Source organism: Desulfuromonas thiophila (assembly GCF_900101955.1).
GTDB lineage: Bacteria > Desulfobacterota > Desulfuromonadia > Desulfuromonadales > Desulfuromonadaceae > Pseudodesulfuromonas > Pseudodesulfuromonas thiophila.
The window spans coordinates 1-56,389 of record NZ_FNAQ01000006.1 but is presented as its reverse complement, the minus strand read 5'-3'; the positions used below and the strand labels follow the sequence as shown (position 1 = coordinate 56,389).

55 protein-coding genes and 1 riboswitch (1 of these 56 cut by a window edge) are annotated in these 56,389 nt (G+C 64.2%); of the genes, 38 read left to right on the top strand and 17 right to left on the bottom strand.

Annotated features, from left to right (window positions below):
• From flgA to BLR80_RS07160, 11 genes are all read left to right on the top strand, one after another.
• Positions 1-277 carry the 3' portion of a flagellar basal body P-ring formation chaperone FlgA gene (flgA, locus tag BLR80_RS07210; protein ID WP_092077954.1) on the top strand. It extends 701 nt beyond the left edge of the window, so 277 of the gene's 978 nt are visible here — the last part of the coding sequence; the start codon falls outside the window, past its left edge; its stop codon occupies positions 275-277.
• A gap of 1 nt (position 278) precedes the next feature.
• The gene (locus BLR80_RS07205; RefSeq protein WP_092077951.1) at positions 279-1,016 is read left to right on the top strand and encodes a flagellar basal body L-ring protein FlgH; all 738 of its coding nucleotides are present in this window, start codon (positions 279-281) and stop codon (positions 1,014-1,016) included.
• 9 nt (positions 1,017-1,025) lie between these two features.
• Positions 1,026-2,150: a flagellar basal body P-ring protein FlgI gene (locus BLR80_RS07200; RefSeq protein WP_092077948.1), complete on the top strand. Its 1,125-nt coding sequence runs from the start codon at positions 1,026-1,028 to the stop codon at positions 2,148-2,150.
• Positions 2,151-2,360: 210 nt separating this feature from the next.
• Entirely contained in the window at positions 2,361-2,678 is a 318-nt protein-coding gene (locus BLR80_RS07195) for a rod-binding protein (protein ID WP_092077945.1), read from the top strand.
• A 261-nt stretch (positions 2,679-2,939) separates the two neighbouring features.
• Positions 2,940-3,311 (top strand): flagellar biosynthesis anti-sigma factor FlgM, encoded by a 372-nt coding sequence (locus tag BLR80_RS07190; RefSeq protein WP_092077942.1) that lies wholly within the window; start codon positions 2,940-2,942, stop codon positions 3,309-3,311.
• Entirely contained in the window at positions 3,308-3,664 is a 357-nt protein-coding gene (locus BLR80_RS07185; RefSeq protein WP_092077939.1) for a hypothetical protein, read from the top strand. The genes BLR80_RS07190 and BLR80_RS07185 overlap by 4 nt, the downstream gene beginning before the upstream one ends.
• Positions 3,664-5,355, top strand: a complete 1,692-nt coding sequence (gene flgK / locus BLR80_RS07180; protein ID WP_092077936.1) for a flagellar hook-associated protein FlgK — start codon at positions 3,664-3,666, stop codon at positions 5,353-5,355. Before BLR80_RS07185 ends, flgK begins: the two co-directional genes overlap by 1 nt.
• A 50-nt stretch (positions 5,356-5,405) precedes the next feature.
• The gene (gene flgL, locus BLR80_RS07175) at positions 5,406-6,797 is read left to right on the top strand and encodes a flagellar hook-associated protein FlgL (protein ID WP_092077933.1); all 1,392 of its coding nucleotides are present in this window, start codon (positions 5,406-5,408) and stop codon (positions 6,795-6,797) included.
• A 179-nt stretch (positions 6,798-6,976) separates the two neighbouring features.
• Positions 6,977-7,222, top strand: coding sequence for a carbon storage regulator CsrA (gene csrA, locus BLR80_RS07170; RefSeq protein WP_092077930.1), 246 nt, complete (start codon positions 6,977-6,979; stop codon positions 7,220-7,222).
• Positions 7,219-7,683, top strand: coding sequence for a flagellar assembly protein FliW (locus BLR80_RS07165; RefSeq protein WP_092077927.1), 465 nt, complete (start codon positions 7,219-7,221; stop codon positions 7,681-7,683). The genes csrA and BLR80_RS07165 overlap by 4 nt, the downstream gene beginning before the upstream one ends.
• Positions 7,684-7,801: 118 nt before the next feature.
• The gene (locus BLR80_RS07160; protein WP_092077924.1) at positions 7,802-9,013 is read left to right on the top strand and encodes an MFS transporter; all 1,212 of its coding nucleotides are present in this window, start codon (positions 7,802-7,804) and stop codon (positions 9,011-9,013) included.
• Between the two features lie 139 nt (positions 9,014-9,152).
• Here BLR80_RS07160 and BLR80_RS07155 read toward each other — a convergent pair whose 3' ends face one another.
• On the bottom strand, positions 9,153-9,701 hold the full coding sequence (locus BLR80_RS07155; RefSeq protein WP_092077921.1) for a hypothetical protein: 549 nt from the start codon (positions 9,699-9,701) through the stop codon (positions 9,153-9,155).
• Positions 9,702-9,764: 63 nt separating this feature from the next.
• Entirely contained in the window at positions 9,765-9,959 is a 195-nt protein-coding gene (locus tag BLR80_RS07150; protein ID WP_092077918.1) for a DUF1573 domain-containing protein, read from the bottom strand.
• Positions 9,960-10,054: 95 nt separating this feature from the next.
• On the opposite strand from BLR80_RS07150, the gene hpt reads away from it, so the two are divergent.
• From hpt to BLR80_RS07135, 3 genes are all read left to right on the top strand, one after another.
• Positions 10,055-10,591 (top strand): hypoxanthine phosphoribosyltransferase, encoded by a 537-nt coding sequence (gene hpt, locus BLR80_RS07145; protein WP_092077915.1) that lies wholly within the window; start codon positions 10,055-10,057, stop codon positions 10,589-10,591.
• On the top strand, positions 10,588-11,775 hold the full coding sequence (locus BLR80_RS07140) for a DUF3426 domain-containing protein (protein ID WP_092077912.1): 1,188 nt from the start codon (positions 10,588-10,590) through the stop codon (positions 11,773-11,775). The genes hpt and BLR80_RS07140 overlap by 4 nt, the downstream gene beginning before the upstream one ends.
• A gap of 478 nt (positions 11,776-12,253) precedes the next feature.
• A complete protein-coding gene (locus tag BLR80_RS07135) occupies positions 12,254-13,516 on the top strand; it encodes an acetate kinase (RefSeq protein ID WP_092077909.1) in 1,263 nt (420 codons plus the stop codon).
• 117 nt (positions 13,517-13,633) lie between these two features.
• Here BLR80_RS07135 and pta read toward each other — a convergent pair whose 3' ends face one another.
• Positions 13,634-14,635, bottom strand: coding sequence for a phosphate acetyltransferase (pta, locus tag BLR80_RS07130; RefSeq protein ID WP_092077906.1), 1,002 nt, complete (start codon positions 14,633-14,635; stop codon positions 13,634-13,636).
• Between the two features lie 251 nt (positions 14,636-14,886).
• On the opposite strand from pta, the gene BLR80_RS07125 reads away from it, so the two are divergent.
• The gene (locus BLR80_RS07125) at positions 14,887-15,801 is read left to right on the top strand and encodes an energy transducer TonB (protein ID WP_092077903.1); all 915 of its coding nucleotides are present in this window, start codon (positions 14,887-14,889) and stop codon (positions 15,799-15,801) included.
• A gap of 359 nt (positions 15,802-16,160) precedes the next feature.
• Here the strand turns inward: BLR80_RS07125 and folD are convergent, their stop codons facing one another.
• Positions 16,161-17,009 carry a bifunctional methylenetetrahydrofolate dehydrogenase/methenyltetrahydrofolate cyclohydrolase FolD gene (folD, locus tag BLR80_RS07120; protein WP_092077900.1) on the bottom strand — a complete coding sequence of 283 codons (849 nt, stop codon included), beginning with the start codon at positions 17,007-17,009 and terminating at the stop codon, positions 16,161-16,163.
• Positions 17,010-17,161: 152 nt separating this feature from the next.
• On the bottom strand, positions 17,162-17,398 hold the full coding sequence (locus BLR80_RS07115; protein ID WP_092077898.1) for an FmdB family zinc ribbon protein: 237 nt from the start codon (positions 17,396-17,398) through the stop codon (positions 17,162-17,164).
• A gap of 291 nt (positions 17,399-17,689) precedes the next feature.
• Between BLR80_RS07115 and BLR80_RS07110 the strand changes: the two genes are divergently transcribed.
• Together BLR80_RS07110 and BLR80_RS07105 are read left to right on the top strand one after the other, a co-directional pair.
• Positions 17,690-19,204 (top strand): sensor domain-containing diguanylate cyclase, encoded by a 1,515-nt coding sequence (locus BLR80_RS07110; protein ID WP_171906354.1) that lies wholly within the window; start codon positions 17,690-17,692, stop codon positions 19,202-19,204.
• Positions 19,201-20,055, top strand: a complete 855-nt coding sequence (locus tag BLR80_RS07105; RefSeq protein WP_092077892.1) for an EamA family transporter — start codon at positions 19,201-19,203, stop codon at positions 20,053-20,055. Before BLR80_RS07110 ends, BLR80_RS07105 begins: the two co-directional genes overlap by 4 nt.
• A 24-nt stretch (positions 20,056-20,079) precedes the next feature.
• Here the strand turns inward: BLR80_RS07105 and BLR80_RS07100 are convergent, their stop codons facing one another.
• Entirely contained in the window at positions 20,080-21,402 is a 1,323-nt protein-coding gene (locus BLR80_RS07100) for a hypothetical protein (protein ID WP_092077889.1), read from the bottom strand.
• 282 nt (positions 21,403-21,684) lie between these two features.
• Between BLR80_RS07100 and BLR80_RS12920 the strand changes: the two genes are divergently transcribed.
• Genes BLR80_RS12920 through BLR80_RS07080 form a run of 5 tightly spaced genes read left to right on the top strand, consistent with a single transcriptional unit; the run spans position 21,685 to position 25,153 of the window.
• Positions 21,685-21,855, top strand: coding sequence for a hypothetical protein (locus BLR80_RS12920; RefSeq protein WP_171906353.1), 171 nt, complete (start codon positions 21,685-21,687; stop codon positions 21,853-21,855).
• Positions 21,839-23,806 carry a GIDE domain-containing protein gene (locus BLR80_RS07095; protein ID WP_092077886.1) on the top strand — a complete coding sequence of 656 codons (1,968 nt, stop codon included), beginning with the start codon at positions 21,839-21,841 and terminating at the stop codon, positions 23,804-23,806. Before BLR80_RS12920 ends, BLR80_RS07095 begins: the two co-directional genes overlap by 17 nt.
• 34 nt (positions 23,807-23,840) lie before the next feature.
• A complete protein-coding gene (locus BLR80_RS07090; RefSeq protein WP_092077883.1) occupies positions 23,841-24,410 on the top strand; it encodes a LemA family protein in 570 nt (189 codons plus the stop codon).
• A 36-nt stretch (positions 24,411-24,446) separates the two neighbouring features.
• Positions 24,447-24,800, top strand: coding sequence for a hypothetical protein (locus BLR80_RS07085; RefSeq protein ID WP_092077880.1), 354 nt, complete (start codon positions 24,447-24,449; stop codon positions 24,798-24,800).
• Positions 24,797-25,153, top strand: a complete 357-nt coding sequence (locus BLR80_RS07080) for a DUF4870 family protein (RefSeq protein WP_092077877.1) — start codon at positions 24,797-24,799, stop codon at positions 25,151-25,153. The genes BLR80_RS07085 and BLR80_RS07080 overlap by 4 nt, the downstream gene beginning before the upstream one ends.
• Before the next feature lie 81 nt (positions 25,154-25,234).
• On the opposite strand, the gene BLR80_RS07075 is transcribed toward BLR80_RS07080, so the two are convergent.
• The 3 genes from BLR80_RS07075 to BLR80_RS07065 all read right to left on the bottom strand — a co-directional run bounded on the left by BLR80_RS07075 (position 25,235) and on the right by BLR80_RS07065 (position 32,502).
• Positions 25,235-26,296 carry a 3-deoxy-7-phosphoheptulonate synthase gene (locus tag BLR80_RS07075; protein WP_092077874.1) on the bottom strand — a complete coding sequence of 354 codons (1,062 nt, stop codon included), beginning with the start codon at positions 26,294-26,296 and terminating at the stop codon, positions 25,235-25,237.
• 125 nt (positions 26,297-26,421) lie between these two features.
• On the bottom strand, positions 26,422-28,686 hold the full coding sequence (locus BLR80_RS07070) for a heavy metal translocating P-type ATPase (protein WP_245691395.1): 2,265 nt from the start codon (positions 28,684-28,686) through the stop codon (positions 26,422-26,424).
• Positions 28,687-28,737: 51 nt separating this feature from the next.
• Positions 28,738-32,502, bottom strand: a complete 3,765-nt coding sequence (locus tag BLR80_RS07065; RefSeq protein WP_092077871.1) for an EAL domain-containing protein — start codon at positions 32,500-32,502, stop codon at positions 28,738-28,740.
• 314 nt (positions 32,503-32,816) lie between these two features.
• On the opposite strand from BLR80_RS07065, the gene BLR80_RS07060 reads away from it, so the two are divergent.
• The 4 genes from BLR80_RS07060 (at position 32,817) to xthA (ending at position 35,641) form a co-directional block, all read left to right on the top strand.
• On the top strand, positions 32,817-33,110 hold the full coding sequence (locus BLR80_RS07060) for a YggT family protein (RefSeq protein ID WP_092077868.1): 294 nt from the start codon (positions 32,817-32,819) through the stop codon (positions 33,108-33,110).
• 3 nt (positions 33,111-33,113) lie between these two features.
• A complete protein-coding gene (locus BLR80_RS07055; RefSeq protein ID WP_092077866.1) occupies positions 33,114-33,431 on the top strand; it encodes a DUF167 domain-containing protein in 318 nt (105 codons plus the stop codon).
• Positions 33,432-33,647: 216 nt separating this feature from the next.
• A complete protein-coding gene (locus BLR80_RS07050; RefSeq protein ID WP_092077863.1) occupies positions 33,648-34,811 on the top strand; it encodes an iron-containing alcohol dehydrogenase in 1,164 nt (387 codons plus the stop codon).
• Positions 34,808-35,641, top strand: a complete 834-nt coding sequence (xthA, locus tag BLR80_RS07045) for an exodeoxyribonuclease III (protein WP_092077860.1) — start codon at positions 34,808-34,810, stop codon at positions 35,639-35,641. Before BLR80_RS07050 ends, xthA begins: the two co-directional genes overlap by 4 nt.
• Before the next feature lie 115 nt (positions 35,642-35,756).
• On the opposite strand, the gene lhgO is transcribed toward xthA, so the two are convergent.
• The 3 genes from lhgO to BLR80_RS07030 form a co-directional block, all read right to left on the bottom strand.
• The gene (gene lhgO / locus BLR80_RS07040) at positions 35,757-36,980 is read right to left on the bottom strand and encodes an L-2-hydroxyglutarate oxidase (protein ID WP_092077857.1); all 1,224 of its coding nucleotides are present in this window, start codon (positions 36,978-36,980) and stop codon (positions 35,757-35,759) included.
• Positions 36,981-36,997: 17 nt separating this feature from the next.
• Positions 36,998-37,192, bottom strand: a complete 195-nt coding sequence (locus BLR80_RS07035; RefSeq protein ID WP_092077854.1) for a MerR family transcriptional regulator — start codon at positions 37,190-37,192, stop codon at positions 36,998-37,000.
• 93 nt (positions 37,193-37,285) lie between these two features.
• A complete protein-coding gene (locus tag BLR80_RS07030; protein ID WP_092077851.1) occupies positions 37,286-37,600 on the bottom strand; it encodes a hypothetical protein in 315 nt (104 codons plus the stop codon).
• A gap of 204 nt (positions 37,601-37,804) precedes the next feature.
• Positions 37,805-37,906: riboswitch (TPP riboswitch) on the top strand.
• A 129-nt stretch (positions 37,907-38,035) separates the two neighbouring features.
• Between BLR80_RS07030 and thiF the strand changes: the two genes are divergently transcribed.
• From thiF to BLR80_RS06975, 11 genes are all read left to right on the top strand, one after another.
• Positions 38,036-38,698, top strand: a complete 663-nt coding sequence (gene thiF, locus BLR80_RS07025; protein ID WP_171906352.1) for a sulfur carrier protein ThiS adenylyltransferase ThiF — start codon at positions 38,036-38,038, stop codon at positions 38,696-38,698.
• Complete coding sequence (thiS, locus tag BLR80_RS07020) at positions 38,695-38,892, top strand: sulfur carrier protein ThiS (RefSeq protein ID WP_092077845.1); 198 nt, start codon at positions 38,695-38,697, stop codon at positions 38,890-38,892. The genes thiF and thiS overlap by 4 nt, the downstream gene beginning before the upstream one ends.
• Before the next feature lie 101 nt (positions 38,893-38,993).
• Complete coding sequence (locus BLR80_RS07015) at positions 38,994-39,803, top strand: thiazole synthase (protein ID WP_092077842.1); 810 nt, start codon at positions 38,994-38,996, stop codon at positions 39,801-39,803.
• A complete protein-coding gene (thiH, locus tag BLR80_RS07010) occupies positions 39,800-40,921 on the top strand; it encodes a 2-iminoacetate synthase ThiH (protein ID WP_092077839.1) in 1,122 nt (373 codons plus the stop codon). Before BLR80_RS07015 ends, thiH begins: the two co-directional genes overlap by 4 nt.
• A complete protein-coding gene (thiE, locus tag BLR80_RS07005; RefSeq protein WP_092077836.1) occupies positions 40,921-41,565 on the top strand; it encodes a thiamine phosphate synthase in 645 nt (214 codons plus the stop codon). The genes thiH and thiE overlap by 1 nt, the downstream gene beginning before the upstream one ends.
• Positions 41,562-42,905, top strand: a complete 1,344-nt coding sequence (dgt, locus tag BLR80_RS07000) for a dGTP triphosphohydrolase (RefSeq protein ID WP_092077833.1) — start codon at positions 41,562-41,564, stop codon at positions 42,903-42,905. Before thiE ends, dgt begins: the two co-directional genes overlap by 4 nt.
• A complete protein-coding gene (locus BLR80_RS06995; protein WP_092077831.1) occupies positions 42,902-43,759 on the top strand; it encodes an SDR family NAD(P)-dependent oxidoreductase in 858 nt (285 codons plus the stop codon). Before dgt ends, BLR80_RS06995 begins: the two co-directional genes overlap by 4 nt.
• Before the next feature lie 154 nt (positions 43,760-43,913).
• Positions 43,914-48,035, top strand: coding sequence for a hypothetical protein (locus tag BLR80_RS06990; RefSeq protein ID WP_092077828.1), 4,122 nt, complete (start codon positions 43,914-43,916; stop codon positions 48,033-48,035).
• Positions 48,036-48,041: 6 nt separating this feature from the next.
• On the top strand, positions 48,042-48,728 hold the full coding sequence (locus BLR80_RS06985) for a DUF4126 domain-containing protein (RefSeq protein WP_092077825.1): 687 nt from the start codon (positions 48,042-48,044) through the stop codon (positions 48,726-48,728).
• 16 nt (positions 48,729-48,744) lie between these two features.
• Positions 48,745-48,972, top strand: coding sequence for a hypothetical protein (locus BLR80_RS06980; RefSeq protein ID WP_092077822.1), 228 nt, complete (start codon positions 48,745-48,747; stop codon positions 48,970-48,972).
• Positions 48,973-48,996: 24 nt separating this feature from the next.
• A complete protein-coding gene (locus BLR80_RS06975; protein WP_092077819.1) occupies positions 48,997-51,672 on the top strand; it encodes a cation-translocating P-type ATPase in 2,676 nt (891 codons plus the stop codon).
• 117 nt (positions 51,673-51,789) lie between these two features.
• Here BLR80_RS06975 and BLR80_RS06970 read toward each other — a convergent pair whose 3' ends face one another.
• The 5 genes from BLR80_RS06970 to BLR80_RS06950 form a co-directional block, all read right to left on the bottom strand.
• On the bottom strand, positions 51,790-53,232 hold the full coding sequence (locus tag BLR80_RS06970; RefSeq protein ID WP_092077816.1) for a sensor domain-containing diguanylate cyclase: 1,443 nt from the start codon (positions 53,230-53,232) through the stop codon (positions 51,790-51,792).
• 44 nt (positions 53,233-53,276) lie between these two features.
• Positions 53,277-53,474 carry a YqaE/Pmp3 family membrane protein gene (locus BLR80_RS13380; protein WP_425429649.1) on the bottom strand — a complete coding sequence of 66 codons (198 nt, stop codon included), beginning with the start codon at positions 53,472-53,474 and terminating at the stop codon, positions 53,277-53,279.
• A 19-nt stretch (positions 53,475-53,493) separates the two neighbouring features.
• Entirely contained in the window at positions 53,494-55,041 is a 1,548-nt protein-coding gene (gene modF, locus BLR80_RS06960; RefSeq protein ID WP_245691393.1) for a molybdate ABC transporter ATP-binding protein ModF, read from the bottom strand.
• On the bottom strand, positions 55,025-55,654 hold the full coding sequence (locus BLR80_RS06955; protein ID WP_092077810.1) for a MarC family protein: 630 nt from the start codon (positions 55,652-55,654) through the stop codon (positions 55,025-55,027). Before BLR80_RS06955 ends, modF begins: the two co-directional genes overlap by 17 nt.
• Before the next feature lie 113 nt (positions 55,655-55,767).
• On the bottom strand, positions 55,768-55,983 hold the full coding sequence (locus BLR80_RS06950; RefSeq protein WP_092077807.1) for a hypothetical protein: 216 nt from the start codon (positions 55,981-55,983) through the stop codon (positions 55,768-55,770).
• Between the two features lie 207 nt (positions 55,984-56,190).
• Between BLR80_RS06950 and BLR80_RS06945 the strand changes: the two genes are divergently transcribed.
• Positions 56,191-56,389: hypothetical protein (locus BLR80_RS06945; protein ID WP_216095188.1), on the top strand; the 199-nt coding region annotated here is incomplete at its 3' end.

Sequence of the window (56,389 nt, the reverse complement as noted above, 5' to 3'; positions counted from 1 at the left end):
GTTCTTCGATCCGCGCGCCCTGATCGGCATGAAACTGACCCGCAACCTCAATGCCGGTCAGCCGGTTATCGAGCGGGTCATTGAGCGGCCGGCCATCGTCACCAAAGGCGGCTTCGTCCGCATCCTCGCCCGCCGCGGTGCCATGCAGTTGACCGCCACCGGCATCGCCAGCGAGGATGGCCATCTGGGCGAAACCATCCGGGTGCGCAACAGCGCCTCGGAAAAAGAGATTCTGGCCCGCGTGATCGGCCCGGACTGGGTCGAGGTGGAGTTCTGACATGCGCTTTTTGCTTCCGACCCTGCATTTTTCCCGGCCTGCGTGTTGTCTCTGGAGCGGCCTGCCATTTCTGGCCCTGGCCGCCCTGGCCGGCGGCTGTGCTCCCGCTACCCGCTCGGTACCGGAAACCAAGGCGGCCATCAGCGAGCCCCCGCCCGTCATCGTCGCACCGGCGCCGCAGACACCGGGTTCTCTCTGGACCACCGGTCAAGGCAGCCTGTTTGTCGACAACCGCGCCTGCCGTATTGGCGACATCCTGACGGTCACCATCCGCGAACAGGCTCAGGCCAGCAAGGAGGCCACCACCTCGACCGGCCGCAGCAGTAACGCCAGCGCCGACATCACCAGCCTGTTCGGACTGGAAACCAACATCGCCAAACTCGGTGGCGGCATCGACCCGGCCAGCTTGGTCAGCGCCGGCTACAGCAACGACTTCAAAGGCAGCGGCACCACCACCCGCAAGGAGGATCTGGTTGCCACCATCACCACCCAGGTGGTCGAGGTGTTGCCCAACGGCAACATGCGCATCGCCGGCAGCAAAACCGTTACGGTCAATCACGAACAGCAGCTGATCCACCTGACCGGTATCGTGCGCCAGCAGGATATCAGTCCGGCCAATGAGATTGATTCGCAGTACATTCTCGACGCCAACATCGTCTACGCCGGCAATGGTGTCATCGATGAGAAGCAGAAACCCGGCTGGCTGGTGCGCCTGCTCGACCGGGTCGCACCATTTTAAGGAGGAAGCATGGCCCGCGCCCGCGTTTTCACTGAACTGCTGGTCTGCCTGAAACTCGGCCTGCTGGGGCTGCTGCTGTGGCCGGTCTGCGCCGGCGCGACCAGCCGCATCAAGGATCTGGCCGACATCGAAGGCGTGCGCAGCAACCAACTGGTGGGTTACGGTCTGGTGGTGGGTCTCAATGGCACCGGCGACAGCGACAAGACCGAATTCACGGTCCAGTCGCTGGTCAACATGATGGAGCGCCTCGGCATGCAGATCAACCGCAACGATGTCAAGGTCGACAACGTTGCCGCGGTCATGGTCACCGCCGAACTGCCGCCCTTCGCCAAGGCCGGCAGCGTCATCGACGTGCTGGTTTCCTCCCTGGGTGACGCTGACAGCCTGGTGGGCGGCACCCTGCTGATGACCCCCCTCAAGGGACCTGACGGCCAGGTCTACGCCGTGGCCCAGGGAGCCCTGGCCGTCGGTGCCCTGTCCTTCGGCGGCAAGGCTGCCAAGGTGCAGAAAAATCATCCCACGGTCGGTCGCATTCCCGGCGGCGGCCTGGTCGAGCGCGAGGTGCCCTTCCAGCTGCCCGTTGACCGCATGCTGACCTATCGCCTGCGCGAAGCCGATTTCACCACCGTCACCCGCCTGAGCGAGGCCATCAACGATTATTTCGGCGCGCCCCTGGCGACCCCTCTCGACAGTGGCAGCTTGCGGGTGCAGGCCCCGCCGGAGCAGCAACAGCCTCTGATTGAATTCATCGCCCGCATTGAGCATCTGGAGGTCCAGCCCGACAGCAAGGCCCGCATTGTGGTCAGCGAGCGCAGCGGCACCGTGGTGATGGGCGAAAACGTTCGCCTGGCCACCGTGGCGGTCTCGCACGGCAACCTCAATCTGATCATCAGTGAATCGGCCCAGGTGTCGCAGCCCAATCTCCTGGCGGAAGGCGAAACCGTTACCGTGCCGCAGACCCAGGTTCAGGTCAGTGAAGAAAGCGGCAATCTGGTGGTTTTACCGATGGGGGTCAGCATCGGTGACGTCGCCCGTGCCCTCAACGCCATCGGCGCCACACCGCGCGACCTGATCGCCATCTTCCAGGCCATCAAGGCCGCCGGTGCCCTGCACGCCGAACTGGTCATCCTGTGATGGCGACGCAAGAGCCCTTCACCGGCCGCGTTGCGGCAAGGGCCTCGCAGCTTGCATGTGGCTATGGCTCTGTGCCGGGTGCCGTCACTCCCGCATAACCCAGGTTTGCAAGGGGCAGGTCTTCTCTTTTTCAACGGTCAGCCATGATGGCTAAAGCGCCAGGCCGCAACAACCGATATAAGAGCTATCCCTCCCTCTGGAGTCTAAGCTATGAACCTCGCCATCGACCCCCGTCTGGCGCTGCCCCCCGGTGGCAAGTCCCTGCAGGCGGCAGCAACCGCGGCACAGACCAAAGATCACACCACCGCGGGACTGCAACACAGTTGTGCCGAGTTCGAGGCCGTGCTGGTGCAGCAACTGTTCAAAACCATGCGTGGGGCCAACGCCATTGAAGGACTGATCGATACCGGCACCGCTGGCGAAATCTACCAGGAACTGCTGGACGGTGAGGTCGCCAGTCAGCTGGCTCACCACCAGAGCCTGGGAATCGGCACCAATCTCTACCGCCAGCTGGCCCAGGGCGGTTAACTCCAACCAACAGCGACAGGGCCGTTGCGGTTCTGCGGCACCAGCAGACCGCTCCAGAGTCTCACAACGCTTCCAGCGCTCCTTAGGAACCGGTCGGCCCGCCCGACCGGTCATTTTTTGTCTCGCTGGCTAAAGTTATCCGTCCGCCAGGACGATAAAAGAAGCAAGTCAACATGAAATGCCCCCGCGCACTGACCTCTTTGGGCTCTGTGAGCCGTATCAGGCGCCGGCGTTTTCCATCTTTGTCCAACAGGTGATGTCATGAAAATTCACGGCGACAAAAACCTCCTGCCCACAAGTCAAGTGAAACCCTCGACCAAAACGGCTGAACAGGCCGGCGAGGGTCGCACCAGCGCGGGTGACAAGGTGAGTTTCTCCAGTGTACTGCAGCAGCAGGCCCCGACGGCCGGCAGCAGCCTGGCGCCTCCCACCAGCTACAGTTTCGAGGGCCTGCACGCACCCCGGTTCGAAGAACTTACGGCAACCGAGGCCACCTCGTCTGCAACCGATCTGCAACGGGCGGCCCGCCTGGAAGAACTCAAACAGCAGGTAGCTGAAGGCTCCTATCAACCCGACCTTAAACAGGTAGCCGGCAGCCTGCTCAAGTTTCTCGGCCAGGGAACCCTGTCATGAACGCCGCCGTCCGCCAGCAACTGCACCAGTTGCATGAACTGATTCTTCTGGAGCGGCAGCAGGCCCGCGAACTGCAACTCGACGCCCTGCAGGAAACCGTCCAGCGCAAGGAGCAACTGCTGGCCGGGCTGCATCTCGACGACGTCGACACGCTTGCCACCGAGGAACGCGAACTGGTGGAGCGCATCCGCTTTGATAATCGCCGTAACGCCTACCTGCTGTGGTCGGCCCTCAACTGGATTCGCCAGTCGATGGAGTTCTTCGGTCGCAAAAGCCGACTCGACAGCTACAACCCTCAGGGAATGAAGATCCAGGCCGGTGTTGGTGGCCGGTTACTGTCCGGGAGGATCTGATGGGACTCGCCGCTGCCCTTAATGCCGGTAAGACCAGTCTGTTTACCAACCAGAAATCCATTGAGATTACCGGCAATAACATCTCCAACGTCAACACCGAAGGCTACTCGCGCCAGAAGCCGGTATTCAGTGATTTTCCATCGCTGAATTTCGGAGACTTCTTTATCGGTCAGGGCGTCAAGGTCAGTGGCGTGGTGCGCGATTACGATGTCTTCGTCAGCGAGCAACTGCTTGACAAGAACCAGCAACTCGGCAGCGAAGACGCCAAATCGACCCCTCTGGCCGAGCTGGAACGCATCTTCAGCGTTGGCGATGAGAACCTGGCAACGGAAATCGACCGTTTCTTCGACGCCTGGCAGGAGCTTTCGACCAATCCCAGCGGCCAGGTCGAACGCGATATCGTGATTCAGCGCGGCGAGCTGCTCGCTGCCGAATTCAACACCATCGCCCGCGATCTGGAGAACGTCCAGAACAACATCAACGACACGGTGCGTTCAGAACTGGACGCGGTGAACCTGAAGCTGACCCAGATCGCCGACCTCAACCAGCGCATTCAGAATCTGGAAAGCACCGGCCAGACCGCCAACAGCTTCCGTGACCAGCGCGATCTGCTGCTGCAGGAGTTGACCTACAGTCTGGGAGTGCAGTCGTTCCCCGACGCTGCCGGTGCCATCAACGTCCAGCTGCCCGGGGGCTTGCCCCTGGTACAAAGCGGCACCGCCCTGCAACTCGAAGCGGTGGTGCAGGGTGATGATCTTAAGCTGGAACTGGCTATCGGCAATTCCCGTTTTGATGTCAGCGGCCGCAACCTTGGCGGCAAATTCGCCGGCCTGCTGGAAATCCGCGACCAATTCGTGCCGGAGCTGCAGCAAGACCTCAACAAGACGGCCTACCAGCTGGTGCAGCAGGTCAACAGCCGGCACGAACAGGGTACGGGACTCGACGGCTCGACGGGTATCCCCTTTTTCCAGAACCCCGGCAACCACACCAGCCAGGGTTACGCCTCAGCCACCAGCGATTATTTTACTGGCGGCACCATCGCACTGCAGGTCGGGGGGGAAGACCACAGCTTCACGCTTGATCCCGCCAGCGGCCCCTACAGCCTGGACGAGCTGGCAAGTGCGATCAATTCAGCAACTGGCGCAGACCTGACGGCGACCACCAGCCAGCAGGGTGATGGCGGCTATGCCCTGGTGCTGACGCCAGCATACGATCTGGCCAACAACAGCCCCTTGAGCGTGCAGGTTGATCTGTCCGCCCTGGGAACGACCGGCGGCGCGTCCGTGCCCGAATTCTCCATGCCCAGCATGGCCAACCTGATGGCCATGGCACTGCAGAACCCCAGTCAGGTGGCGGCCGGCAGCAGCAGCGCCCCCGGCGACAATACCAATGCTCTGGCCATCGCCGCACTGAAGGATGAAAAAGCCGTCAACGGCGAGGACACCTTCGTCAGCTTCTACGGCAAAATGGCCGCCCGCGTCGGTGTTGAAGCCAGTCAGAACCGCCTGGCCCAGACCGGTTCGCAGGACGCCCTGACCCAGTTGCAGAACCTGCGCGACGCCAAGGTGGGGGTTTCGCTGGAAGAGGAGATGATTGCCCTGATCAAGTACCAGCGCGGCTTCGAAGCCTCGGCCAAGCTCCTTTCCACCGTCGATGAGATGATGGCAACGGTGCTGACCATCAAACAATAAAACATTTCCCCCAGCCCGCAGCCGCACTCTAGCGCCGGGAGGCTTTCACCATGAAATCGACCCTCTCCACCACCTACCGCAGTCTGAATGCCGAGCTTGGCCGGCTCACCAGCAGCCTGGAAGATCTGCGCAACCAGGCCGCCACCGGCAAAAAGCTGCTGCGGCCGTCGGACGATCCCGCCGCCATCCGGCCGGTGCTGTCGGCCCGCAGCCAGATTCGCGCCAATGATCGCTTCATCAGCTCCCTGTCCACCGCCGTCGACCGCCTCGACAATCAGGACAGCTACCTTGATCAGGTGGAAAACCTGCTGGTCAGCGCCAAGGAAGTGGCCATCAACGGCATCAACGGTTCTCTCAGCGACCAGGACAAGCAGACCCTGGCCGACCAGATCAGCTATATCAAAACCGAGATGTTCAGCGTCGCCAACGCCCAGGTCGGCGGTCAGTACATCTTCGCCGGCTTTGAAGAAGACACCGCTCCTTTTGTCGCGGACGGTGACCTGGTGAATTACGCCGGTGACAACCATATCAAGCGGCTGGAAGCCTCGCCAGGCGAATACATCCAGACCAACCTGGCAGGCAGCGAGGTGTTCCAGGGTCTGCGCGACACCAACAACGACGGCGTAATGGAACAGACCGGCCAGGATCTGTTCGCCCTGCTGACCGATCTGGAACGCGCCCTGCGCGGCGAGGCGGGCCAGGTCTACAGTGGCAGCACAGCGCTGCCGAACGGGAATCTTGGCAGCGCTGACGGGACAACCCACCTCGATGCCCTGGGAAACCCTCTCCCGGCCAAAACCCCCATCGCGCTGGACGCCCTTGGTGATCCGATCATTGACCAGACAACAGGCGCCACCGTCACGCTCACGACCTCCGCCGGCCAGCCCATCAACCTGCAGCCAGTATTGGGGCTGGACGGGCAACCGCTGAGCATTGCGGCGTACAACGCCAAGTTTCCTCCCGGCACAACCAGCGATTTCAATGGCGACCCCCTTGACGCTGCCGCTCTTGACCAGCCCATGTATTTGCATGGCGACGGCAGCATTCCGGCATTTGACAACGCCGGAAAGCCGGTTATTCCTTACGATGACGATGGCGATCCCCTGACCAGCCCGGCCACGGTTTCCCTGCTTGATGCCGACGACAATCCGCTGCAACTGCGACTGGTTCCTGCGCTGGCCGACCTGCTGCCCGAACTCGAAGCGGCCGCCGATCAAAGCCGTAGCGCCCGCGGCCGCATGGGCAACAACGCCGCCCGGCTGGAAACCGCCAAAAGTCATCTCGAAGGCGTGCAGATCGATCTGGAACAGATTCTGTCCCGCTATGAGGACGTTGACATGATCGATGTGCTGACCGAAATCCTCCAGACCGAAACCGCTTTCGAAGGCGCTTTAAAGGTGACCGGCCAGGTATCCAAACTCTCCATCATGGACTATCTCTAGCTGGCTGTTGAAACACAGCCTGCCGGAGCCCATGGATGGGCGACCAAAATCAATCATTGCTCCGTAATGGATTGATTTTGTGAGCAAGACGGAAATCGCATTTTCGGCTTGCGTCGTTGAAAAACCCCGGAGGGGACTTTTTCAACTTCCTGCTCTAAACATCAGCGACGGGAGCCCTCATGCTGGTACTGACACGCAAGCTCGGCGAAGGCATTCTGATCGGCGAGGATATCCGCCTGCAGATCGTCGAGATCAAGGGCAATACCGTGCGTCTGGGCATTGACGCCCCGCGCCACAAAAAAATTTACCGTCAGGAACTCTACGACCACATCCAGCAGGAGAACCGCGCCGCCACCAGCTGGGCCCTCGCCGATCTCGATCTGCTGGGCACGCCTGTATCGCCACCTGAACCGGAGGAGAAATGAAAACCATCGACAGCCGCTTTGGTGAAATCGCGTACGACCCGCAACAGGTGCTGACCTTTCCGCAGGGACTGATCGGCTTTGAGGAACTGCGCGAATTCGTCGTCATGCCCAACAGCAAGGAAGGTCCTCTGTTCTGGATTCAAAGCGTCGAGGATGCCCAGGTGGCCCTAGTCCTGACCGATCCGACCAACTTTTTTCTGGACTACAAGGTGGTGCCCGAGGCTCATGAACGGGCCATTCTCGGGATTGAAGCCGACGAACCCTGCTTCAACCTGGTGGTGGTGACCGTACATCCCGACCGCCGCATCACCCTGAACCTGGCGGCACCGATTCTGTTCGCGGCGCGCACCAACCGCGCCCTGCAGGTGATTCTGGAAAACAGTGGTTACAGCATCCAGACGCCGCTGCCGGTGGTGCAGCCCGCCACGCCACCACAGCAGGCAGCCAGCGCCAGCGCCTGAACCGGAAGTGTGCCAGCTTTTTGCTGGTCAGCAGCGCCATAACGCCCTACCCTGTCACAGGCCGATCCCCGCCGGATCGGCCTGTTCTGTTGTCTGCTGCCAATTCCGGGAATCTGTCATGACACCGGCTACCAGCCCGTCACCCCACATCCACCGTTCCAGCCCGGACTACTGGCGCGCCAATCTGGCCTTGTTTTTTGCCGGCTTCGTCACCTTTTCCAGCCTCTACTGCCTGCAGCCGCTGCTGCCCAACCTGGTAGCAGAATTTGCCATTTCCCCCGCGCGTGCCAGTCTGAGTCTGTCGCTCACCACCCTGGCCCTGGCAGCAGCATTGCCCGTCGCCGGCAGCCTGTCGGACGCCCTCGGCCGGCGCCGCCTGATCGGTACAGCCATGCTGCTGGCATCGCTGATGGCGCTGGCCTGCCTGTGGCTGCCGTCTCTGGCCGGATTGTTGACCCTGCGGCTGCTGCAAGGGCTGGTGCTGGCCGGCATTCCGGCCATCGCCATGGCCTACCTGAGCGAGGAAATGGCCCCTGCCGTAGTGGGCGGCGCCATGGGCCTCTACATTGCCGGCAACGCCATCGGCGGCATGACCGGTCGCATTCTCACCGCTTGGTTGGCTGACTGGCTGCCCTGGCGCGAAGCGGTAGCCGTCATCGGCCTGATTGGCCTGTTGCTGACCCTGGCATTCTGGTGGCTGCTGCCGCCATCGCGACGTTTTTGCCGCCGGGCGCTGGCCATCGGCCCCTTAAGTCGCTCACTGCTGAGCCATCTGCGTCAACTGCCACTGCTGTGCCTGTTCGTACTGGCTTTCTGCTGCATGGGAGCCTTTATCTGCCTGTACAACTACATCAGCTTCCGACTGCTGGCACCCCCCTTCAACCTGAGTCAGTCGCAGGTGGCCCTGATCTTTGTGTCTTACGCCTTCGGCGCCTTTGGTTCACGCCAGATCGGCCGTCTCGGTGACCGTTGGGGCCGCGCTGCCCTGCTGTACGCTGCCCTGCTGCTGATGGCCCTTGGTGCCCTGGCGACCCTGGCCCGGCCTCTCCCCCTGGTGGCGGCCGGCATCATCGTTCTGACCATCGGGTTCTTTGGCGCCCACACCACCGCCTCCACCTGGGTCGGTCAACTGGCCGGCAATGCCCGCGCTCAGGCATCGGCCCTCTATCTGCTGTTCTACTATCTGGGATCAAGCATCGCCGGCACCCTTGGCGGGATGTTTTTCGCGCGCTGGCATTGGCCGGGTGTCATTGGACTGATTCTGCTGCAACTGATGTTGGCCACGGGCAGCTGCCTGCTGTTGGGCCGGTTGCTACGCCGCTGCGATTAAAAAAGCCAGCAAGCGCGCCGCGATTCCGGCGACGCCTGCTGGCGCTATTCTATTGACTCTGTCGTAGCGGGAGGTTCTCCACCCCATCAACCCCAAAGAGATAAGGGCGGGGATAAGGACGGCCACGGCTTTCTATAAATCAAAGGCTGCTGGCCTCAGCGGCCTGGTCTTCCTGCGGCGCCGCCGTCGTCGCAGGCGGCACAAGAACCGAAGTCGCCGCTTCAGCCATGGGTCCGGGCACCTCCTCGGGCTCGGGTTCCGGCAGCACCACCCGGGCATGCAATGGCACCCGCAGGCAGCGCTGCTGCACCCCCGCCACCTCGACCGCCAACTGCGCATGCAGCAGGCCTTCGGTCGGCCCGGCCTCCACCTGCACCAGCAGATCCAGGGTCTCGCCAGGAGCCAGCTGATCCCGGCCGTCCTGCGCCTGCAACCGCACCGCTGGCGAGGTGCTCGTCAGGGCCAGCAACTGCAACGGCTGATCAGCGTGATTGGTCAGGCGCAGACGTGTCTGGCTGACCTGCCCGGCCGGTAGCGCCTGCCAGCGCAGCTGCATGGGTTCCAGTTGCACCTCTCGCGTCACATAGGCCTTAAGAATCAAAGGAACTTCCGTTTGTCGCGGATCGTTGGTTTCCACCACCGCCCGCTTGATGATCTGCCCACGATAATGGGCCGAATTGAATCGCATCAGAATTTCAGTCTGCTCACCGGGCGCAACCTCAGCGGCACTGACCAGTGCCGCGGCACAGCCTCAGCCACTGCGGATACGGCCGATCTGCAGGGGGTCATCACCGTCGTTGTGCAGCACAAAGCGCTGCTCCACCACCTGTCCCTCGTACACCGTGCCCCAATCGATGCGATTGCTGTCGAACCGGGCCACCGGCGCCGCCCACAGGGGGCTCGCCAGCAGCAGGCCGAACAGAGCCGCCATCATGCGTGGTTTCATCCTGGCCTTTCTCCTTTGCTTTGCAGATAAATTGACAACAAAACCGGCTTCTTGTTATAGGATACATTCTTACCGCAATCTCGGGATGTTTTACCATGAAGCTGCTGTTCTCCAAAGAGGTTATCGCCCGGCGGATCGGGCAGCTGGCTGCGCGCATCAACCGCGATTACGGTGAGCGTCCCGTCGTCCTGGTGGTGCTGCTCAAAGGCGCCCAGTTGTTCGCCGCCGACCTGTGCCGCCACCTGACCTGTCCGGTACGGCTCGAATTCATGCGGGTCTGCAGCTATGGCGCCGAAACGGCCTCCAGCGGCTGCCCCCGCATCCTGCTGGATCTCGACGAACAGTTGCGTGACTGCCATATACTGCTGGTCGACGACATCCTTGACACCGGCCTGACCCTGCACCACCTTTCCAGACATCTACGCCAGCACCAGCCGGCCTCCATCCGTACCTGTGTCCTCATCGACAAGTACGAGCGACGCCAGGTTGCCATAGCCGCCGACTATGCCGCCATCGAATTGCAGCAGGGCTTCGTCGTCGGCTTCGGCATGGATTACAACGAACAATACCGCAACCTCGACGCGATCTACTGTCTGGAAGCGGAGGATCTTGCCAAGGAGTCCCACCCATGATCATCACCTGTGACCACTGTGAAACTCAGTACGCCATTGACGACGCTCTGCTGGCGAACCCGGCACTACAACTGCGCTGTGTCCGCTGCAACAAAACCTTCAGCGTCAGTCCGGCGGCGACGGGCAGCGCGGCCCTGGCCGCTGGCAATCCTCCTGCCGCGGTTGCTGCGGTCAGCCAGCCGGTCACAACGGCTGCCACCCTGCCGCCGCTCGAGCCCGTCCAGCCGCCGCCACAACCGGCCAGTGCAACACCGGCCCCAGAGGTCCAGACCGCAGAACCACAGCAGGCACAGGAGGATTTCTGGGATCAGGCCGAAGAACTTGATTTCAGCGCGCCGGCCGCCGCCAGTCAGCCGGCCACCCCGCCTGAACCCGCCGCCGTTCGGGTAGCGGAGCCACAGGAAGAGGCCTTCAGTTTCAGCCGGCTGGCCAGCCCGCCGGCCGACGAGGACAGTACGCCGCCCAGCATCACAGGTGCTCGCTTCGAGTTCGAGCCCCTCGACAGCAAACTGCCGCCGCTGTTTGATCTGCCCGACAACCGGCCAGCAGTACAACCGTTTACGACCGAGCCGGCCCCAGCGCCGCCCCAGCGACCGGCTACCATGACACCAGCAGCTGTCACCAAGCCCAAAAAACCCTCGCGCTCCCTGCTGTGGCTGCTGTTGGTAGTGCTTCTGCTGGCAGCCGGTGGCGCGGCCGGTTATCTGTTCGTCAACCAGACCCGCATCGACGTGCCACAACTCATTGAACAGGTCCGCCAGCGGCTGGGGCTGAGCCAACCGGCGGTGCCAGAAGCGCCCAGTGGTTCTTTCCAGATTCGCCTGAGCGAAAACTACTATCTTGACCACCAGCAACTCGGCACCCTGTTCGTCGTACAGGGCACGGTGACCAACGCCTACAACCGGCCACAGGGAGAAATCGGCGTCCGTGGCCGGCTTCTTGGCCCCCGGGGAGAAGTGCTGGCCCAGCAGCAGGCCTATTGCGGTAATCCCCTGGACCGTGCTGCTCTGCAGCAGGCCAGCAAGGAGCAGATTGCCGAACAGATGAGTAACCGGGTCGGCGCCGGCCTGTCGAACGTGACGGTCGAACCGGGCAAGTCGCTGCCCTTCACCCTGGTGTTCAGCCAGCTGCCGGCCGAGTTCAGCGAATTCTCTGTTGAAACGCTGCCGCCCACGGCCCCCTGACGGCCGCACCAACACAACCTGATCAACGCCCCGCCGTGCCTCCCGCCCAGCGGGGCGTTTTCATTGGCGCTCTCGGGCGAACACCCACCACCGCCGCACCACCCGAAAGCTGAACCAGCAAGCCCGCTCCATCGGCCTGCCCGACTCACGCCTTTCGTCCGCTTCACAAAACGAAAAAAACGCTGCGATTTTTCACCCAGGACTCCCTGGCCACCACCGGCACGTTTCGGAACGGCGCGTTAAGCCGAGAAAAAATAATACAGTGATTGTTCAGTCTGACTAAAATACAGAAAACATCCTTGCATGTTTGCGGCCGTTTCGTTATCCTCTACTGCACCTTTACAGTAATTTTCTTCTTAAAAACAAGCAGTTAACAACAGCCCACAGCAAACCCGAAAGACGATAGAACAGTATTCGAGAATTGGCCTTTGCGCCCTTGCGGCAGCACTGGCTTTACTGACATGAAGGAGACCCGGCTATGGATATTCTGGCATTGAACTGTGGCAGTTCGTCGGTGAAGTATCAGTTGTTCAACTGGGACCGGCGCTGCGTCGTGGCCAAAGGCGTGGTCGAGCGGGTCACCATTGGCGATTCCTTCATCGTCCACGAGGTGCCCGGTCGTGATAACTACAAGGAACATCACGAATGCCCGGATCATCGCGTGGCCATCGACCTGATCATCCGCACCCTGATCCACCCGCAGCAGGGTGTGGTCAAGCAGATGAACGAGATCTCCGCCGTCGGTCACCGCGTGGTGCACGGCGGTGAAAAATTCACCTGTTCCGTGCCCATCGACGCCACCGTGCTCGATGCCATTCGCAGCGTGCAACACCTGGCGCCATTGCACAACCCGCCCAACATTTCCGGCATCGAGGCGGCCCAGTCGGTTCTGCCTGACGTGCCGCACATCGCCATTTTCGACACCGCTTTCCACCAGACCATGCCGGCTCACGCCTATACCTATCCGCTGCCGTATCAGTGGTATACCGATTATGGCGTACGGCGCTATGGCTTCCACGGTACCAGCCACCTGTATGTTTCCAAGCGTGCCGCCATCAAGTTGGGCAAGCCGCTGAGCGACTGCAACATCATCACCCTGCACATCGGCAACGGCGTATCCCATACGGCCATCAAGGGTGGCCGCTCGATGGACACCAGCATGGGACTGACACCTCTTGAAGGTGCCATGATGGGTACCCGTTGCGGCGACATCGATCCGGCCATTCCGCCCTTCATCATGGATCAGGAAGGCTGTACGCCGCGCGAAATCGATTCGATTCTGAACAAGAAATCGGGCCTGCTCGGCATCACCGGCCGTTTCACCGACCGGCGTGACGTGATTGCCGAAGCGCAAAAAGGCGACGAACGCTGTCAGCTGGCGCTGGACGTGGAGGCCTACCGTCTGAAAAAATACATTGGTGCCTATGCTGCCGCCCTGGGCGGCGTCGATGCGGTGGTGTTCACGGCCGGAGTTGGCGAAAATGCTGGTCTGATCCGTCAGAAAGCCTTGGAAGGTCTGGAATTCATGGGCATCCATCTGGATGTGGAGAAAAACCTGAAGACCTTCAGCAAAAGCGGCGAAACGGAAATCACCAAACCCGATTCACCCGTCAAGGTGTTTGTCATCCCGACTAACGAGGAACTGGTGTTCGTCGAGGACGTGGTGGCCATCCTCAACGGTAGCTACACCGATCACATGAACTTCGCCTACTCCTTCACCAGCCCGGAATACAAACCCTGAATTTCGGGCTGGCCAGCTGTGACAGCTTCACACCCCACAAAAAAACCGGCCTGTTGGCCGGTTTTTTTGTGGAACCTTCTCGTTTGATGCTGGCGCAAATAGCACCAGGTTCGATGGCTAGCCCTGGGCCTGCACCGCAGTGATGGCTGCAACATTGACGATATCGTCGACCGAGCAGCCGCGTGACAGGTCATTGACTGGCTTGGCCAGTCCCTGAATGATGGGGCCAACCGCCTCGGCACCAGCGACTCGCTCGACCAGCTTGTAGGCAATGTTGCCGGCATCGAGATCCGGGAAAATCAAGGTGTTGGCCTTGCCTGCCACGGCGGAACCTGGCGCCTTTTTGGCTCCGACCTTGGGCAGCAGGGCCGCGTCAGCCTGCAGTTCGCCATCGATTTGCAGCTGCGGTGCCAGTTCGCGGGCAATACGCAGGGCTTCGAGTACCTTATCGGCATCGGCGTGCTGGGCGCTCCCTTTGGTCGAGAACGACAGCATGGCCACCCGCGCATCGACACCCAGAAAACTCTTGCAGCTACCGGCCGTGGCCACGGCAATTTCGGCCAGAGCCTGGGCATCAGGATTGGGGTTCACGGCACAGTCAGCAAACAGTAGAATGCCGTTCTCACCGAATTCGGGATTTTTTGTTACCATCAGAAACACCGACGAGACCGTCTTCATGCCCGGTGCCGTGCCGATCACCTGAAAGGCGGCGCGCAGCACATCGCCGGTGGTGTTATAGGCGCCGGCCACGGCGCCGCCGGCATCGCCCTTGCGCACCATCATGGCTCCGAAATAGAGATTATCCGACCCGGTCAGCAATTCGCGCGCCTGCTCGGCGCTCAAGCCCTTTTTCTTGCGCAGTTCGACCAGTTCGGCGACATAAGCATCAAGCTGCGGTGCCGTTGCCGGATCGAGCAGCGTCACGCCTGCCAGAGACACCTTCATTTCGGTGGCCTTGGCCTGCAACGCCTCGGCCTTGCCCAGCAGCACCACCTCGGCCAGCCCATCCGCCACAATACGGCCGGCAGCCTCAATCATACGGTCATCATAGCCCTCAGGCAGCACCACCGTCTGCCGACTGGCGCGCGCCTTGGCCTTGATCTGATCCACTAAATGCATAGCACCTCCTCCTTGTAAAACGGGGTTTGATTCATTTTGCTCTTATACCCGAGCCAGCCCGTCGGCGTCAACCGTCTTTCCAGCGCCAGTAGCATACAAGTACAGGACAGAACAGCGCCGATAGCGTATACTGGCGCCCGTTTGGCTCCCCCTTGGCGCCCGCACCCCGCAATCGCCCCGTCAGGGCGCGTTTCCCGTGCGCCAACGGAACAGCCCGTTGCGTCCGTTCTCCCCTCCACACCTACAGGACGATGACCGCCTTTCCCCACCGCCCACCATTGCTGCTGTTCCTGTTCGTGCTGCTCTCGCTGCTGCTGCACCTGCTGGCGCTGTATCTCTGGCCCGGCCTCCAGCCGGTGCCGACCGCAGAGACACCCATCCGCGTCCAGGTGCGGCCGCTGGTACCGGAACGGGAGACCCTGCTGCCCCGCCAGCCGCAACCGCCGACACAGCCGACCAAGCGGCTGGGACCGGAGGCCCAGCAAGTCGTGCGCGAGCAGGCGCCAGAGGGCAAGGCCACTGAAGACAGCAGCCCGAAGCCCGCGGCCAGCAGTCCACGACTGAGCAGCACCGCGCCACAACCGCCGGCCGCGACCACGCCGCCGCCCGTCGCCCCGGTCGTACCGCAAACCCGGCAGGCCCGCCAGCAACCACCGCCACAGCCGCCGGCCGCGCCGACAACCGCGGTAGCAGCGCAAACCGAACCGGCGGCGCTGCCAAGCCTCGACCAGTTGCTCAACACCGGCCTGCAGGCGGCGGCCGACGTCGCCCGCGACAGCCAGGTCAAGGCCCGCCCGGACGTGGCCCGCGGCGAAACGGTCTGGCTCAACATGGAGCACGACCTGCTGTATTCCTTTTTCGCCCGTTTCAGAAAAAGCATCTATGCCGTCTGGAACTATCCTCAGGAAAGCATTGAACGAGGTCAGCAGGGCCGTGCCCTGCTGAAAATCATCATCAATCGCGACGGCAACCTGGAGGATGTCGAGGTGGTTGACGGCGCCCCTTACGAGCGCCTCAACCGCGAAGCCATCGCCGCAGTCTACAAGGGGGCGCCCTACGGTACCCTGCCGGCCAGCTACCCCGGTGACCAAATCACCATCATGGCCTATTTCGAGTACAGTCTGATGGGCGGTCCCCGCGATGGCCGCGCCCTCTTCGGCCGCTGACGCCCTGAGCTCTTCCTTCGGCCGCAACCGGCGCTCCCCCTGCCGTGGCCCGACCGAAAGGCCCGGCGAGTGACCCGGTGCGCACAAAAAAAAACAGCAGCGAAACCCAGGGAATCGCTGCTGCATAAAAAGGATGATTTCTGCCTCTGCCCGTCAGTCTCAGCTTCAGCAGGCCGCGCTCCGTTCAGCGCGTTCCAGCAGGCTGTTGAAAAACAACCTGCTGGAGCCCATGGACGGGCGACCAAAATCAATCATTACTTCGTAATGGATTGATTTTGTGAGCAAGACGGAAATCGCATTTTCGGCTTGCGTCGTTGAAAAAGCCCCGGATGGGACTTTTTCAACAGCCTGCTAGGGGTTCAGGGGCGCTGGCGGGCACTCTCGACCGTATTGTAAAGCAGCATGGTGATGGTCATGGGACCAACTCCACCGGGCACCGGCGTGATGGCGCTGGCCCGTGCTGCCGCCGCCTCGAAGGCGACATCGCCCACCAGTCGGCCGTCAGCCAGGCGGTTGATGCCCACATCGATGACCACGGCGCCGGGCTTGATCCAGTCGCCCTGAATCATCTCCGGCCGACCGACGGCGGCAATCACCACATCGGCGCGACCAACATGGGCGGCCAGATCGCGGGTGCGCGAATGGCACAGGGTCACGGTGGCATTCTGCGCCAGGCACATCAGGGCCACCGGCTTGCCGACGATGTTGGAGCGCCCCACCACTACCACTTCCTTGCCGTTAAGATCGCAGCCGATATCCTCCAGCATCTTCATCACGCCAAAGGGGGTGCAGCTACGGAAACCGGGCTGGCCAATGGCCAGGCGGCCGACACTCACCGGGTGAAAACCATCAACATCCTTGGCCGGATCAATCGCGGCAATGATGGCGTTTTCGTCAATATGGCCGGGCAGCGGCAGTTGCACCAGAATGCCGTCGATGCGCCGATCCTGATTGAGCTGGCCAATCAGCTCAAGCAACTGTTGCTGACTGGTCTCGGCCGGCAGACGATGTTCGGCCGAAAAGATGCCGACCTGGGCACAGGCTTTCTCCTTCATCGACACATAGACCCGGCTGGCCGGATCGTCGCCCACCAGCACCACCGCCAGACCGGGCACAACACCCCGCTGACGCAGTTCTTCAACCTCTGTTGTCAATTGCTGGCGCAGACGCGCCGCCAGGGCCTTGCCATCGATCAGGGTAGCCGCCATGAGGGATTCCTTTCTTTCGATCATAACGTTGACGGGCGATAACGCCGAAACGGACTGCGGGCCGGTGGCGCACCACACAAAAAAACACCCCGCCGCCAAGGGCAGCGGGGCAGGCCGAACAGGGACGAGGCACGCTTCGTCTAGGCCGGGCCTCAGCCACCACAGGAACCGGCGGCCGGCGCCGGGCAGGCCGCCGGCTTACTGCCCGATGCCGAGCAGTAACCCTGGTCATACCAGCCGCCACCCTTAAGGGTAAAAGCGGTGCGCGAAATCAGTTTCTGCAGGCCGCCGCCACAGGCTTCGCAATGCTGTGGCGGAGCGGCGTCGAAACGCTGGCGCACCTCGATGATCTGACCACATTTCTGACAGGCATATTCGTACAATGGCATGGACAACCTCCTGCAAAACGGAATGCTAACGATCGAGTGATATAGAACGAACCGGGCGCGGCATGGCCTCGGGTGCCACGTGCGTCAAAGACGGGCGAAACACGGCGGCGGCCAGGTATCGGCCTTCAGGGCTGCTAAAACCGCCGCTACGGTAATCATCCGCTTGCGCTTTGTCAAGAGCAGGACAGAAGGCGCTTTTTTGCCTGCAGCACGGGCTTCGGGCACTGGAAAGCGTCCCCTGATCATGCTAAAGTGTTTTGTCGTTTTCAGGCCCCCTCGAAGGAACGCGCCTTGACCCTGCTCGATGACATTCTCCAGCGCAACGACAGCGTCCGCCTGCCGACCCCACCAGCCATCGCCTTGCGCATTCTTGAGGTGGTCAGCGCCGACGAAGTTGACTTCAACCAGCTCAGCCGCATCATCACCGCCGACCCGGCCCTGACCGCGCGGGTACTGCGGGTGGCCAACTCGCCGCTGTTCTCGCCCAAGGCCAATGTCGACAGCATTGCAACGGCGCTGACCCGTCTGGGCAGCCTGCAGGTCACCAATATTGCCCTGTCGTTTCTGCTGGTACAGTCACTGCGGGCCCATTCCTGCCACAACGGTTTCGATTTTACCTATTTCTGGAAACGTTCAATCACCGCTGCCGTTGCCGCCGACCTGATCGGCCGTCAATGTCTCAGCCGTAATGATAATCTGTTCATCGCCGGCCTGCTGCACGATATCGGCATTCTGGTCGCCTTCGGTCTGGTGCCGGACTACGCCGCCCTGTTCGATGGCCGCATCCACCGCCGCCTGCCGCTGAGCCAGGAGGAGAAGGAGCGTTTCGGTTTCGGTCATTGCCAGCTCGGCGCCGAGCTGCTGCACAGCTGGCACCTGCCAGCGGCCATCACCGAACCCATCCGGCACCATCATCAGCCCGACACGGCCCCGGCCCTCTGGCGCGATGCTGCCCTCGCCATCCAGTTGGGTGATCGTATCGCTGCCGTGCTGCACGGCAAGCCGGCAGGACCGAAGCTGCAGGCCCTGCGGGAAACCCTGCAGCAGCAGGGGCTGTCTGAAAACGACATCGACCGGTTGCTGCAGCAGATCTTCCGCAACAGCGTGCGCACCCTGAGCTTCTTCGAGATTCCCGCCGACCAGATGAAGACCGCCGAGGAGCTGCTGCAGGAGGCCAACCAGCATCTCAGTCAGCTCAATCTGTGCAAACGCCAGCTGCTTGACGACGCCCGCCTGCAACAGCAGGACCTGCTGCGTCAGACCGAACGCCTGCATGCCGTCAACACCGAGCTGAGCCGGCTGGCGTTTCAGGACAGTCTCACCGGCCTGTACAACCTGCGCTACTTTCACGATCACTTTGATCGCGAGCTGGCCCGCGCGGCCCGCTACGGTAACCATTTCAGCCTGATTCTGCTCGATCTCGACGAATTCAAGCAGGTCAACGATCGCCACGGCCACCAGGCCGGCGATCTGGTGCTGCAGCAGATTGCCCGGGTAGCCTCCCTGAGCCTGCGTGATACCGACCTGCTGGTGCGTTACGGCGGTGAGGAATTCGCCGTATTGCTGCCCCAGACCGACCTGGCCGAAGCCGAGGTCACTGCCGAACGGTTGCGGCACCACATTGCGGCCTGCCGCTGTCCCTGGCAGGGGCAGGAACTGCAGGTTACCGCCAGCATCGGACTGGTGCACAGCAGCGCCACCGCCGACAAAAACCGGCTCATCCAGTTGGCCGACCACGCCATGTACCGCGCCAAAACCGAGGGCAAGAACCGTGTCTGCCGCGCCCGCCCGGCCACAGCCTCGTGACCCTGCTGCTGCTCGTTTCGCTGGTCTGGGCCTTTTCCTTCGGTCTGATCAAGGGCCAGCTGACCGGCCTTGATCCCAACCTGGTGGCCTTTATTCGCCTGGCGCTGGCACTGCTGGTCTTTCTGCCGTTCTACCGTCCCGCCCTGCTGCCACCACGCTTTCAGCTGCAACTGCTGGTCATCGGCGCCATTCAGTACGGTCTGATGTACAGCAGCTACACCGCCGCCTTCAAGCTGCTGCACGCCTACGAGGTGGCCCTGTTCACCATCTTTACCCCCCTGTATGTCACCCTGTTTCACGACCTGGCCAGTCGCACATTGCACCGCCGCTTCTGGCTTACCGCCGTGCTGGCCTGCGCCGGAGCCGCGCTGGTGCTGTATCAGGGGCTGGGCAGTACAGGGTCAGGCAGTTTTCTGCGCGGCTTCGCCCTGGTCCAGGGGGCCAATCTCTGCTTCGCCTTTGGCCAGATCGCCTACCGCCGACTGCTGACCGGCTGGTCCGGCCACGATCATCAACTGTTCGCCCTGCTCTATGGCGGCGCCTGTCTGGTCACGGCGCCACTGGTCAGCCAGGCCGGCAGCTGGCCGCAGCTGACCCGTTTGCTGCCGCAGCAACTGCTGGTGCTGCTCTATCTGGGCGTGCTGGCTTCGGGGCTATGCTTCTTTGGCTGGAACCGAGGCGCGCGACAGGTGACAGCCGGGGTGCTGGCGGTGAGCAACAATCTGAAGATTCCGCTGGCAGTGCTCTGTTCCGGCCTGCTGTTCGGCGAGCCGCTCAACGGACCGCGGCTGCTGGTGGGTTTCGCTCTGCTGCTGCTGGCCCTGGTGCTGGAGCGACGCGCCAGCCGCTGACACCGCTGCACCGGCCACAGAGCCTCAGAACAGGTAAAGCAGCTGACACGACAGGCGGTTGGGCAACTCGGCCAGAATCTGGTTAACAGCCGACTGCCGCGGCTGATGGGGCGCCCGCCCCTCCCGCCATTCGTAATTGCACTTGAGCTGCAGGCCGCTGGGCATGCGCCAGCTCAACCCCGCCGTCCAGGTGCGCAGCTCCCGCTCCCCGGTAATCTCGGTGGCCAGATCGAGACGGTCATAACGACCATCAAGCCACAGGCCGCGCCACAGCCGCCAACCGGCATCCAGCGACCAGGCCAGGGCCTGATCACGCGGCAACACGTTGTAACTGGCAACCCATCGGCCATCATTACTGCGACTGCCCGCCAGGGCGCTGCCATCGGTGCCGAACTCGATCATCCCCTTCGCCTTGATGATCTCCGCCACCAGCCGCAAGCGATCCGTCTGCAGCGCCGTCCCACCACCGAAACGGCAGCGGCGGTAATCCTGCGTCCGCCCTGTCAAACCATCAGTCAGATCACGGCGGCCCTCCTGCCACCAGCCAAACAGCTTCCAACCCAGCCGCTGCATTCCCTTTCGTTCCCCCCACAACCGTTCGAGAGCCAGATACAGATACAGATCGGGGTGGTCATTGGGGTCATTCAGCCGCAGACCATAGCCCTGGGTCAGGGCAGCACCATAACTCCATTCCCAGTCGGCCAGCCGCTGGGCATCAAACAGCAGCAGCCCCAGATCGCGACAGCAGCCACAGATACCGGGTTCATTGGCGAACTGCGGATCGCTGCCATCCTCACGAAAAAAACGTTCCTGCAACAACAGGTTGGCGCCATTGGTCAGATTGACATACTGGTTGGGCGGAGAAAAACCGCTGATCTCTTCGGCGCCGGGCGGCTTGAACAGCCCCAGCCGCAGATAGGGGCCCAGCGGCAATCGCCAGGTCAGGCTGGCTTCGATCAGACGCAGGCGATTGCCGCCGTCAATGCGGCTGGCGCCGTTGTCACCGCTGATGGTTTTAAGGCTGTAGTTCAGTGATGGGTGCAACCGGCCGCGCGCCGCCAGCTGCAGCTTGCGCAGTTCGGTGGCAACCGACGAGCGCTGCAACGGCCCCACCTGCCCCGCCGCGAGGGGCTGACCGGCAAAGGGCCCGGCCGGCAGCTGCCCACCACCGGCGTTGTGGTATTCCAACTGCACAAAACCGCCCAGCCGCAGCCAATCCGCATCGGCAGGCTCCGCTCCCTGCAGCATCAGCCAGTTCACCGCCGCTGCCGGCGACACTCCCAGCAGCAGCGCCAACACCAATCCCGCCAGCACCCTTCCCGCCCGTTTCACCTGCACCTCCTGCATCGTCCGGCTTCCTCCCACTCACACCAGGCCGCTCCGTTGACCCGCCCACCGAATCCGACGGGAAAGCGGTTGCCGCTGTGACAATTCCTGGTTTACACTGTCAGACTGGTAACGCCATTTGACTCGGCCAGACCGCCAACGGACGCCCTCCTGCCAGCCTCTGGTCACTCGGTCCCCCGTCCGGCGCGATCCGACGGTCACACCGTCCGGCTGAAGCCAACTTCGTGCCAAGCCGCCGTGCCGCCAAACCACTTTCTTCTTCTCCAACACGCCACAGGATTCATGAAACCCTCTGCACCTTTAAAATCGGAAAACTATCTGGGCTTTTTCCTGCTGCTGCTGGCCCTGATGGCCTTTGCCCTGCTGGTCAAAAGCTGCAACATCGCCCGCAGCGACAGCAGCGCGCCGCCCCGGCCGGCAGCCGCCACAGCCAGCCATGGCTGTCAACGCTGACGACTGTCGCCTGTACGTTCAGGCCCAACCGGCCGCGCCACAGCTCAGCGCCCTGTGCCGACAGCTGGCCGCCGCCGGTGGTCCCGATGCCTACAGCTGCGGCCAACGTCTCAAAGGTCTCGGCATTGCCGAACTGGCGCGCGGACCGCGCAACACCCTGGAAGCGCTGACGCCCCTGCTCGCCGATGCCGGCTGGGCCTGCTGGCTGCTGCCGGCACCGTCACCACCAGCGTGCCCGCCCCGCCCGCTGCAAACCTTTGAGCAGCGCGACGAAAGCCTGTGGTTCCACTGCGACGCCGGCCGCTTCGAACTGACAGCGGATGATCCCGCGCCGCTGCTGATTGTGGCCGACCTGTCCGGTCAGGCCGTCGCCGCACATCTGCGGCGCCAGCTGGCCCGCCACAGCTACGGTCAGGGCGCCGACAGCGCCGCCGCCAGCCTGCAACGACTGGAAAAGGACATCTTTCAACATCAGCCGCGGCTGGATCTGTACTGGCGCGACGCCAGCGGCACCCTGCTGCGGGCCGTGCGCATCCGCCCCGGCAGCTTCGACCACCGCCAGCTCGGCGACCAGGCCAGCTTGAGCCGCAACGCCAACCTGCTGGCGCTGCTGCAGCGCATCCGCCAGTGCTGCCCGGCCGCATCCCTCCACCAGACCCTGGGCCTGGCCTTTCTGCCCGATTACCCGCTGCAGCTGCCAGCAACCGACGAGGCCGAACTGCAACGCAACGCCCAGGCGCTGACCGGCTACGGCCAGCTGATGGCGACCATCGAGCAGGCCAACGCGCTCCAGTCGGCGGTCGAACAGCCCGCCGCTCTGACCGGGGCAGAAAACGGCATCCTGCTGGCAGCCGGCGCAACCCTGCCGTCCCCTCTGGGCGACACAGCCGCCACGGCCCCGAGCGAAACAGCGGCCAATCCGCCAACGCCGGACAGCGCTCCGGCACCCCTGCCACCCCCGCCTGAAGGCGCCGCCCTGGCCGGGCGGCGCTGGCCGTTGGCGCCCGCGCAACTGGCCGTTTTCGCAATTGCCAGCCTGACCGCGCTGCTGACCCAGCTACAACCCCACTGGCTGCGCCCGCTGCTGGGCGGCTTGCTGCACAGCGGCCTGCTGGCCGCTGGCGCGGCGCTGCTGTGCCTGATCAGCGCCTTTCGCGCCCTGCACCTGAAACACTGCATCGCCCACACGCCCACCAGCCGCATCCGCTCGCTGGCCATGGGCCGGGTCGAGATTCAGGGCCAGGCACGGCGGCTGTACGCTTTGGTTTCGCCACTGACGCAGCTACCCTGCGTCTATTACAGTCTGAAGCGCTACCGGCGCAATGCCAAGGACAACGGCTGGGATCTGGTCAGCAGCCGCAGCAGCGGGGCCGTGCCCTTTGCGCTGGAAGACGCTACCGGCAGCATCCGTATCGATCCGGCCGGCGCGCGCCTGCGCCCTAGTCAGACCCAGGAGATCTTCGGCAACAGCCATCTGCCGCTGGCCACCGGCCTGGCCAACAATGAAAAATGGCGCGAAGAGATCATCGCCGACGGTGCCCCCCTCTATGTGCTGGGCTACGCTCACAGCCGCCGGCAGCACGCCGACCGGCAGGGTCTGTTGCGTCAGCGCCTGCGCGACCTCAAACAGGATCGCGCAAAACTGCGCGATTACGACCGCAACGGCGATGGCCGGATCGACAGCCAGGAATGGGACGAAGCCCGCCAGGAGCAGCAGCGTCAACTCTTGCTGGAGCAACTGCGGCCCGACCGCGAAGCCGAAGCCGAAACCTGGGTCGGCCGGCCACCGGGGCGCTGGCAACCCTTTCTCATTGCCGAGCAGCTGTCCGAAACCGAGCTTGGTCGCGGCTATGGCCTCAGCTTCGTCCTGCTGCTGCTCGTCGGCGTGGCGCTGGCCGTCTGGGCTCTGCTGCTGGCCGGCAGCTATTTCACCCTGTGGCCCGGTTGCTGATGGCCGCACCCTCTTATCAACAGGAGTCCTGACCATGATCACAACAATCGTACTGGCGCTAGTGCTGCTGGCAGTGCTGGCCCTGATCGGCTACGCCATCCTGATCTACAACGGCCTGGTGCGCATGCACAATGACTGCGACAAGGCCTGGAGCAACATCGATATCCTCCTCAAGCAGCGGTTCGACGAACTGCCCAAACTGGTCGAGGTGTGCCAGCGCTACATGGAACACGAACGCGACACCCTTGAAGCCGTCATCCAGGCCCGCTCCCAGGTGGCCAGCGCCCGCGGTGAACAGGCCCAGCAGCAGGCCCAGAATCTGCTCAGCGACACCCTGCGCTCCCTCTTCGCCGTGGTGGAACGCTATCCCGACCTCAAGGCCGACAGCCTGTTCCGTGGCCTGAGCCAGCGCATCAGCGAGCTGGAAAACCAGATTGCCGACCGGCGCGAACTGTTCAACGAACACGTCAACCTCTACAACATCCGCATCGCCCAGTTCCCCGATCTGCTGATCGCCCGCCAGTTCCGTTTCAGCGACCGCCGGCTGTGGAAGATTGACCCCGCCCACCGCGCCGATGTCGCCATTCAGTTCCAGCGTCCGTAACTCAAACCCCCGAACCCTCTTCAGGAGACCCGCTTCATGGCCATCAACCCCAGCCCGCGCTGGCAGACCGTCGTCTTTCTGCTGCTGAGCAAGATCGCCAGCGATGCCCCCTTCAGCCGCAAGCAGCTGATCAACCCCCGCAACACCGAACTGGCGGCCCGCTTCGCCGAAATGGTCGGCGACCCGACGCCACCGGAAAAGGTCAAGCTGACCCTCGGCAAAACCCTCGACCTGCTGGAGAAACAGCAGTATCTGCAAACCACCGCCGATGGCAACCTGCAACTGAGCGAAGCCGGCCGCCAGCGGCTGGCGCAGGAACTGCAGGCCGCCAAAGACAAAATCGCCGCCAGTTTTCCGGCCACCACCAGCGCAGCGCAGCGGCCGCAATGAGCGTCACCGTGCTGCCACCCCAGCCCGCCAACGGCAGCGGACCGGCAAAAATCGTCTACATTCTGTATCTGATCGGACTGGTTTTCGGCCTTACCGCCATCATCGGCTTGATCATCGCCTACGTCTACCGCAGCGATGCACCCGACTGGCTGCGCAGCCATTACCACTTTCAGATCCGCACCTTCTGGATCGGCCTGCTCTACCTCTTCATCGGCGGTCTGCTCACTCCGGTGCTGATCGGCTATTTCGTGCTGCTGTTCGCCACCCTCTGGCTGATCATCCGCTGCATCACCGGCCTGAAACAGCTCGGCAACGGCGCGCCGCTGACCAATCCGCACCGCTGGCTGCTGTAACCGCCCAGCGAAGCGCAATGCCGACAAAAAAAGGGACCGCAATGGGTCCCTTTTTTGTATCCAGAATCTGGTGAACAACGGCTACAGTGGCCGGCCGCCCAGTTCGGCCAGGCGGGCATAGATGTCGCGCAGCAGGGGTTCGGTGGTGGCCCAGTCGATGCATTTGTCGGTGATGGACACGCCATAGCGCAGACTGCAGGGGTCACCGACGGGCTGGCTGCCTTCTTCCAGATTGCTTTCGATCATCAGGGCGCGGATGGAGCGGTTGCCGGCGGCGATCTGATCGACCACTTCCTGGGCCACCTGCGGCTGGCGGCGGTGATCCTTGTTGGAATTGGCGTGGCTGCAATCGACCATAATGGCGCCGGACAGCTGGCGTTTGGCCAGTTCGGCTTCGGTTTCGGCAATGGCCTGGCGTTGGTAATTCGGTCCGGCGCTACCGCCGCGCAGCACGATATGGACATGGGGATTGCCACTGGTCTGCACAATGGAGATGCGGCCGGTGCGGTTGATGCCGAGAAAGCTGTGCGAGTGCGCGGCGGCGCTCATGGCATCCATGGCAATGCGCAGGTTGCCGTCGGTACTGTTCTTGAAGCCGACGGGGAAGGACAGGCCGCTGGACATCTCGCGGTGGGGCTGCGATTCGGTGGTGCGTGCGCCGATGGCGCCCCAGCTGATCAGGTCGGCGAAATACTGCGGCGTGATGGTATCGAGCATCTCGGTGGCGATGGCCAGCTTCAGATCGGTGATGGCGCAGAACAGCTGGCGAGCCACGCCCAGCCCCTTGGAGATCTGATGGGTGCCATTCAGGTCGGGGTCGTTGATCAGACCCTTCCAGCCGACGGTGGTGCGCGGTTTTTCGAAATAGACACGCATCACCAGCAGCAGCTGATCCTGCAGTTCGTGGCTCAGGCGCGCCAGCCGGCGGGCATAGTCGAGAGCGGCCTGGGGATCATGAATGGAGCAGGGGCCGACGACAACCATCAGGCGGGGGTCGCGGTTTTCCAGAATATCGATCACCTGGCGGCGTGAGCGGGCGACAAATTCCGATGCGGCTTCAGACTGGGGGAACACCTGCTTAAGATCAGCCGGAGCGATAACCTCGACAAAGCCTTTGATATTGAGATTGTTGGTGCGGAACATGGGGCGTACCTTCTGCTGGAAGACGGGACGGGACAGCCGGGCGAACAGATAACCACGGCACTGTAGCCGCTTGGGCGGCGAATGTCAAAAGCGGGGCACGACGGCAGGTGCGATTGTTGACGCCGTCAACCGGCGGTTTGATCACCAAGCGGCACCGGCCGAAAGCGCCGCAGGCGCAGGGCGTTGGTCAGTACACACAGACTTGATGCCGTCATGGCCAGGGCCGCCAGCACCGGCGACAACTGCAGACCAAGCAGCGGCTGGAACAGACCGGCGGCCAGGGGAATCAGCAGCACATTGTAGCCGAAGGCCCAGACCAGATTCTGGCGGATATTGGCCAGGGTGGCACGTGACAGGGCGATGGCGGTCACCACCTGACGCAGATCGCCGGTCAGCAGCACCACCTCGGCCGCCTCGATGGCCACATCGGTACCGCTGCCGATGGCGATGCCGACATCGGCCTGAGCCAGCGCCGGAGCATCGTTGATGCCGTCGCCAACAAACACCAGCGGCCGCTGACGGGCCTGCCATTGGCGCAGGACGTCAACCTTGTCGGCCGGCAACAGCTGGGCCCGCAGTTCACCGATACCAAGGCGATCGGCAATGGCCTGGGCCGTGCGCTGCTGATCGCCGGTCAGCAGCGCCAACCCGATACCGGCCTGCCGCAGGGCCTGCAGAGCCGCCGGAGTGCTGTCCTTGAGGGCGTCGGCCACGGCCAGCACCGCGACCGGCCGGTCATCGACAGCGGCATAGAGCGGCGTCTTACCCTCACCGGCCAGGCGCGCGGCCACCACGGCGAAGGAGGACAGATCCAGACCAAGAGGCCGCAGATAGCGTTCGGTGCCGATCCGCAGCTGACAACCGGCCACCCGGCCGGTAACGCCGAAACCGGGCTCGGCGACAAACTCCGTCACCGCCAGCAGCGGCAGACCCTGTTCCTGCGCGGCGCGCACCAACGCCTGGCCGATGGGATGTTCCGACAGGGCCTCGACACTGGCGATCTGCTGCAGCAGCGGCCCGCGTTCGACGCCGGCGGCCAGCTGCACGTCGGTCAACTCGGGTCGGCCACGGGTAAGGGTACCGGTTTTGTCGAACACCACCAGACGGGCGGCGCACAGCTGCTGCAGGGCATCGCCCTTGCGAAACAGAATGCCCAACTCGGCCGCCCGGCCGGTGCCCACCAGAATGGAGGTCGGTGTGGCCAGGCCCATGGCGCAGGGGCAAGCGACGATCAACACCGCCACGGCATGGACCAAGGCCTGGCTGAGACCGTTGCCCCACAGCAGCCAGGCACCAAAGGTGAGCAGCGCCACCAGCAGCACCGCCGGCACAAACAGGCGAATGACCCGGTCAACCAGCGCCTGAATCGGCAGCCGACTGCTCTGGGCCTGCTGCACCAGGCGCACAATCTGCGCCAGCAGGCTGTCGGCGCCAACCCGGGTGGCGCGCAGACAGAAGCTGCCCTGGGTGTTCAACGTGCCGCCCACCACCTGGGCGCCGGGTTCCTTGGCCACCGGCAACGGCTCGCCGGTGAGCATGGATTCATCAACGTGGGAGCGACCCTCAATCACTTCGCCATCCACCGGCACGGTTTCGCCCGGCCGCACCCGCAGCAGATCACCGACCCGCACCTGCTCCAGCGGCACCTCCTCCTCGCCAGCTTCCGTCAGGCGGTGGGCCGACTTGGCCTGCAACCCCAGCAACCGGCGGATGGCGGCGCCGGTGCGTCCCCTTGCCACCGCTTCCAGATAACGGCCAACCAGAATCAGACTGACGATCACCGCAGCGGCCTCGTAGTACACCACCGCCTGACCGGCAGGCAACAGGCCGGGCGCCTGGGTGGCCACCAGCGAATAGCCCCAGGCTGCAGAGGTGCCCAGCACCACCAGAGCGTTCATGTCGGGCACGCCGCGCAGCAGCGCCGGCCAGCCCAACCGGTGAAAACGCCAGCCCGGTCCGAACAGCACCAGCGTCGCCAGGCAGCCCAGCAGCATAAACAGCGGCTGCGGTCCCAGATGCCGCAGCAGCCAGTGATGAAACGGCGGCACAAAGTGGCCCCCCATCTCCAGCACCACCAGAGGCAGCGTCAGGGCCAGGGCCAGCACCATCGAGCGGCGCAGCTGGCGCACCTCCTGCTCGGCCGCCTGCTGCTGGTGCTGCTGCGCCAAAGCCGCGTCACTGACCTCTTCGGCGGCGAACCCGGCCCGTGTCAGCGCCGCTACCAGTTCGGCAACCGGTACGCCAGCCGCTGTCAGCCGCACCTGCGCCCGGCCGGTGGCAAGATTGACCGAAACCGCCGTGACGCCCGGCAGCGCGCGCAAAGCCTGCTCCACCCGCTGCACGCAGCTGGCGCAGTGCATGCCCTCAATCAGCAGTTCGACCAGTGGCACAGTCCGGGATGTCTTTCGCAGGGGCTGCGCACACTTCTCCACCCGTTGCTCCTATGCAGGCAAGCCCGGCCAGTTGGCGACAAAATCCTCGAATTCGGCCAATGGCAGCGGCCGGGCGAACAGATAACCCTGCCCTTCATGACAGCCGCGCTGCTGCAGAAACTGCAGATGTTCCGGCTTTTCGATACCCTCGGCCACCACCTGCAACTCCATGGCGCGGGCCAGGGCGATCACCGAATCGGCGATGGTGCCATCATTGGCATCACTGTCGAGGGTGCGAATAAAGGACTGGTCAATCTTGAGGCAGTTGATGGGGAAACGTTTAAGGTAGCTCAGCGAGGAATAGCCGGTGCCAAAATCGTCAATGGCCAGACGCAGACCACGCTGGCGAATGGCACCCAGAATGGCGATGCTGTTTTCCACACTGTGCATGGCGACACTTTCGGTGATCTCCAGCTCCAGCGATTCCGGCGTGGCGCCGCAGTCGGCCAGCACCGCGTCAAGCCAGTCAAGCAGCTGCTCCTGCTGGAACTGGCGGCCCGACAGATTGACGGCCAGCCGCAGTGGCAAACCGGCCTGTTGCCACTGGTGCAGCTGGCGGCAGGCCTGCCGCAGCACCCAGTCGCCAATGGGAACGATCAGGCCGGTCTCCTCGGCCAGCGGAATAAAATCGGCCGGCGACACCATACCGCGCTCGGGATGCTGCCAACGCAGCAGGGCTTCGGCGCCGGCCACCCGGCCACTGAGCAGATCAATCTTGGGCTGGTAATACAGCACGAACTGCTCTTTTTCCAGCGCCTGGCGCAACTGCCCTTCAAGCAGCAACAGATCCCGGGTGCGGGGGTTCATTTCGGTCCGGTAGAACTGGTAGCGGTTGCGACCGGTCTGCTTGGCACGATACATGGCCACCTCGGCCGCCTGCAGCAACCCTTCGATTTCATTACTGTCGTTGGGAAACAGGCTGATGCCGATGCTGGCGGTGACATAGAGCTCGAAATCGGCGATGCACAACGCCCGGGTCAGTTGTTCCATCAGCACCTCGACCCGCCGCGCCACCTGCTGACCGTCGCGCAGACCTTCGAACAGGATGGCGAATTCGTCGCCACCAATGCGCGCCAGCACATCGTTTTCGCGCAGGTTGGTGCGCAGGCGGGCCGCGATCTCACGCAGCAACCGGTCACCCAGATCATGACCAAGGGAATCGTTGACGGTTTTAAAGCGGTCAAGATCAAGCAGCAATACCGCTCCCGGCTGACCCGAGCGCCGCGTCCGCGCCAGCGCCTGACGCAACTGCTGGCGCAGATACTGGCGGTTGGGCAGCCCGGTCAGGCTATCGTGAAACCGCAGGTAATCAAGCCGGTTTTCCCGCTCCTGCAGCTGCTCGGTCACCTGGCGGTGTTCAAAGGCAATGGCGATGCTGCTGGCAATGGATTCAAGAAACTCCACCAGATCACGACTGATCTTGCGTTCATCGGCGTCGAGCAACTGCAGCAGGCCGATCACCTCATCCTCCAGCCGCAACGGAATCAGCGCCATCGAGCGCGCCTGCTGGCAGTGACAGTGCTGCTCGCGGCACAGGCCACTGTCGGCCAGCGGCAGGCAGTGACTCATCGGATTAGTCCAGAAACTGCCGGCGGCGGTGAAACAGCCATCGACCGGCACGCCCTGTGGCAGGCCCTGCAGAATCCGGCTGCAGAGGGAATCGCTGGCGCCGGGCGCTACCGACTCCGCCAGGGTTTCATCCGCCAGCGGCAGCAGCGGACACTCCTGCCCGTCCGGTTTCTTCCCGACACTCTGGTAATAGGGAAAAGACTGGTTGGCCTCGCGCAGCCGCAGGCCGACGCTGGCGCAGCCGGAAAAATCACGGATCAGTTCGAGAATATCGTGAATCTTGTCGGTGCGCTCATTGGGCAGCGACAGCAGCGCCAGCACCCGGCCGGTAAGCTGTTCACGCCGCTCAGCCCGCTTGCGGGCGGTGATATCCTCCATGATGGCGATAAAGTGGGTGATGTCCCCCCGGCTGTTCTTCAATGGCGAGATCAGCGCGTGCTGCCAGAACAGCTCGCCGGTTTTTTTGCGGTTGCGCAGTTCACCACGCCAGTCATGACCCGCCAGAATGGTGTGCCACAGGGTCTGGAAGTATTCCCTGGGCGCGCTGCCGGCGTTGAGAATGCGCGGGTTCTGGCCGATGGCCTCCTCCTGACTGTAGCCGGTCAGATGACAGAAACTGGGATTGACGTACTCGATGGTCCCCTGGATATCGGTGACGATAATGGCATTGGGATTCTGCTCCACCGCCAGACCGAGCTTGCGCAGTTGCTCCTCGGCGCGGCGGCGGGCACTGATATCAACCAGGGCACCGACCACACCGTGACAGGCCTGGCCAGCGCGGCTGAAAGCGGCCGCGGAGAACAGCACGGGATGTTCCCGGCCATCGGCGAACAGCAGCTGCTGTTCGCTGCTGTGCAGGCTGTCGGGCTGATTGCAACGGCCACACACGATGGCGGCCAGTTCCGCTGGCAGCACCCCGGTCAGGGCCGTTCCGACCAGTTCCGCGCGCGGATGGCCAAAAACGATTTCGAAGGCCTGGTTGCAGCCGATAAAACAGCCCCGATCATCAACATAGAACACCGGGTTGGGTATGGCGTCGATCAGGGTCTGCAACTGCTGCAGTTGCTCCTCCAGCGCCTGACGGTGCTGGCCGATACGCTGCAGCATCAGATCGAAGCTGCGTTGCAGCACCGCCAGCTCATCGCCCGCCACCCGTTCCTCGCCAACATCGGCGGCCGGGCCGGCTTGCTGCTCTTCGGTTTCAGCCACGGCAGCAATGCGGGCCGTCAGCTGCGACAGGGGCCGCATCAGTTGGCGCATCAGCAGCCAGACCGCCACGGCGGCCAGCGCGATCTTGCCCGCCACCGCCACCAGCAGTTGCTGGCGCAGCGGTTGCAGCGGCGCATAGGCCTCGGCCAGCGGCTGGTGCACAGCCAGTGCCCAGTCGACCTGTTGCAGCCGCTGCACCGAACTGAGCAGCGGCGCATCCTGTTCATCCGTCTGCTCCAGGGTCAGACTACGTTCCACCAGCGCCTTGCGCCGCAGGGTACGCTGGTGGGGCGGCAGCGGCTGAATCTGCAACCAGCCCTCCTGCGTCGAAAGGCGCAGCATCTGGCGGCCATCACTCAGACTCAGGTAGCTGCCGGCGCCGGTGTCGAAGGCCTGCAGGTAGTTGAGCAGCCCCGGCCCGAACAGCACCAGACTGCCCCCCAGCGCGCCAACCACCCGGCCCTGGCGCAGCAAAGGAAAGACATACAGAACCCTTGGCTCCGTCCTGCTGTTTTCCTGTGAAAGGACAAAATCGGACATCTGCGGCTGACGTGATTGCAGGGCGGTTTCGAGCAGCTGCCGCAGGCGCTCGGAGCTCAGACAGCGACAGGGCCGGGTCTGACTCACGGCCACCAGGGAGCCCTGGGCATCAAACAGCGCCAGACCAGCGCCAAACAGCAGCTGACCGCCGGATTGTTGTTCGAGAAAACGGGCTGCGGCCGCCGGCGTCAGCAGAACCTGGGTATCGGTCTGGGCCGCCACATGCCGCAGATAGCCGGTGAAGGCCAGCAGCCGGTCATCAATCTGGGCCGCCAGCGACCCCACCAGGGTGCCCTGCTGGCGTTCGATGGTTTTTTCAAGCTCCTGGCGAAACAGACCGAACAGGCTATAGCCGGTCAGCGTCAGCAGAACGGCGGTCAGCAGGGCGACCGGCAAACTGATTTTAAGTTTGAGGCTGTTGGCCCGTTGACGGCGTTGCGGAATCTTCAGGTTCACCGGCGCTTATCCTTCAGCGAACAGGGGCTCTGGCCGGCAGCCATGCTGCCGGACCGGCAATCTTATGTGATTTGGTCGGATTAATGGCTTGTACCATGCGTCATGGCCAGCGACAACGGCAAAACTATTAAACGTCCGTTAAAAAGTTAACCATTCAAAGGTGCATATCTTCAAATAATTCTATCTCGTCGTCGCCAGATTCGCCGGCTGTCCCGAAGGATTTGACAGCGCCAGCAACGGCTGGGTATAACAGGAGCCTGCCGGCGGAAACGTTCCGCCGTTCTGCTGACGTCTGTCCTGAAGGAAAGCTTCCGATGATTCTGCGCGAACTTTTTCTGGCCCTGGCCGGTCTGGCCGATCTGGCCTTCACCCTGTTCATCCTGCTCATCGTCGCCCGGGCCGTGCTGTCCTGGGTCAATCCCGATCCTTACAATCCGCTGGTGCGCTTTATCCATCGCGCCACCGATCCGGTGCTTTACCGCGTGCAGCGCTGGATTCCGCTGCAGTTCGGAGGTATCGACTTCTCGCCGCTGGTGTTGCTGCTGGCGCTTTCCTTTGCCCAGCGCCTGCTGCATGCCCTGCTGGTGCAGCTGGCCTATAGCTTCTGATTGATGCCGGCGCCCGATCTGAGCTGCTGCCTGCGCGTGGTGGCCGGCGGCGTACAACTGGCCGTGTTGGTGCAACCGCGCGCCAGCAAAAACGCTCTCTGCGGCCTGCAGGGCGACGAACTCAAGCTGCGCCTGACCTCGCCGCCGGTGGACGGTGCCGCCAACAAGCTGTGCTGTGATTACCTGGCCAAGCTGCTCGGCTGCGCCAAAAGCGCCGTCAGCCTGGTCAGCGGTCACAGCAGCCGCCACAAACGGCTGCAGATCGACGGCTGCAGCCTGGCCGAGGTACAGCAGCGCCTGCAACAGGCCCTCGACGTTTAACCGGATCTTTGGGAAAGTTCCTTCTGGAACTTTTTCAACGACGCCAGCCGAAAAGGCGCTTTTTCGTCTTGCTCACAAAATCAGTCCATTACGGAGCAATGATTGATTTTGGTCGCCCATCCCTGGGCTCCAGCACGGCTGCTTTTCAACCGCCTGCTGGCCGCGTCTCTCCCGCACGGACAGGTCACAGCCCCCTGCACACACAAGGAGTCCGCCATGCAACCCTTCGTCTTTCACAACCCCACCCAGATCATCTTCGGCGCCGGCAGTGTCGACCGGGTTGGTAAAACCGTCGCCCGCCATGGCCGCACGGCCCTGCTGGTCTATGGCCGCGACAGCATCCACCGCAGCGGCCTGTACAGTCGCGTCACCAGCGCCCTGCAACAGGCGGGCGTCAGCTGGATCGACCATGGCGGTGTCAAGTCGAATCCGGTGCTGTCGCACAGCCGCGCCGGGGTTGACAAAGCCAAGGCCAGCCAGGTCGATCTGATTCTGGCCGTCGGTGGCGGCAGCGTGCTCGACGAAGCCAAGGCCATCGCCGCCGGCGCCTGCTATGACGGCGATCTGTGGGATTTCTTCAGCGACCGGGCAACGGTGCAGCAGGCCCTGCCGCTGGTCACCGTGCTGACCCTGGCCGCCACCGGCTCGGAGATGAACAGCGGTGGCGTGATCACCAACGAGGAAACACAGCAGAAATTCAATCTTAGTTCGCCGCACCTGTTTCCGCGGGTGTCGATTCTCGACCCGGTGCTGACCTGGACGGTGCCGGCCGACTACACGGCCTATTCGGCCGTAGACGCCATCTCGCACCTGCTTGAAGGCTATTTTACCAGCCCCGACCCGGTCACGCCACTGCAGGACCGTTTTGTCGAGGGTCTGGTCAAAACCATCATGGAAAGCACCGAACAGATCCTGGCCCAACCGGCTCACGCCGAGGCCCGGGCCACCATGATGTGGGCCGCTACCTGGGCCCTCAACGGCCTGTCGACGGCCGGTATCGGCGCCTACCAGTTCCCCAATCACATGATTGAGCACTCCCTCAGCGCCCTCTACGATATCGCCCACGGCGCCGGCCTGGCGATTGTCCTGCCGGCCTGGATGGCCTGGCAGGCCGACCAGCACCCGGCCAAGTTCGCCCGTTTCGCCCGCGAGGTGCTGGGCTGTCAGCTCAGCGATGATCGCCAGTGCGCTCTTGCCGCCGCCCGTGGCCTGAAGGACTGGTTCGGCGCCATCGGCAGTCCGGTAACCCTGAGCGAGGCTGGCATCCCGGCCAACGACATCCCGGCCATTGCCGCCAACGCCGTGATGCTGGCACAGAAATGGCGCATGCCGGCCTACAGCGCCGAGGTCATCGCCAACATTCTGCAGCGTGCCGCATGAGACTGGTCAGCTTCAACGTCAACGGCCTGCGCGCCCGTCTGCATCAGCTCGAAGCTCTGGTGGCACGGCATCAGCCGGACATCATTGCCCTGCAGGAAACCAAGGTACACGACAGCGAATTTCCCCGCGCTGCCATCGAGGCACTGGGCTACCAGGTCTGCTTTCACGGCCAGAAAGGCCACTATGGCGTGGCGCTGCTGTCGCGCCAGCCGCCACTGGAATGGCAGTGCGGCCTGCCCGCCGATGGAGCCGAGGCCCAATGCCGCCTGATCCGGGCGCGCTACGATGTCAGCACGGCCGAGGGCCAGAACTGCCTGACGGTCATCAACGGCTACTTTCCCCAGGGCGAGGGCCGCGACCACCCGGTCAAGTTCCCCGCCAAAGAGCAGTTCTACCGTGACCTGCGCGACCTGCTACAGCAGTACGATCCCGCCCGCGAGCTGCTGGCGGTGGTGGGCGACATGAATGTGGCGCCGGCCGCTGCCGATGTTGGCATCGGCGCCGACAACGAAAAGCGCTGGCTGCGCACCGGCAAAAGCGGTTTTCTGCCGGAGGAGCGCGACTGGCTCGGGCTGCTGCTGGACTGGGGCCTGCAGGACAGCTACCGGCTGTGCCATCCGCAGCAGCAGGGTGACTACAGCTGGTACGACTACCGCAGTCGCGGTTTCGAACTGCAGCCCCGCCGCGGCCTGCGCATCGATCTGATTCTGGCCAGCCCGGCGCTGCAGCGGCTGTGCCAGGCCAGCGGCATCGATCAGGACATCCGCGCCCTGGCCAGACCCTCCGATCATTGTCCGGTGTGGGCCGATTTTGCCCTGCAGGGCAACTGAACGCTCCACCCGCCACCGAATTCCTCTGCTGTCCGCAACAACAACGGGGCCGCCGCAGCGAACTGCGACGGCCCCGTTGTTGTTGCGAGCACTGTGCTTCGGGTGAAGGGCCTGCTCAACCCTCACCAAAGTGGCGCAGGGCCGTTTCAGCCACCTGGGCACCGATACTGAGGGAAGCGGTGGCCGCCGGCGAAGGCGCGTTAAGCACATGCACCATGCCGTCGGCTGACAGAATACGGAAATCATCCAGCAGCTGGCCCTCGGCACTGACCGCCTGGGCGCGTACTCCAGCACCGCCGGGACACAAATCGGCCGCAGTCAGCCCCGGCAGCAGTTTACGCAGATCACGCAGCAGATAGGGTTTCAGCAGAGAACGGCGGTATTCCAGCAGGCCGACGCGCCAGAACCGCGCCGCCAAACGCAGAAACCCCGGATAACTGAGGGTTTCAAGCAGGTCTCGAGCATCACAGTCACACCAGCGGTAGCCTTCGCGCTTGAAGGCCAGCACCGCATTGGGGCCCGCCTCGACCGCGCCATCGACCCTGCGGGTATAGTGCACCCCGAGAAAGGGGAAGGCCGGATCGGGTACCGGGTAGATCAGGTGACGCACCAGTGAACGCCGCTCGGGCCGCAGCACGGCGTATTCGCCACGAAAGGGCACAATACGCAGACCCGGCTCAACACCACACAGCCGCGCCAGCCGGTCCGACTGCAGACCGCCACAATTGACCACAAAACGCGCCCGGAAACAGCCCGCCGTGGTGGTCAGGTCAAAACCCGCCGCCGTGCGCCTGACCCGCCGCACCTCGGCGTCGGTCTGCAGGCGGCCGCCAGCACCCCGCAGCTGGCGCACCAGCGCCTCGGTCACGGCGACAAAGTCGACAATGCCGGTCTGGGGTACAAACAGTCCGGCAATCCCAACCACCGCCGGCTCATGGGCCCGCAGGCCGGCCGCATCGAGCCGTTCGATGCCACTTAAGCCGTTGGCGACACCACGCCGCTGCAGCTCGTCGAGCGCCGCCAGCTCGCCCTCGCTGGTGGCGACCACGATCTTGCCGCAGCGCTCGTGACAGATGCCCTGTTCGGCGCAGAAGGCATAAAGGGCGTCGCGGCCGGCGGCACAGTTGCGCGCCTTGAGGGAACCGGGCCGGTAATACAGTCCCGAATGAATGACGCCACTGTTGTTGCCGGTCTGGTGGCGGGCGACGCCGGCCTCCTTCTCCAGCAGCAGCACGCGGCAGCCCGGCGCCTGACGCGTCAGCTCGCGCGCGGTGGCAGCCCCGACAATGCCGGCACCAATGACGGCGACATCATAGAATTCCTCGACTTGCCGCGCCATAGTTCCTCCTGCGTCCATCAATCCTGCGCAGCCTGTTGCAGCCGCTGCTCCACCTGCAAACGCACATCATCAATCTGTACCCGCACCACCCTGCCCTGTTCGCGTTCGCAGCGCACCAGGCCTTCCTCCACCCAGAACAGCAGCTGCGCCCGGCCGATGCCGTAACGTTCCGCGGCAGCATCCACCTCATACCAGCTTTTTCCCAGCGCCATGGCGTCCTCCTTCGTTGGGCGGGCCAACCCAGCCCGCCGACAGGCAAAACCGGAATGCGTGATATCGCCCCTAGCCGTTTATCACGCGTTTGGTTACAGATCGTTCAGCAAGCGATAGATCTTGCGCTGCACCTCCCACACCCGCTCGGCGGCGGGCGCCTGATCGTCTTTTTCCAGCAGCAGACGGCTGCGATCGAACAGGTTGTGGGCCGTCAGCAGCACCGGCGACAGTTCGGCATCAATGCGCGCCCGCGGGATCTCCCCCACCCGTTCGTGCTGGTCGGCCAAGGTGGCCACCGCCTTGTGCAACACGGTCAGCGCCTGTTCCTCCGGGGCGTCCTGCTGCAACTGACTCAGCAGTGTGCGCACCTCGTCGACCAGCTGACGGTAGCGTTCGGAAATACTCATGACATCCTCTCCTTCCTGCGCGGGCCGGCCCCGCGGGTTCTCTTCTGGCTGATGACGGAACAGGTCGCCATAGTATGCCCAAGCCATTGTCGCTGACAATGCGCAATCGGCCGAAGCCGGCAAAAAGCGGCGCGAGTGCTGCGACCGGCCGATAAAATCGGTTGACGCCCCGCCGGGGGGCTGCTAACGTCTTGACCGCACAGACGAATGCCCTGGGGGAGTTTTCGCAACTGAGAGTCCTGTAAAGGACGACCCTTTGAACCTGATCCGGATCATACCGGCGTAGGGAAGCGGCGCACACAAACCGGAACCTTCCGGTTGCCTCTTACGTTTCCCACGACAGGTCGCATGCGCGGCCTGTTTCCGTTTGATCCCTCCCGCCGGTCTTGTTCGTCGCAACGCCCCGCACCCTCTACTTGCAAGGAAATCCTGCCCGTGTCCACAGCGTCGTCCGTCAGCGCCAGCGAACTTGATCAGCTGCTGATTGCCCGCCATGGCGCCAGCGCCGTGCAGCGCTTCAAAAGTGCTACCGTTGGCCTGGCCGGTGCCGGCGGGTTGGGTTCAGTCATCGCGGCGGCCCTGGCGCGGCTGGGCATCGGCACCCTGATCGTGGCCGATTTCGACCGGGTCGAGGCGGTCAATCTGGGGCGCCAGCAGTATTTCATCGACCAGATCGGCCTGCCCAAGGTGGAAGCGCTGCGCGCCAATCTGCAACGCATTCATCCCGGCGTGCGCATCATCGCCCAGCCGCTGCGGGTCTCAGCTGCCAACCTGCTGGAGCTGTTCGGCACGGTCGACATTCTGGTGGAGGCCTTCGACGATCCGGTCGCCAAAGCCGACCTGACCAGCACCTGGCTGGCCGCCTGCCCCCAGCGACCTCTGGTAGGAGCCTCCGGCATGGCCGGTTGCGGCCCGGCCAATCAGATCGTCACGCGGCGGCCCTTCGGCCACTTCTACCTGTGCGGCGACGGCCACAGCGCCGTCGAGACCTGCGGCAGCCTCTATGCCAGCCGCGTCGGCATTGCCGCCCATCACCAGGCCCAGGCGGTCGTCCGTCTGCTGCTGGGCCTCGACCCCGTGGAGGATTGTTCACCATGAACCTGACCATCAACGGCGCCGCGCGTGCCATCATGGCTACCGATCTGGCCGCCCTGCTGGCAGAACTGCAAATCGACCCCGCCCGCGTCGCCATCGAACACAACGGCCGGATTCTCCGTGCTGACCAGTACAGCGCCACCGGCCTGGCCGAAGGCGACCGCCTCGAAATCGTCCGTTTCGTCGGTGGCGGCTAAGGACCGGTGCGCTGATTGATTCCCGGCCACGTCACCCCTGATCCTTTTTTCTTGTCTCCTGCGCGCCCGTTGCCACAACCGGCGCCGGAAAGGTTTGTCTCATGAATCCGCACAACGCCACCGAACAACCGCTCTGCGATCCCCTGGTGATTGCCGGCCGCTCCTTCGGCTCGCGCCTGATGGTCGGAACGGGGAAATTTTCCTCCAACGCCGTCATGGCCGCCACCCTGGAAGCCTCCGGCAGCGACATCGTCACCGTGGCGCTGCGGCGGGTCGATATCGGCAGTCCTCAGGACGACCTGCTCAACCACATCGACCGCAACAGATACCTGCTGCTGCCCAACACCAGCGGTGCCCGCGACGCCGAGGAAGCCATCCGCCTGGCACGGCTGGCGCGTGCGGCCGGCTGCGAGCCCTGGGTCAAGCTGGAGGTGACGCCCGATCCCTACTATCTGCTGCCCGATCCCATCGAGACCCTCAAGGCCGCCGAGGTTCTGGTGAAGGAGGGTTTCATCGTGCTGCCCTACATCAATGCCGATCCGGTGCTGGCCAAGCATCTGCAGGAAGCCGGCGTTGCCACGGTCATGCCGCTGGGCGCGCCCATTGGTACCAACAAGGGCATCCGCACCCGCGACAACATCGCCATCATCATCGAGCAGGCCATCGTGCCGGTGGTGGTCGATGCCGGCTTGGGGGCACCGTCCCATGCCGCCGAGGCGCTGGAAATGGGCGCCGACGCCGTACTGGTCAACACCGCGCTGGCCGTCGCCGGCGACCCGCCGCGCATGGCGGCAGCCTTTGCCAAGGCGGTACAGGCCGGCCGCGAGGGCTATCTGGCCGGCCTGGGCAAGGTACAGCAGCGGGCCGAGGCTTCCAGCCCGCTGACCGGTTTTCTGGGGAGCGCGTCATGAGTTTCTGCGACGAAATCCGCCGTTACCCCCTTGAACAGGTGCGCGACCAGGTAGCCAGCCGCACGGCCGCCGATGTCGAACGGGCGCTGGCCGCCGAGCGCCTGGGGCTGGCCGACCTGCAGGCGCTGCTGTCGCCGGCGGCGCAAGATTATATCGAACCGCTGGCGCAGAAGGCCCACCGCCTGACCCAGCAGCGCTTCGGCAACAACATCTATCTGTACACGCCGATGTATCTGTCGAACGAGTGCAGCAATGGCTGTAAATACTGCGGCTTCAACGCCTGCAACAAGATCCCGCGCGCCACGTTGACACTGGAGGAGATCGAGCGCGAAGCCCGCATCATCAACGACTACGGCTTCCGTCACATTCTGCTGCTGACCGGCGAGGCCCAGAAGCTGGCCGACAACCGCTATCTGGTGGCTGCCATCGAGCGCATCAAGCCGCTGTTCAGCTCCATCAGCATCGAGGTCTACCCGATGGATACCGACGGCTACCGCCAGATGGTAGCCGCCGGCGTCGATGGCCTGACCCTGTATCAGGAAACCTACGATCCGCAGCTCTATGCCGATCTGCACCCCTTCGGCAAGAAACGCGATTATCACTACCGCCTTGAAGCACCGGACCGGGCCGGCCAGGCCGGGCTGCGCCGCATCGGCATCGGCGCCCTGCTGGGGCTGGGCGACTTCGCCAGCGAAGCCTTTTATACCGGCCTGCATGCCCAGTATCTGGCGCGGCGCTACTGGCGCAGCCAGGTCAGCATCTCCTTTCCGCGTATCCGCCCGGCCGATGGCGGCTTCGCCCCGCTGCACATCATCAGCGACACCGAGCTGGTGCAAATGGTCTGCGCCATGCGGCTGCTGATTCCCGATGCCGGCCTGTTCCTGTCAACGCGCGAAAGCGCCCGCCTGCGCGACGCCCTGCTGCCGCTGGGCATCACCCACATGAGTGCCGGTTCCTGCACCGCACCGGGTGGTCATGCCAGCAAGGGCGCCAACAGCGAGCAATTCGCCATCGACGACGACCGTTCGCCGGCGGCCATGAGCCGGGCCATCCGCGCGCGCGGCTACGAGGCCGTGTGGAAGGACTGGGACAGCGCCTTTTTGAACGCCGCCAGCTGATGGCCACTGTCGACTTCGACCTCTACCTGATCAGCGACCGCCACCAGCTGCCGGCCGGCCGCAGCCTGGCCGAAGCCGTGACAGCGGCCCTGGCCGGCGGGGTCGGCGCCGTTCAACTGCGCGAGAAGGATCTGGCCACCGCTGAGCTTTATGCCCTGGCCCTTGAACTGCGCCAACTGACAGCAGCCGCCGGCGCCCGGCTGCTGCTCAACGACCGCATCGACATCGCCTTGGCGGTGGCCGCCGATGGCGTGCAGCTGACCGAGCAGTCCCTGCCCGTCGCCATGGCGCGGCGCCTGCTGGGGCCGGAACGGCTGCTGGGCGTTTCCTGCCACAGCCTTGAGCGAGCGCTGCAAGCCGAGGCCGAGGGCGCCGATTTCCTCTGCTTCAGCCCCATCTACGCCACGCCGTCCAAGGCCGCCTACGGTCCGCCCCAGGGCCTCGACGCCTTGCACGGCCTGTGCGCGGCGGTTAAACTGCCGGTTTTCGCCCTCGGCGGCATCACGAGCGAACGGGCACCGGCTGTGCGCGCTGCTGGTGCCCGTGGCATCGCCCTGATCCGCGCCATCCTGGCCGCCGCAGACCCCGCGCAGGCCGCGCGCCAGCTGCAGGCCGCTTTCAACCCGGAAAGGCCCGTGCCATGACCGCTCCCGCCAGCGAGGCCCTGCAGTGGCCCCGGCTGCTGTCGCAGAAACGTGCCGGCCAGCAGCGCCCCCCCAGCCCGCCAGCGCCGGGCAGCGCCGAACGCAGCGCCTTTGAGTCGGACTATGACCGGGTGGTGTTCAGCGAGCCCTTCCGCCGTCTGGCGCGCAAGACCCAGGTCCATCCGCTGGCACCCAACGACCACATTCACAACCGCCTGATCCATTCCATCGAAGTCGGCAGCGTCGGCCGTTCCCTCGGCAAGAAGGTGCAGGCTTTTCTGCGCCGGCAGCATCCGGCGCAGGCCGAACGCTTCGATGACGTACCGCAGATCCTCCAGGTCGGCTGTCTGGTCCACGATATCGGCAACCCGCCCTTCAGCCATGCCGGTGAATACGCCATCCGCGAATGGCTCGACGCCCACCAAGCGCTGATCTTCGCCGACCGCGTCAGCCCCCGCACCCGCGCCGATCTGCTGCTGTTCGAGGGCAACGCCCAGGGCTTTCGCCTGGCGGCGCGACACGACAACCCGGCCTGCGGCTACATGCGCCTGACCTACGCCAGCCTTGGCGCCATGATCAAATATCCCTGGACCAGCGACGACCCGCGCGCTACCGCCAAGCACAAGTTCAATGTGTTCAGCAGCGAGCAGGCCCTGTTCGACGATCTGGCCGACGACATGGGCCTGCGCCGCGCCGACAACCGCATCGCCCGGCATCCGCTGTCGTTTCTGACCGAGGTGGCCGACGATATCTGCTACCGCATGCTCGACATGGAGGATGCCGTTTCCATGCGCATCTTCCCGGAACGGCCAATCAAGGAGCTGTTTCTCAAACTGGCCGGCAACGCCCGGCCCGACTGGTCATTGGCACAGGTGCGCGGTCAGGCCATCGAGGCGCTGATCAATGAGGCCCTGCGCATCTTCGCCGCCGACTATGCCGCCATCATGGCTGGTGAACGCGAGGACGACCTGAAAAGTGCTTTTGCCGACCGTTTTCGCGACGGCTTCGCTGAGATAGCCGAGCTTTATCAGGAGATCTTTTCCCACCGTGCCAAGCTGGGTTACGAACTGGGCGCCTACAAGATGATCGGCCGCATCATCAAGGCCTTCGCCCTGGCGCTGCAATCCCTTTGCGACCGCCGCGACAGCTTCGTTTACAGGGAACTGCCCTTCATCACCCGCAAGTGTCTTGATCTGGCCTGGGACCATACCTATGTCGAACAGCACCACCAGCGCGACTACGACTGGTGGCTGCGCCAAGCCTTCGACTTCATTGCCGGGTTGACCGATAATTACGCCATCCGCATCTCCAGCGAAATCGAAGGGATTCTCGCGCCATGACAAGTCAGACGGATCAAAGCGAGCGCTGGGTGGTCGTCACCGGCGCCTCCAGCGGCATCGGCCGCCAGCTGGCGTTGGCTCTACCCCGCCACGGCTACCGCGTTATCGCCACGGCGCGGCGGCCGGAGGATCTGGCCGAGCTGCGCCGGGCCGGGCTGCAGGCCATCGCCCTGGAACTGGCCGACCCCGTCAGCGTCGGCGAGGCTGCGGCGAACGTTCTGGCCCTGTGCGATGGCGATCTGTATGCCCTGATCAACAACGCCGCCTACGGCCAGCCGGCGGCGGTGGAGGATCTGAGCCGCGCGGCGCTGGAAGCCCAGTTCGCCACCAACCTGTTCGGCACCCACCAGCTGACCCAGGCCCTGTTGCCGGCCCTGCGCCAGGGTCGGGGCGGCCGGCTGATCCAGATCAGTTCCATTCTCGGCCGCGTCGCCTTTCCGCTGCAGGGCGCCTACAACGCCAGCAAATTCGCCCTTGAAGGACTGACCGACAGCCTGCGGCTGGAGCTGCGCGGCAGCAGCGTGCAAGTCAGCCTGATCACGCCGGGCCCTATCCGCAGCGCCTTCCGCGCCAATGCCCTGGCCGCCTTCGATGCCCGTGTCGACAGCCAGAGCAGCCCCTACGCCCCGCTCTACCGCCGGGTGCGCGGCTATTACGCCGCCAGTGACCACCCGACGCCCTTCACCGCCGATCCGGCCGCCGTCGTCAGACCGGTGCTGCACGCCCTGCAGGCACGCCGGGCCCGGCCGCGCTACTACGTCACCCTGCCGGCCTACGTTCTGGCCCTGTGCCGCCGGCTGCTGCCGACCCGCTGGCTCGATGCCCTGCTGTGTCAGCTCGGCCGCCAACGCTGAAGCCATCCCCCCCGCAAAAGATCACCCGCGGCCCAACTGGCAATCGCGACCAATTCCGTTATACTGAGCCAGCCGCCCCCGAACAGGCAGGTGAAACAGCGTCCGCTGGCGCTTTTCGCCGTCTCGCCGCCATCCTTGAACGGAGATCTTTCTCATGATGCGCTCCCGCCGGCCAGCCCTGCAACCACGCGCGCTCCTGCTGTTCTTGCTGCTGCCCGTTCTGCTGCTGGCGGCCCTGCCATTGCAGGCCGCTCCCTTCAGCCCGGAAAAACTGCCCCCCCAACTGCAGCCCTGGAGCGATTGGGTGCTGCATCAGCAGCCGGAGCGGGTCTGCCCCCTGCTGTGGAATCAGAGTGAAAACCGCCAGTGCCGCTGGCCGACCCGGCTGGACATGCTGGTGACGGCGACAGCGGCGCAGTTCGATCTACAGCTACGCCTCGATCAGGCCGGCTGGCAACGCCTGCCGGGCGACGCCCGCTTGTGGCCGCAACGGGTGCGCTGCAACGACGCCCCGGCGCCGGTATTGCGCCACAATGACTGCCCGGCGCTGTGGCTGCCGGCCGGCGACTACCGCATCAGCGGTCAGCTGAACTTCGACCAGCGGCCCCAGCGGCTGGCCGTGCCGCCCGATTGCGGGCTGGTGCAGCTGCAGCTCGATGGCCGGCTGGTGCCTCAACCACGGCTGGAAGGCGATCAGCTGTGGTTGACGACGGCCGGCGATGTGGCGACCCAGGAACAGGTGCAGATGCAGGTGCTGCGCAAACTCAGCGACGACATCCCGGCACGGCTGACCACCCTGATTGAGCTGCAGGTGGCTGGCCCGGCGCGGGAGCTGCTCAGTGCCCCGGTGCTGCCGGAAGGCTTCATCCCGCTGGACATCGACAGCCCGCTGCCGGCCCGACTGGAACCCGATGGCCGCTTGCGGCTGCATCTGCAGGCCGGCCAGTGGCAGCTGCGCATTGAGGCCCGTCACACCGGCCCCGCTGATGTTTTTAGCCGGCCGCCAGTGGAAGGGCCCTGGCCGCAACAGGAAATCTGGGTGGTGGAAAGCCACCCCGAGCTGCGCCCGATCCGCATCAGCGGCGCGCCGGCCATCGATCCGCAGCAAACCGGCCTGCCTGCCGCCTGGCGCCAGTTGCCGGCCTTTGTGCTGGAACCGCAACAGCAGCTGACCCTGACCGGCCAGAAACGGGGCGACGACCCCCCGAGTGCCGACCGTCTGCAGCTGCAGCGCGATCTGTGGCTGGATTTCGATGGCCGGGGCTACAGCCTGCGTGACCGCATCAGCGGCAACCTGGCCGGCGGCAGCCGGCTCGAAGCGGCGCCGGAACTGCTGCTCGGTCGCGTCAACAGCGACCAGCAGGATCTGTTCATCACCCGCCTGCAACCGGACGGCCCGGCCGGTGTCGAATTACGGCAGCAGACGGTGCAGGTTCTGGCCGAAAGCCGGCTGGAAAGCGGCGCCGACGGTCAGCTGCCGGCACTGGGCTGGAACTTTTCCGCCGAAGCCCTGCAGGTTCGGCTGCATCTGCCGCCGGGCTGGCGCCTGTTCGACGCCATCGGCGCCGATCGGGTCGGCCCCACCTGGCTGCGCAGCTGGTCGCTGTTCGATCTGTTTGTCGTGTTGATGGTCAGCCTCGGCTGCAGTCGGCTGTGGGGCTGGCGCAGTGGCCTGCTGGCCCTGCTGGCCCTGGCACTGACCTACCATGAAACCGCCGCGCCGCGGCTTTTGTGGCTGGCCACCCTGCTGCCCACCGCCCTGCTGCGGCTGGTGCCGGCCGGCCGTCTGCGTCAGCTGTGTCAGCTGGCCCGCGGTGCGACCCTGCTGGCGCTGCTGCTGGTGCTGCTGGGCTTCTCCAGTCAGCAGATGCGGGCAGCGCTCTATCCCCAGTTGGAGCCGCCCGCCGCGGCGCAGCGGCGCATGGCTGGCCAGCAGGCCGAATCCTTCGATGCCGCCCTGCAGAGTACCGCCATGCCCCTGAGCAAGCAGGCCAGCAGCCGCGTCGCCCTGGCCGAACTGGCGCCGGCGCCCCTGCCGCGCTACGCGCCGGAACTCAAGAGCCAGACCGGACCGGGCCTGCCGCGCTGGTCCTGGCGCAGTGCCGAGCTGTCCTGGAACGGCCCGGTGCAACCGCAGCAGCAGCTGCGCTTGCTGCTGATCCCGCCAGCGCTCAACCGCCTGCTGTTGCTGGCCGGCCTTTTGCTGGGGGCTCTGCTGTTCGCCCGCCTGGCACGACCGGATGGCCGCCAGTCCGGTGCCAGCAACAACCCGCCGGAGGCTGCGGCCACGACCTCGGCAGTTCCCCCGGCATTGCTGGTCGCCGTTCTGCTGGGCCTGTCCGTGCTGATGCCAGCACCGCTTCAGGCCGACAGCTTCCCGTCGCCCCAACTGCTCGACGAATTACGCCAGCGCCTGACCGCCGCGCCCGACTGCGCGCCCGACTGCGCCGCCCTGCAACAGCTCGACATCGAACTGCGGGACAATCTGCTACGGCTGCGGCTGCAATTCAGCAGCGTCGTAGCCAGCGCCGTACCCCTGCCGGGGGACATGCGATCCCTGCAGCTGCTCGAAGCCGTCGACGGCCAGGGCCGTGCCGTGCCACTGTTCCGCCATGAACAGAATCTGTGGGCCCGCCTCGGCAACGGCATCAGCCAGCTCGACCTGTTGCTGCAGGTGGCGGAGGATGCCGGCAGTCTGGATCTGGATCTGGCGATGCCGGCCGGCCGGGTGCAGCTGCAGTTGGACGGCTGGCAGGCCAGCGGTCTGCGACCGGGCGAAGGCAGCCGGGGCCCAATCGCTCTGCGGCGTGCCGCGACTGCCCCGCAACAGCTGCAACCGGCGGAGCTGCCACCCTTCGCCGAGATTACCCGCACCCTGCGACTGCGTCACGACTGGCAGATTGACAGCCAGCTGCGCCGCCTCAGCAGCCCCGCCAGTGCCGCCCTGTTACAGGTGGCTCTGCTGCCGGGCGAACAGGTCACCAGCGCCGAGGCCCAGGTACGTGACGGCCTGCTGGAGGTGCCGCTGCCGCCGGGCATGACCCGCTTCAGCTGGCACAGCAGTCTGCCCCTGCACAGTCCGCTGGAGCTGACCGCCGGCGACGATGGCAGCTATCGCGAGATCTGGCAGTTGGATGTCGACCCCCTCTGGCACGTTGTCACCACGGGTCTGCCACCGATTCACCGCTTTCAGCAGGGGCGCTGGCTGCCTCAGTGGCAACCCTGGCCGGGCGAACAGCTGCGGCTGGCGATCGGCCGGCCGGCGGCCAGCGATGGGCAGACCCTCACCATCGATCACAGCCTGCTGGAACAGCGGGCTGGCCAGCGCCACAGCGAAACCGAACTGCGGCTGGAACTGCGCAGCAGTCAGGGACAGGACTATCAACTGCAGCTGCCGGAAGGCGCCCAGCTGCTGCAACTGCAGCGCGATGGTGTGCCCCAGCCGCTGCAACAGCAGGGCCGGCGGGTACGGCTGGAACTGCAACCCGGCGCCCAGCAGTTTTTCCTGCGCTGGCAACAGCCACAGGGCATCGGTCCGCTGAGCCGCACACCGGCCGTCTCCCTGTCGCAGGCCAGCGTCAATGCCGATGTCCACCTGCAGCTGCCAGCCAACCGCTGGATTCTGCTGGCCGGCGGGCCGCAACTGGGGCCGGCAGTACTGTTCTGGGGCATGCTGCTGCTGATGGCCGGTCTGGCGCTGGTGCTGGACCGTTATGCACCGACACCGCTGCGCTGGTGGCACTGGCTGCTGCTCGGCGCCGGGCTGAGTCAGACCAGCCTGCTGGCACTGCTGCCGGTGGTGCTGTGGCTGGTCGTGCTCGGCTGCCGCGAACGCCTGTTGCCACGCCTGCCCGGGCCGTTGAGCTTCAATCTGCTGCAACTGCTGCTGGGTTTTCTGACCCTGTTGGCCCTGCTGACGCTGCTGCTGGCCATCCAGCAGGGCCTGCTGGGATTGCCGCAGATGCAGATCGCCGGCAACGGTTCGAGCGCCTGGGATCTGCGCTGGTATCAGGATCGCTGCGCTGACGTTCTGCCGCAGGGCTGGGCCCTGAGCGTGCCGCTGCTGGTCTACCGCCTGCTGATGCTGCTGTGGGCCCTGTGGCTGGCCCTGGCCCTGCTGCGCTGGCTGCGCTGGGGCTGGGACTGCTTCAGCCGTCAGGCGCTGTGGCGACCCCGACCGATCCGGCGAACCGCCGCTGCCGCCACGCCGGCGCCAGCGCCAGCCGAGCGCACCCCCGCCGTTACGGCGGCACAGCTCCCCGATAACGAAGGATAAGTCGTTATGGAACAGCTTGAGCAGATCAGCCAGACCATTGCCCTGAGTCTGGGCGCCGCCTGGGCCAGTGGCATCAACCTGTACGCCACAGTGTTGGTGCTGGGCCTGATGGGCAACAGTGGCGCCATGCCCCTGCCGGAAAGCTTGCAGATCGTGCAGCATCCGCTGGTGATCGGCGCCAGCGCCCTGATGTACGCGGTGGAGTTTTTTGCCGACAAGGTACCCGGCGTCGACAGCGGCTGGGACGCCATTCACAGCTTCATCCGCATTCCGGCCGGTGCCGCCCTGGCGGCAGCCGCCACCGGCCAGGTCGACCCGGCGATCAGTCTGGCGGCGGCCCTCATCGGTGGCAGTCTCAGCGCCGCCACCCATGCCACCAAGGCCGGTTCGCGCATTCTGATCAACGCCTCGCCGGAGCCCTTCAGCAACTGGGGCGCCTCCCTTGGCGAGGATCTGCTGGTCCTTGGCGGGTTGTGGACCGCCCTGCACCATCCGCTGCTGTTCCTCGCCCTGCTGCTGCTGTTTCTGGTGCTGTTGCTCTGGCTGCTGCCACGCATCTGGCGGGGCCTGTGCCTGCTGGGCCGCACCCTGCGTGACGGGTTCAAGCGCGGCCGGTCGGGCCGATCCCTCAGAATCCTGCCCCCGAAGCAGCTGCCGCAGCAGACAAAGCGGCCGTCGCCCCCGGAATCCTGAACCTGCGGAGGTTGTCATGAATCCCTACCTGCGTCATCTGCTGGCGGCTGGTACCTGCGCCGCCCTGATCCTGTTTATCGCCCAGCTTGGTGGTGGTGGCTGGCAACGCGCGCTGATCACCGCCCTGATCGGCGGCTTTGTTTTCGGTTCCCTTGTCGCTCAGCTGATGGTGCTGTGGCAGCACCGCCGACAGCAGAAAAACGCGAAAAAGACTGATCCGCAGCACACAAACCGCCGCGACTGACCCCCTCGATCCTCAGGAGGTGCGATGCACTGGTACCGCAAAACCACCGAACAGGCTCTGGCCGAACTGCAAGTCACCCCGGAAGGTCTTTCGGCCAGCGAGGCCCAGGCCCGCCTGCAGCAGTACGGTCCCAACCGGCTGCAGGAGGAGGAAAAAATCAGCCTGCCGCGCCTGGCCCTGCACCAGTTCACCAGCCCGCTGATCACCATCCTGCTGGTGGCAGCGGTGGTGACCTTTGTGTTGCGCGAATGGGCCGACACCGCCGTCATCGCCGCTGTAGTACTGCTCAACGCCCTGATCGGCTTCGTGCAGGAGCTGCGCGCCGAGCAGAGTGTACGGGCGCTCAAGGGCCTGCTGGTGGCCCGCGCCCGGGTCATTCGCGAGGGTCGTGAACAGGAGATCAGCGCCAGCGAACTGGTGCCGGGCGATCTGGTGCTGCTGGCCTCGGGCGCGCGCGTGCCAGCCGACCTGCGCTTGCTGCAAACCATCGAACTGCGCATCGACGAAGCCATTCTGACGGGCGAATCCCTGCCGGCGGAAAAACACAGCCAGACGCTGGAGCAGGACAACCTGATTGCCGGCGACCAGACCAATATGGCCTTCATGGGCACGGCGGTGGTCAACGGTCGCGCCCGTGGTCTGGTGGTGGGCACCGGCAACCACAGCCTGCTCGGCAGCATCGCCGGCGATGTTCGCGCCATCGGCACCACCAAGGCGCCGATCCAGGAAAAAATCGAGCGTTTCGCCCACACCATCGGCCTGCTGGTGCTGGGCGCCTGCGCCGCGCTGTTTTTTATCGGCATCGCCCTGGGCGGTTCGGCGCGGGAGATGTTCATGATTGCCGTGGCGGCCGCTGTGGCCACCATTCCCGAGGGTCTGCCCATTGTCGTTACCATCGCCCTGGCCGTCGGAGTCGGGCGCATGGCACGCCACAACGCCATCATCCGCAAACTGCCGGCGGTGGAAACCCTCGGCAGCACCACGGTCATCTGCAGCGACAAGACCGGCACGCTGACGCGCAACGAGATGACCGTGACCTGCCTGCACGACGGCCAGCGCTTCTACGAGGTCAGCGGCAGCGGCTACATCCCCGAAGGCCAGATCATCGATGACGCCATTCCGCTGCTGGCCAACGAACGGGAAGAGCTGGCCCGGCTGCTGCGCATCGGCCTGCTGTGCAACGAATCAGAGCTCTACCGCGCCAGCGACGGCGACTGGCACGTCGACGGCGACCCGACCGAGGGCGCCCTGATCGTTGCCGCGCTCAAGGGTGGCCTGCACAGCGAAATCGAGCGCGAGCAGTGGCCCCGCCAGGCGCTGATTCCGTTCGAGTCCGAACGCGGCTACATGGCCAGCCTGCACCGCCACGGCGATGGCGGCGTCATCTTCGTCAAGGGCGCGCCCGAACGGGTACTGCCCATGTGCGAACTGGATTCGGCCGAACGCGACCGGCTGTTGCAGGTCGCCGCCGACATCGCCGCGCGCGGCCTGCGGGTACTGGCCATGGCCAGCAAAGCGGTGGCCGCAGACCACAACGAACTGCCGCAGGAGGCTCTGCAAAGCGGTCTGCAACTGGCCGGCCTGCAGGGGATGATCGACCCGGCCCGCAGCGAGGTGATCGACGCCATCAGCGGTTGCCACGATGCCGGCATCCGCGTCCTGATGATCACCGGCGACCACGCCATCACCGCCCGCGCCATCGCCGCCGAACTGGGCATCATCGCCGACCGCGACGCACCGGTCATCACCGGCCAGCAACTCGAAGAGATGAACGACGAAGAACTCTATGCCCGCGTGGCGCAGGTCAATGTCTATGCCCGCGTGGCACCGGAACACAAGCTGCGCATCACCCGCCAGTTGGCCGAGCGCGGCGAAATCGTCGCCATGACCGGTGACGGGGTCAACGACGCGCCGGCCCTGAAATCCGCCCATATCGGTATCGCCATGGGCAAGACCGGCACCGACGTGGCCAAGGAAGCCTCCGACATGGTGCTGACCGACGACAACTTCGCCAGCATCTTCGCCGCCGTGCGCGAAGGCCGGGTGGTGTTCGACAACCTGCGCAAGGTCACCTTCTTCCTCATTCCCACCGGCGTGGCCGCCCTGTTCTCCATCATCATCACGATGCTTTTGGGCCTGCCGATTCCCTATGTGCCAGCCCAGTTGCTGTGGATCAATCTGGTCACCAACGGCCTGCAGGATGTCGCCATGGCCTTCGAGCCGGGCGAACGCGGCATTCTGTGCCGACCCCCACGTGACCGCCGCGAAGGGCTGATGTCGCGCCTGCTGATCCGCCGAACCTTTCTGGTCGGTGGCCTGATTGCCGCCGGCGTGGTACTGATCTACGTCCAGGCCCTCAAGAATGGCGCCAGCCTGGAATGCGCCCGCACCCAGGCCGTCACCACCATGGTGTTCTTCCAGTTCTTCCAGGCCTGGAACAGCCGCTCGGAAACAGCCTCCATCGCCCACATTCCGTTCTTTTCCAACCCCTTTCTGTTCATTGCCCTGCTGGCAGCCAGCCTGGCGCAACTGGCCGTACTCTATGTGCCGGGGCTGCAGTGGCTGTTTCAAACCGAACCACTGGCCCTGACAGCCTGGCTGAAGATTCTGCTGGTGGCGTCCAGCGTTGTGCTGGTGGTGGAAATCGATAAATGGCTGCAGCGCCGCCATCAGCCCCCGGCGCACTGCCAATACGAATAAAAAGCAAACAGCGCCCCGAAAAAACAACGCCCCGCTGGTGGCTAAACCGCCAGCGGGGCGTTTCCTGTTTCAAAAAAGGCCCTGGCGGCGAGCTGCCACAGGGTCACAGACCAGCACTCAGGCCGGTGGCGCATCCACCGGCTGGTAAAGACAGACCTGATCGCGGCCCTGCTGCTTGGCCTGATACATGGCCTGGTCGGCCCGCTGTGACAGGACAATCTGCCGATCGCCATGATCGGGATAAAGGGCAATGCCGATGCTGGCGGAGATCTCCAGCGCATGACCCGCCACGGCGAAGGGCCGGGCCAGGGCCTGGCGGATGTTGCCGGCCACCCGCTGGGCGTCATCGGACTGATGCAATTGCGGCAGCATGACGACAAACTCGTCGCCGCCAATGCGCGCCGCCGTGTCGGATTCACGCACACAGGCGCGAATGCGGCTGGCCACCTGCTTCAACAGCAGATCACCGACGCCGTGACCGAACTGATCATTCACCGGCTTGAAGCGATCGAGATCGATGAACAGCAGAGCCACCCGCTCGCGGTTGCGCTGTGCCGCCACCAACGCCTGCTCCACCCGGTCGGCGAACAGGGCACGGTTGGGCAGGCCGGTCAGGCTGTCGTGCAGAGCCAGATGCTGGGCCCGCTGCTCGGCCTGTTTGCGCCGCCGCCACAACACCACCAGCAAAGCAATCACACCCAACTGCGCCAGCATGATCACCAGCACTGTGCGGGCGAAGCGACTTTTCTGCTGCTGCAGCGCCTGCAGCGCGCGGGTCGATTCGCCAACATCAACGATCACACCAAACAGGCTGTTATTCCTGGCATCATAACGGCCGTGGCTGCGCAGATAAACCCGCTGACCATCGGGACGGCGCAAACGGAAACGCACATCGTAGCTGGGTTCGCCGTCAAGCACCGACTGGCGGGCCGCCTCCAGCGCCGCACGATCTTCGGCCAGCACCAGCGACAGAAAATCACGGAAGGGCAGCTCCTCCTGTTCCAGGCCGATGAGTTTGCCGGCGCCCTGCGACAGATGGTAAACACCCCGCTGCAGATCGAACTCCCAGTAACCCTGACCCGCCACCTGCTCGGCCAGTCGCAGGCGCGCTTCGCTGCGGGACAGCTGCTTGAGGGCCAGATCGCGCGTTGACACATCGTGCACAATGGAAAACAGCAGCGTCCGGTCAGAACGCCGTATCGGCCAGGAATAGACCTCGACATCGGCAATGCGGCCATCGGCCAGGCGATGGCGGAACAGAAAATAATGACGTTTTTCCTGCGCCGCCAGCTGGCGTTCAACCCGGACCTCTTCATCGCTGAGGCTGTTGATCTGCTGAATCCGCAGCTGGCGCAACTGGTCGCGGCTGTAGCCATAGAACAAGGCGGCGGCCTGGTTGGCATCGACAATGGCACCGCTGTCGGCATCGATCAGCAGCATCACCGCGCCATGCCCCTCAAAGACATCGCACTGGAAAAAATCACCGGCCCACAACAGGGCAGGGCACAGCAGCCATGTCAGCAGCAGCACCACCATCACCATCGGCGTCTTTTCCCCCATGCGCCCCCCTCTCCCCTGCCACTGCCAGCGTCCCCGCCGGCAGGTTATTTCTTCAGGATCATCACCCAGACCGCGTGAATGATACCCGGCACATAGCCCAACAGCGTCAGCAGCAGGTTGAGCCAGAAATGCAGACACCGACCTGCAAAAACACGCCAAGGAGCGGCAGCACGATGGCGAGCAGAATCCGAATCACATCCTTGGTGGTGTCTGTCATCAGCATCTCCTCTTTTTGGCGTCAAAAACCATTATTTGATCCTATCACAGAATCCGACCGGTGAAACCGCCATCGGCGGCCGGCACCAGTTGCAGGTGGTGACGCACACAGGGCAGATGGTCTTCGGCCCGATGGCTGACATAGAGCAGCTGACAACCACCCGTGCGACCCAGCAGATCAATCAGCTGCAGCACCATAGCCCGGTTGAGATCGTCCAGGCCCTGGCAGGGTTCGTCGAGAATGAGCAATGGCGGCTGCTTGACCAGCGCCCGCGCCAACAGGACCAGGCGCTGCTCGCCGTAGGACAACTGGCGCAGCGGCCGCTCGGCCTGATCGGCCAGCTGCAGCACGTTGAGCCAGGCCCGGGCAATCTGATCCTGCTGCCGGCTGCAGGCGCGGTATACCCCGATGGAATCGAAGAAACCGGAAAGCACCGCTAGCCGCGCCGTCACCCCGACCCGGTAGCCCTGCTGCAGAGCGGTGGAGACCAGACCCAGATGACGGCGAATCTGCCACAGACTTTCGCCGCTGCCCTTGCGCCGGCCAAACAGACGGATGTCGTTGGCGTAGGCCTGCGCATTGTCGCCGCTGATCAGCGCCAGCAGGGTCGACTTGCCGGCGCCATTGGGGCCACTGATGCGCCAGTGTTCGCCCGGCCACACCGTCCAGTCGAGATCGCGCAAAATAAATCGTTCGCCATAGCGCACCTGCACCCGACGCAGCTGCAGCAGGGGTTCGTGCGGTGGCAGCTGTAACGGCTCGGTCGGCGCCAGTGCGCCCGGCAGCTGCTCGGGCCGGATCTGCCCGAACTGCTGCAGTCGCTGTAGCGCACTGCTGCGCAGCATCTGCGGCAGCGGACCACTGGCCACCAGCAGCCCACCATGCAGACAGGCCAGATGACTGGTGGCGGCCGGCACGTCACTCAGGCGGTTAAGCAGCAACAGCACCTGCACCCCCTGGGCGGCCACCTCGTCGATCAGGCGGGTCAGGGTCTGACAGGTCGGCGCGTCGAGGCCGTCAAAGGGCTCGTCCAGCACCAGCAGCTGGGGCTGGCGACACAGAGCCTGCAACAGCACCAGCTTGCGCATCTCACCGGTGGACAGAAAGCGGATACCCCGCTGCAGCAGGGCTTCGAGACCCAGGCGGCGGGCCAGTTGCGGCAGCTGGCCGGCCACGGCGGCATCGGTCTGTTGCAACAGGAAATCACGCGCCAGGGTGCCAGGATCACAGCCCCCCACAAAATCGCTGTCATCCTGATAACGCTCATTTTCAAGAATGCGATCAATCTGCTCAAAAGCCACCAGAGCGGTGCGCGGCGGCCGACGGCACAGGCCCTGGTGCGGCTGACGCAAACCGCAAAGCAGCTGCCCCAGCGCGGTTTTGCCGGAACCGTTGCGGCCCAGCACCACCCAGCGCTGGCCGGCTTCCAGCCGCAGGGTCAGATTCTGCAACAGCGGCCGGCACCCCTGCCATAGGCAGACTGCCTGCAATTCCACCGTTACCTGTTCGACCTTGAACGCCGCTGCGGCGGTTGTCTCTGCCGTCCGCGACAGCGCGGCCTTGCCGGCCGGCGAGCTAACCGAGCAGGCCACTGTGACGCACACCATCGATCATGAACTGGGCCGCCAGCGCCGTCAGCAGCACACCGAACACCCGACTGATCACCTGCATGCCGGTCACCCCCAGCCACTGCTGAATCCGGCTGGCCACCAGCAGCAAAACCAGGGTCAGCGCCAACACCAGCAGCAGCATCAGGATCACCAGAACCTCGGCCTGCCACTGTCCCTGGGCCTGGGCCATCAGCAGCATGGTCGCGCTCATGGCACCCGGCCCGGCAATCAGTGGCGTTGCCAGGGGAAAAACCGCCACATCGTGACGGGCGGCAGCCTCGCGGGCTTCGGCCGGCGTGGCGCCAGTACCACCGGATGGCCGCACAAACACCATATCAATACCGATCAGCAACAGCAGAATGCCACCACCAAGCTGCAACGCCGCCAGTGAAACCCCCAGGCTGCGCAATACCGCATCACCAAACAGGGCAAACAGCAGCAGGATCAGCGCCGCCAGGGCCGTGCCGCGCAGCGCCATGGACCGCCGTGCCACCGGCGCAGCCGCGGTGGTCAGGGCAGCGTAGAGCGCCGCCACATCCACCGGACCAATGGTGGCAAAAAACGTGGTGAAGGCCACAACCGCGGTTTCAAACATGCCGCCTCCTGATTCGCGCCGATTCAGCTTGACAGTCAAACAACTTGACACCCCGCCTGACCGCCAACCTGCTGGACAACGTCTGATAACGCCAACCCGTCAGGGAAATCCTGTCATGCGTCACCAAACCGCCGGCCAGCGTCGCCCTGCTGGATCGCACCGACCAGGCGAAAAATCGTGAACGGCTGCGGCAACTGCTGGAAGAGAACGGCGATCAGGCCTGTGATCTGCGCCTGTGGGCTATCGGTCCGCATGAGCAGACCGCCATCATTGGTCTCAGCAGCCACCAGCCCCGGCCACCACAGCACTACCGCGACCAGATCGCACAAACACTGCCGTGCCGGGTTATCGCCATTGAGATCCAGCCTCTGGCGCTACCAGCTACCGACAATAATCACATGTAAGAAGCGAGCTTCTTGCAAAAGTACATGCGGCCTTCCGAATGTATTTGATGCAACCGCATATAAGTCGAGTCCCAGAAGCAACCATCTGATATTGTTAGGTTACGACGCCAAACAACTGTCAGGAGGTTGCCAATGAAGCTCAAGGCCAAAGTATCATGGTTGATGGGAACAGTACAGCAAAGTCTATTCCCCTATCTTGACGAAAACCTGCCCGATCCGTTGACAAAACCGGAGAAGCGCCTGGTCAAGATCCTTGAGCTGGTTCAGATCGAAAAGCATGTCCCAGTCAGCCGCTGCCGGCAATGGCTTGGGAGGCCGATCAAAGAGCGCG

What these genes read in the sequence shown, in the direction of transcription:
- BLR80_RS07140 (WP_092077912.1), top strand. Translation starts at nt 10,588, where the DNA reads ATGATCATCACCTGTGACCACTGTGAAACTCAGTACGCCATTGACGAC.
- BLR80_RS07115 (WP_092077898.1), bottom strand. Translation starts at nt 17,398, where the DNA reads ATGCCATTGTACGAATATGCCTGTCAGAAATGTGGTCAGATCATCGAG.
- hpt (WP_092077915.1), top strand. Translation starts at nt 10,055, where the DNA reads ATGAAGCTGCTGTTCTCCAAAGAGGTTATCGCCCGGCGGATCGGGCAG.
- BLR80_RS07135 (WP_092077909.1), top strand. Translation starts at nt 12,254, where the DNA reads ATGGATATTCTGGCATTGAACTGTGGCAGTTCGTCGGTGAAGTATCAG.
- BLR80_RS06985 (WP_092077825.1), top strand. Translation starts at nt 48,042, where the DNA reads ATGGAACAGCTTGAGCAGATCAGCCAGACCATTGCCCTGAGTCTGGGC.
- BLR80_RS07160 (WP_092077924.1), top strand. Translation starts at nt 7,802, where the DNA reads ATGACACCGGCTACCAGCCCGTCACCCCACATCCACCGTTCCAGCCCG.
- BLR80_RS07195 (WP_092077945.1), top strand. Translation starts at nt 2,361, where the DNA reads ATGAACCTCGCCATCGACCCCCGTCTGGCGCTGCCCCCCGGTGGCAAG.
- BLR80_RS06955 (WP_092077810.1), bottom strand. Translation starts at nt 55,654, where the DNA reads ATGTTTGAAACCGCGGTTGTGGCCTTCACCACGTTTTTTGCCACCATT.
- BLR80_RS07035 (WP_092077854.1), bottom strand. Translation starts at nt 37,192, where the DNA reads ATGGCGCTGGGAAAAAGCTGGTATGAGGTGGATGCTGCCGCGGAACGT.
- BLR80_RS07155 (WP_092077921.1), bottom strand. Translation starts at nt 9,701, where the DNA reads ATGCGATTCAATTCGGCCCATTATCGTGGGCAGATCATCAAGCGGGCG.
- pta (WP_092077906.1), bottom strand. Translation starts at nt 14,635, where the DNA reads ATGCATTTAGTGGATCAGATCAAGGCCAAGGCGCGCGCCAGTCGGCAG.
- BLR80_RS07055 (WP_092077866.1), top strand. Translation starts at nt 33,114, where the DNA reads ATGCCGGCGCCCGATCTGAGCTGCTGCCTGCGCGTGGTGGCCGGCGGC.
- flgL (WP_092077933.1), top strand. Translation starts at nt 5,406, where the DNA reads ATGAAATCGACCCTCTCCACCACCTACCGCAGTCTGAATGCCGAGCTT.
- csrA (WP_092077930.1), top strand. Translation starts at nt 6,977, where the DNA reads ATGCTGGTACTGACACGCAAGCTCGGCGAAGGCATTCTGATCGGCGAG.
- BLR80_RS07205 (WP_092077951.1), top strand. Translation starts at nt 279, where the DNA reads ATGCGCTTTTTGCTTCCGACCCTGCATTTTTCCCGGCCTGCGTGTTGT.
- flgK (WP_092077936.1), top strand. Translation starts at nt 3,664, where the DNA reads ATGGGACTCGCCGCTGCCCTTAATGCCGGTAAGACCAGTCTGTTTACC.
- lhgO (WP_092077857.1), bottom strand. Translation starts at nt 36,980, where the DNA reads ATGGCGCGGCAAGTCGAGGAATTCTATGATGTCGCCGTCATTGGTGCC.
- folD (WP_092077900.1), bottom strand. Translation starts at nt 17,009, where the DNA reads ATGGCGGCTACCCTGATCGATGGCAAGGCCCTGGCGGCGCGTCTGCGC.
- thiE (WP_092077836.1), top strand. Translation starts at nt 40,921, where the DNA reads ATGGCCACTGTCGACTTCGACCTCTACCTGATCAGCGACCGCCACCAG.
- thiS (WP_092077845.1), top strand. Translation starts at nt 38,695, where the DNA reads ATGAACCTGACCATCAACGGCGCCGCGCGTGCCATCATGGCTACCGAT.
- BLR80_RS07080 (WP_092077877.1), top strand. Translation starts at nt 24,797, where the DNA reads ATGAGCGTCACCGTGCTGCCACCCCAGCCCGCCAACGGCAGCGGACCG.
- BLR80_RS07015 (WP_092077842.1), top strand. Translation starts at nt 38,994, where the DNA reads ATGAATCCGCACAACGCCACCGAACAACCGCTCTGCGATCCCCTGGTG.
- BLR80_RS07090 (WP_092077883.1), top strand. Translation starts at nt 23,841, where the DNA reads ATGATCACAACAATCGTACTGGCGCTAGTGCTGCTGGCAGTGCTGGCC.
- BLR80_RS07165 (WP_092077927.1), top strand. Translation starts at nt 7,219, where the DNA reads ATGAAAACCATCGACAGCCGCTTTGGTGAAATCGCGTACGACCCGCAA.
- BLR80_RS07075 (WP_092077874.1), bottom strand. Translation starts at nt 26,296, where the DNA reads ATGTTCCGCACCAACAATCTCAATATCAAAGGCTTTGTCGAGGTTATC.
- BLR80_RS07100 (WP_092077889.1), bottom strand. Translation starts at nt 21,402, where the DNA reads ATGCAGGAGGTGCAGGTGAAACGGGCGGGAAGGGTGCTGGCGGGATTG.
- BLR80_RS07030 (WP_092077851.1), bottom strand. Translation starts at nt 37,600, where the DNA reads ATGAGTATTTCCGAACGCTACCGTCAGCTGGTCGACGAGGTGCGCACA.
- BLR80_RS07125 (WP_092077903.1), top strand. Translation starts at nt 14,887, where the DNA reads ATGACCGCCTTTCCCCACCGCCCACCATTGCTGCTGTTCCTGTTCGTG.
- BLR80_RS06990 (WP_092077828.1), top strand. Translation starts at nt 43,914, where the DNA reads ATGATGCGCTCCCGCCGGCCAGCCCTGCAACCACGCGCGCTCCTGCTG.
- BLR80_RS06970 (WP_092077816.1), bottom strand. Translation starts at nt 53,232, where the DNA reads ATGGGGGAAAAGACGCCGATGGTGATGGTGGTGCTGCTGCTGACATGG.
- BLR80_RS07060 (WP_092077868.1), top strand. Translation starts at nt 32,817, where the DNA reads ATGATTCTGCGCGAACTTTTTCTGGCCCTGGCCGGTCTGGCCGATCTG.
- BLR80_RS06975 (WP_092077819.1), top strand. Translation starts at nt 48,997, where the DNA reads ATGCACTGGTACCGCAAAACCACCGAACAGGCTCTGGCCGAACTGCAA.
- BLR80_RS07095 (WP_092077886.1), top strand. Translation starts at nt 21,839, where the DNA reads ATGGCTGTCAACGCTGACGACTGTCGCCTGTACGTTCAGGCCCAACCG.
- BLR80_RS12920 (WP_171906353.1), top strand. Translation starts at nt 21,685, where the DNA reads ATGAAACCCTCTGCACCTTTAAAATCGGAAAACTATCTGGGCTTTTTC.
- BLR80_RS07050 (WP_092077863.1), top strand. Translation starts at nt 33,648, where the DNA reads ATGCAACCCTTCGTCTTTCACAACCCCACCCAGATCATCTTCGGCGCC.
- BLR80_RS06980 (WP_092077822.1), top strand. Translation starts at nt 48,745, where the DNA reads ATGAATCCCTACCTGCGTCATCTGCTGGCGGCTGGTACCTGCGCCGCC.
- BLR80_RS07150 (WP_092077918.1), bottom strand. Translation starts at nt 9,959, where the DNA reads ATGAAACCACGCATGATGGCGGCTCTGTTCGGCCTGCTGCTGGCGAGC.
- thiH (WP_092077839.1), top strand. Translation starts at nt 39,800, where the DNA reads ATGAGTTTCTGCGACGAAATCCGCCGTTACCCCCTTGAACAGGTGCGC.
- BLR80_RS06995 (WP_092077831.1), top strand. Translation starts at nt 42,902, where the DNA reads ATGACAAGTCAGACGGATCAAAGCGAGCGCTGGGTGGTCGTCACCGGC.
- BLR80_RS07190 (WP_092077942.1), top strand. Translation starts at nt 2,940, where the DNA reads ATGAAAATTCACGGCGACAAAAACCTCCTGCCCACAAGTCAAGTGAAA.
- BLR80_RS07085 (WP_092077880.1), top strand. Translation starts at nt 24,447, where the DNA reads ATGGCCATCAACCCCAGCCCGCGCTGGCAGACCGTCGTCTTTCTGCTG.
- BLR80_RS07185 (WP_092077939.1), top strand. Translation starts at nt 3,308, where the DNA reads ATGAACGCCGCCGTCCGCCAGCAACTGCACCAGTTGCATGAACTGATT.
- dgt (WP_092077833.1), top strand. Translation starts at nt 41,562, where the DNA reads ATGACCGCTCCCGCCAGCGAGGCCCTGCAGTGGCCCCGGCTGCTGTCG.
- xthA (WP_092077860.1), top strand. Translation starts at nt 34,808, where the DNA reads ATGAGACTGGTCAGCTTCAACGTCAACGGCCTGCGCGCCCGTCTGCAT.
- BLR80_RS07200 (WP_092077948.1), top strand. Translation starts at nt 1,026, where the DNA reads ATGGCCCGCGCCCGCGTTTTCACTGAACTGCTGGTCTGCCTGAAACTC.